A 57671-nucleotide genomic window follows, 5' to 3' on the forward strand; every position below is an offset into this window, starting at 1 on the left:
TTAAGATTAATATCCAACTTCCTAACTTGACTATAGTATATTATATAGGTATATATGCCTGATCTTGGTTTCCTTAAAGGAGGGTTATATGAAAAGAACATACCAGCCAAGTAAACTGAAACGTGCAAGGACCCACGGCTTTAGAGCAAGAATGAGTACTGCTAATGGTAGGGCAATTATTAGACGTCGACGTGCAAAGGGGCGAAAAAGATTAGCCGCTTAACATACCCAAAAGAAAGTCGGATAGTCGATCGGAAAGATTTTTTAGTTTGTTATAAATTAGGTTATCGTTTTTTTTCTACTCATTTTATTTTTTTTGTTCGTCCACGATTATCCAATATAGCTATATCACGTTTGGGGTTAGCTGTTAGTAAAAAGATTGGGAATGCAGTTGTAAGAAATCGTATTAAGCGGTTGCTTCGAGAATGTTTTCGTTTACATCAAGAATATATACCAAAATCAGTAGATATAGTTGTTGTTCCTAAATACCATCTTAGATTAGTACCTATTACATTATCTATGGTTATCCAAGATATTATCTTTATTTCAAATAAGATGGAAAAGTTTTTATCTACTAATGGTATTGAGGTATAGATTAGTGCTAGGTTATTAAAATATGCTTATAATAAGTGCTATAATGTCAAGGAACTATAATAATAGTAAGGGAGATTTCATTTAAATGAAAATGAGTTTTCCTTGTTGTTTTTTTGTTACTATTATTTATCTTTATCAAAAATTACTATCACCTTTTAGTAAAGGTTGTTGTCGTTTTTACCCTTCTTGTTCTGAGTATGCGATAGCTTCTGTCCGCAGGTATGGGGTATTAAGAGGTTGTTTTTTGATATTATTGCGCATTTTACGTTGCCATCCATTTTCCTCTGGTGGCTATGATCCTATCCCTTCCCAGTTTACCTTTTTGTTATATCAGCAGGAGCATCAAAAATATCATGGAAGATAAGCGTATAGTTTTAGCTATAATACTTTCTCTTGTTGTCTTTCTTGGCTGGCACTCTTTTGCTGAGTATATGGGTTGGATTTCACCAAAGGTACAGCACGTTGCAAATGAACGACATTCTTCTGTAGATCAAACTGCTACTTCAAATATAGCTTTGGATTCTGTTCAGTCAGTATTTTCTCCACCTACAGGTAAAGATGTATATATTGAGACACCACTGTATATAGCAAAAATACACTCTAGTGGTGGTATTTTAAGTTCATTTATTTTGAAGAAATATAAGGTGAACTTGGATAATACTTCTCCTTTAGTAAATCTTGTAAGTCCTGAAGCATCTCAAGCAATGCCATTAGGTATTACTTTAAATGGCCAACCCTCATGGAGTAATGGTAATTGGTCTTTTTTAGGTGGTGACTTATATCTCAAGCCAGGAGAAACAAAAGAGCTTACTTTTGTTGGAATTGTTAATGGAGTTAAAATAATACGGATATTTACATTTAATGCAGATAGCTATTTAATTCACGAAAAGTTACAACTAGCTTCAGAAAAACAGAATAGTTGTCCTACAAAAGTTGGCTTACTTGTAGCTGCAACACCCTTTGGAACAGGTCAATATGATCCTACACGTATGGCTTGGAGTATTAAGGATTCATTTAAAGAGGAAACAAGCATAGATACCTTAAAAGAAAAGGGTATTCAGGAGTCAGGTGAGTTTAACTGGGGTGGAGTAATGAGTAATTACTTTATGAATGTAGTTGCTTTATCTGATCCACTATATCTTACTATTAAAGGACGGATCCAAAATGATGTTTGGCGTGTAGCACTTGAACGTTCAAATGTTTTAATCCCTGCTGAAGGAACTACCTCCATTACAGTTAACTGGTGGTTTGGTCCTAAAGATCGTGAACTTTTATCTCGTGCTCCAGATAAGCTTGAAAATGCTATAGATTTTGGGATGTTTTCAATTATTGCTAAGCCTCTTTTAACAGCACTTACATTTTTTTATGAATATACAGGGAATTGGGGAGTAGCTATTATTGTCCTTACATTATGTATTAAAATAGTTTTTTGGCCATTATCACAAAAGAGTTACAACTCTATGGAGCAAATGAAAAAACTTCAACCAATGATGCAGAAGTTACGTGAAAAATATGCTAATGATCGTGATACATTGAATCGTGAAATTATGCAGCTCTATAAGACATATAAAGTAAATCCTGCTGGAGGTTGTTTGCCTATTTTGCTGCAAATACCTGTATTTATTGGTTTATACCAAGCATTGTTAAACTCTATAGAGCTTCGTCATGCAACTTTTATTTATTACTTGCCTTTTACCCATCTTGTTTGGCTAGCAGATCTTTCAGCTGCTGATCCTTTTTATATAACACCATTATTGATGGGTGCTAGCATGTTTTTACAGCAGAAGTTGACTCCTGCATCAGGTGATCCTACTCAACAGAAAATAATGATGGTTATGCCAATTATTTTTACAGTTATGTTTCTTAATTTCCCAGCTGGACTTGTTATTTATTGGCTATTTAATAATCTTCTTTCCATTGGTCAACAGTGGTGGATGCTTCGTAAGGCATAATCTTTGAGGAGAAAGAGGTTTTCATGGAAGAGTTCAGGGAGTTTGAAGAAAGAACACTTGATGAGGCAATACGTGCTGCATGCAAATTTTTTGATGCAACAAGAGAACGTCTTGAAATAGAACTTATCCAAGATGCAAAGAATGGTATATTTGGTCTTGTAGGTGCAAGAAAAGCACTTATTCGAGCAAGACTTGCTCAAATGCAGTCTTCGGTAGACACATTAAAGCAGAAAAAAATATCATCATTATCATTGAGTAAGAAAACAAAAAAACAAAATAGAAAAATTAACCATCATCAAATAGACCAAGTTGGGAATGTGGGAGAAATTTCTACACAGCAATTAAAATCATCTTATAATCAATCATTAAATAATACAGTTGTCAGAGAAGAATTTCCACAGGTTGATAATAAAATAGAGAGAGAAAAGGATAATGAGTTTAGTCAGCTTTTAGATTTATCTATAGAAAATAAAGGTAGGTTGGGTCCGGAAGTTGCAACACTAGATGTCAATGAAGAATTATTTAATGATAATTATGATGGTACCACAAAGAATTTTAGTGAATTAGATCAAGATAAACTAATTACTGAAGCAACTAATGTTGTAACAAAGCTTATCATCCCTATACTTGGAAATGTTCCTATAGAAGTTACTATTCTTAATAATAGATTAGATGTTCATGTTGATTGTGGTGAATATTCAGGACTTATGATTGGTCGTGGTGGTCAAACATTAGCTTCATTACAGTATTTATCTTCTCGTATTTTAAGTAGAATAATGTCAAGTTCTATACGAATACAGTTTAATATTGGTGATTATCGTGAGCAGCAACATGAAAGACTTCGTCATTTAGCGTTATCTTTAGCTGAGCGAGTGAGAAATTCTGGTCGTTCATGCTCTACCCGTCCTATGAGTTCTTATCACAGAAGAATTATCCATCTAACATTGCAAAACTATCCAGATATTCAAACACGCAGTTCTGGAGATGGGATATTAAAAAGGATAATTATTCAACGTCGTCGTCAAGAAAGACGTTAATATCTTTTGTTTAAGCATAGATTTTTAGTTATTTTATAGTTTGATTCATATAGCTATGTATAATTATGTGTGATACTATTGCTGCAATTGCTACTCCTTCAGGAACTGGTGGAATAGGAATTATTCGTATAAGTGGTCCAAAGTCAAAAGAACGTCTTACAGAATTATTTCATTCAGTTTCGCCAAAATTTACAGACTTTAAACCTTGGATGTTACACAGAGGGTATTTAGTAGCCCCTACCAATGAATTTTTAGATGATATTTTGGCAGTTTATATGCCAGCACCATATACTTTTACAGGGGAAGATGTGGTAGAACTTCATTGTCATGGGGGACATTTTTTATTATTAACTATACTTGAAACAGTTCTTTGTAAGAATATTCGTCTTGCAAAACCAGGTGAGTTTTCTCAGCGTGCGTTTTTAAATGGACGAATGGACTTAACACAGGCAGAGGCAGTAGCAGAACTAATAGCAGCATCTTCTCGTAACGAAGTATTATTAGCTTCTAATAGACTTAAAGGGCTACTTGGTCAGAAAATTATAGATATTCGTAGACGAATTGAAGAACTTAGAGTATGGATATGCTTAGCCGTAGACTTCCCAGAAGAAGAGTCAGGTATTTTCCCTTTAGAAAAATTTATTAATGGACTGTTAGAAATTCATGAAATAATTCAAAAGTTGATACATGCAGCAGAACGTTCTCGTTGTTGGAAAGAAGGTGTTACTGTTGCACTTGCTGGTGCTGTTAATGCAGGGAAATCAAGTTTATTAAATGCATTGCTTGGAAAAGAGAGGGCAATTGTTACAGAGCACCCTGGAACAACACGTGATTTTTTAGAGGAATGTATTATAGTTAATAGCCTTTCGATTCGTCTTATAGATACTGCAGGGTTGCGTGTTACTTCTGATCCAATAGAAGAACAAGGAATACAGAAAGGTCGTGAAAAAATTGATGAAGCAGACGTTATATTATTTATTATTGATGGGACGGTTGGTGTTACAGAAGAGTCAAAATTGTTAATTAATAATTTTGGAGTAGAACGTACAATCCTTGTTTGGAATAAGGTAGATTTGAAAGTACCTCCTTCAAATTGGACTGAATTATATACCTCGAGCCAGGTAAGTGGAATATGTGTATCAGCAAAGACAGGTAGTGGTATAGAAGAATTATTAGTACTATTATATAATTTTGTGCTATCTCAACATAATGCCCAAGAACCAACATTTGATACTATTGTCCCTAACATGCGTCAAGTAGAAGTATTTTCTTTAGTACTTGAAGAGATTAGAAGTCTTTATGAAGACATTCGTTCAGGCATCCCATATGATCTTTGTGCAGTGATGCTTGAAAATATATCTTCAATGCTTAATTCAATTATAGGTTTTGATACACCAGAAGAAGTCCTTAATCGAATTTTTGCATCATTTTGTATTGGTAAATGAAGTATGAATGAAGAATCAGTATACAATGGTAAGTCTGTTTCAAAGGAAGATATTAATATTTTGCCTATTATTACTTATAAGGGCAATATAAAAGTTGTGCAGACAGAAAACGAACTTAGAGATGCATTGGATCTTTTAAAAGATGAAACTGTTCTTGGGTTTGACACTGAAGCAAGACCATCCTTTAAAAAAGGAAAATCTTATCCTACTGCTTTAGTACAACTAGCTAGTTCACAACACGTTATACTTATAAGACTAAGTAAGGTCCCTTTAGGAGAATTATTAGTAAATATTCTCTCTTGTGCAAAAATTATTAAGGCAGGCGTTGCCATTCATGAAGATATACGCTTATTACAAAAGTTACATCCTTTTGAAGCAGAAGGTATTATTGATATTGCAGAAATGGCTCGTCGATTGCAACTTAAAGCTCAAGGGCTTCGTACATTAGCTGCAAATATTTTAGGCTGTCGTGTTAGTAAGGCTGTACAGTGTTCTAACTGGGAAAAAAAAGAATTGTCTCCTCAACAAGTTTTGTATGCTGCAACAGATGCATGGGTTGGACGAGAATTATATTTTAAGCTCCTTGAAATGGGTGCATAATTTATTATTTATATTGTCTTTTTACCATAATGGAGTAAATTTTTTATTTTGTTCATTCTTATCATAAGGTAAGATGGTTTTATGCAAGGTCCTCCATTTCTTATTATACCTTGGGAAAGAGACTTTTTAGAATGTTTATCATCTATTATTATAAAGGAAACAGATGGACATTTAGATAAAGCTGCTGTGATTTTTATGCATGATCGTCCAAGACGTTATTTAACAGCATATTTTCAACAACATCCCGAACTTTCCAAGCCTTGCATCCTCCCTTATATTTTGACGATTCAAGAATTGTTATCTTGTCTTTATTTGGAGCAACATACTTCTTTATGTTATGAAGCAGGTCTTCTTGATCAGGTAGACTTACTTTTTTCCTGTGTAGAACAACTATCAGCATTGAATGTCTCCTTATTCAATTTATTATCCAAAGGTGGAGAAGTTGGGTTTTTCCCTTGGGGTCTTCAGTTGGCTTCAGTCTTTGAAGAATGTTTTACTCAAGGTCTTAAGCCAAGAGATTTACTTTATACTGAAGGTGAAGTGGCGCCTTTTGGTACTGCATTACTAGCATCATTAGGTCAAATTTTTTTGTTATATAAACAAAAATTAGAACAAGAAGGGATGACAACCCCTGCATTAAAAGCATATGTGCTAGCAGAGCAGATTCGCCAAAGTACTTTTGACTTACCATCCTTTCTTAAACAAAAAAGTATATTTCTTGCAGGATTTAGTACATTAACTGGTACTGAGAACATAATTTTTCGATATTTATGGGAAAAAGGTGCAAAAATTTGTTTACATGTAGACTCTTCTCTTGCTGATACAGGTAAAGGACACTGGGCATGTAGCTCACAAGCTAAATGGATACAATCTTGGAATGCTTCTACAGAGTTAGTTTTTCAAACTAAACCAGTAAAAAAAACATGGCATTTTTTTGCTGGTTATGATTTGCACTCTCAGTTAGAAAAATTACAGGATGATTTTTCATTACACGAAGATATACAAACTTCTACAGCCATAGTTTTAACAAATAGTAAATCTCTTCTTCCAATATTACATCATTTACCACATAAAAATTGTAATATTTCTCTTGGATATCCCCTAAATAAATCGTTATTATTTCGTTTGTTAGAAAACATTTTTAAAATTCGTGAGTTGCAACAAGAAGACGGTACAATCTATTGGAAATCTTTATTACATCTTATTCGACATCCATATCTTCGTTTTCTTAAAATAGATGGTTTTGAATTGTATAGTTTATTACATAAGCTAGAACAATGGATAGTTAATGGTCAGAAATATATTGATTTAAACATGTTTTTTAGGGAGGTTGAGTATGAACAACCTCACAAAAAGTATGATTTTTCTGAAAGTGAATGTTTGTTACTTAAGCAACTTATTAAGGTTACAGTAGAAAATTGTATAACTATTGATACCCTTGCAAAATTTGCAGATTTTTTAAGTATATTGTGTGATTTCCTTTTGCAGTTTGGGTATGAGAGTTGGCAACGTTTCCCTCTAGATGCTGAATGTTTATTTAGGTTAGTCCATAAGGTTATTCCTGCATTAAAGGATAATCGTATGGCACATACTGTATTATCATGGGATTTACTCCAATCAATGGTTGTAGCTTTGATTCATGATGAAAGAGTTCCATTTGAAGCGGATCCTATAACTGGCTTACAAGTTCTTGGAATGCTAGAAACCAGATTATTACATTTTTCTAAGGTATTTCTTATAGATGTAACAGACGATCAGCTTCCAGGAAATCCTATAAGAAGTTCTTTATTACCTGATAGCTTAAGAAAAATATTAGGACTACCTAATGCACATGATAGAGATGTATTGACAGCATATACTTTTTATAGATTGTTAGCTGGTGCTAAAGAGGTATACCTTTACTGGCAAGAAGGAATAGAGGTGTCAAACTCCTTTGAAGGCAAAAAGCAAAAAAGTAGATTTGTTGAAGAAATTCTTTGGGAAGAAGAACAAAGCATTGGTTCACAAATAACTCCAGGAGACTATATATTAAATATAGCTAAACCAGAAGTTTCTCCTCCACTCAGGAGGCGTAGACATATTATTAAGACTCCTGCAATTCAACGACAATTAAATAGTATATTGAGTCATCCTGTTTCAGCTACACAGTTAGATACTTATTTAATGTGTCCATTACGTTTCTATTTTGAAAGAGTTGCTATGGTTCGTCCAGTGGAGGTAGTAAATGAAGATGATGATCCAGCATCTGTTGGCCAGTTGTTACATAAAGTATTAAAAGTATTTTTTATGGATTATGTAGGTAAAGAATGTATAAAGGAAGATTTGTCAAATGAAAGATTACGAATGTTATTTAAAGAAGAATTACTATCGTCTGGGCTTATAAACTCTTTACCTCCTGAAAGTTCTATGATGCTTAGTCTTAGTGGACCTGAAAAATTGGTCCGTTTTTTATCTAGGCAACCAGATAAAACAAAAATTATATATCTTGAGAAATACTTTCAAGCAACTCTACAAATAAATGGTAATACTCGTGTTCTTGAAGGAATTTTAGATAGAGTTGATAAAAGGGGAAATGAAGGAGTTATTATTTTTGACTATAAAACTGGTCGTATTAAAAATAACTCTGATAAGTTGTGGCAGGATGAGAGTATTTGGTCAAACCTTGAATCTTTTGATTTAACTTCTTGTATAGAACATCCAGAAAAAGCTGATGAGCTTCTTTTTACTCTTTCAGAAAAAATTTCAACTATACAGTTGCTTTACTATATATATCTTTATAGAGATGCTACAGGTGAAGAAATTCAAGATGCTGCATTTATTTCTCTAGGGGAGGATGGTGCTGAATATTGGTTAATGAGGGACTTGGCAGCAAACATAAAAGAAGATATTATTCTGAATAAGATTCCTAAGCTTTTAAAATTTTTATTATACCATATGGAGTATAGGTTAGAAATACGACCACATGAAGGCCGTCATTGTAATTGGTGCTCTTGGAATAATCTATGTAAGGTGAACGGATAATACAACAAACCATATAACTAGTGAGCTTTTTATTCACTTTAATTTTGAGGTTTATTATGTCATTTCCAAGTTTAAAAATAGGTGAGTTATGCGCCAGAGTCCCTATTATACAGGGAGGAATGGGGGTTGGAATATCCCTTTCTAAATTAGCATCTGCTGTTGCTAAAGAGGGAGGTATTGGAGTTGTTGCTAGTGCTATGATTGGTATGAGAGAGCCTGACGTTGCCAAAAATCCTATAGAAGCAAACTTAAGAGCCTTAAGACGTGAAATACAAAAAGCTAAGGAGGCAACAAAAGGTATCATTGGTGTTAATATTATGGTTGCACTAACAACTTTTGTTGAGATGGTCCGTACTTCTATTGAGGAAAAGGCTGATGTAATTTTTTCTGGAGCAGGGCTACCTTTGGAGCTCCCAAAGATTTTACTTGAACTCTGTGAACAAAAAAAAGAAGAATTTAAAACAAAGCTAGTACCTATTATAGCATCTGGAAGAGCAGCAACACTTATAGCAAAAAGGTGGTTATCTCGTTATGGTTATTTCCCAGATGCGTTTGTTGTAGAAGGCCCAAAGGCTGGTGGACACTTAGGTTTTCATGAAAAAAATCTATTTGATCCTAACTATGCTTTAGAACAACTTGTCCCAGGAGTTGTTGAAGCAGTGAAACCTTTTGAGGATCAAAGAGGTCAAGCAATACCAGTAATTGCTGCAGGTGGTGTTTTTACAGGTGAAGATATTGCTCGCTACTTAGAGCTTGGAGCTTCTGGCGTACAAATGGGGACACGTTTTGTTGCAACTCATGAGTGCGATGCAGATGATAGGTTTAAACAAGCTTATGTTCAAGCTAAAGAAGAAGATGTGACTATCATTAAGAGTCCTGTAGGAATGCCAGGTAGAGCTTTATTTAACACATTTATTGACTCTATGCGTAAAGGTAAAAAGAGACCTTTCAAGTGTATTTTTAAATGTGTAAAAACTTGTGAGCATGAAACTACTCCTTATTGTATTGCTACAGCCCTTATTAGTGCAATGCGTGGTAATCTTGAGCGTGGCTTTGCATTTGCTGGTGCTAATGTCCCACGAATAGATAAGATTATTTCAGTAAAAGAGCTTATAACAACATTACAACAAGAGTTTGATGCATTTATTCAAAGTATTGTCCCAAAATCTCAACCTACTGTAGAATAATTATATAGTTACGTTACTAGCTAGCTAAAAAAGGAGTAGAGCTATTTCTACTCCTTATAGTTTATTCTAACTAAATATAATTGTAGTTAATTTTTTGAAGAATATATAACACCTGCTTGTGCTGCTCCCCATAGTCCGCTTGCATCATTACAGTTGAGCCAAATTGGCATTCGAGAGAGTATTTTTTTATGTTCTCCTCCAATGTTTACAAATTCTTTTTTAAAGGAAGGATGATTGACTAATATTTGACATTTTTTTGCTAATCCACCAGTGATTACAATCCCTTGTTGGGTCAGACTAAACAACGCCAATGAGCGACATATTCGAGCATAAAAGCATGAAAAGTATGTATGGGTTTCACTATCAATAAACTCAGGTTTTAAGGTAATTTCTTCAGGCTTAAACTGTTCTTTAGTTAAAAAAAGATGAAGCCAGGTAAGACCTGATCCTGAAAGAACATCATCTAATCGGGCATAATTAAGTTTTTTCTTTTGACAAAGGAAATTTCCAAACTCAAGCTCATGGTTTGTTATAAAAGGAAAAGCTGAATGTCCACCTTCTGATGCTATAACTTTTGTTTTTCCATACATATCAAGTTCAAGAACAGCCATTCCTAGTCCTGTACCTGCACCAATGACTCCTAACCTCCCAGACTTATTATTAAATGAAAATACATTGTTATTATTGTGAAAGGAGTTATGTTTTGGTTCTGGATGTAATAAAACAGCATCTGACATACTTTCTGTAAGACAAGACCAGGCTTGTGCTTCAAAGTCATTGATAAAAAGAATATTTTTACAGAAAGATAATAAATCTTTTTTTATAATAGAATATGGAAGATTTGAAGGTTTTACTATTTCTTGATTATCTATTGGACCAGCAATAGCTAATACACACATATCTAATGGTACAGATGCAAATAAAGAATTAGACATTATTTGTTGTAGAATAGTAGTAAACGAAGTTGTATAACTAGAAATATACTCTTTATGTATTAGGCATAGAGGGTTATCTTTAAAGAGAGCAAAACGGCTATATGTACCACCAATATCTGCAGCAAGGATATGCACTTCTATAAAGCTCCTCTAAAAAATATATTGTATGTTGAAAGTACGTATATAAGATTATTTTTATAAAATAATTAGTATAACTTAATTACATATTATACGCTATTAAGCAATTACCCTATATCTCTAATTAATAAATAATCTTTATATCATTAGAGATAAAGAGGAGGGTAAGGTTTCTTGTGCTAATTTATCATTGTAAGAATAGAGAGAAGCGACAGCTTTTTGTGAAGGAGGTAAATGTGCTCCTATCATATTACCATCTATTGTAGTATTCTTTGCAGATGAAAACATAAAAGGCGACGCTAAGAATCCAATTAGAGATTCATTTACTGAGAAATTTCCTATTTTATTAATAGATTTTTTTTCTTGTTTTTTTGTTGTAATAGTATTTTTTTCAGAAAGTTTATTCTTACCATTTTCTGCATTTTCTATAGAATTTTTTTCTATTTTTGCTTGTGCCTCCATTTGGTTTGCCTGAGAAGCAACTTGCATATCCTGACTTGATGGATTTGCTGGTGCTAAAGCAGCACTACGGATTTTACGTGCTTTTTCAATAGTTTTTTCAGGATTTCCTTCTTCAGGAGACACATTTATTTGTACTTCACCTCCTGTTGCATAGCTTTTATTATCTGGTCCTTTTGTAGTTGTATAACTTGCTGGACTGGTTAAATCTCCACCAGCAGTCATATGGGCTTGTTCATGAGTACGTACTTCTTGATCACGTTTTTTTAATTCTTCAACTTCTTTTTTTTGCTCAGGGGTAAGTCTAAGTCCTGTTGCATCAGTATCTTTCTCTTTTGAAAGATTATTTTGAATTGGAGTATTCGTATTCTCTTTTTTGCTTTTTTGACTGTCACTATGTACAGAACATCCTGAGCATCCTGAGAAACTTATAGAAGAAGATGAAATTCCTTCAATCATGTAATATCCCCATGTGGAAGTTTCATTGTACAATGTTTATCGGGAGAGTGTTATGAAACTTTAGGGATTAAAAGAAAAAAATACGACGATCCGGAGGAGGAGGGATCGTCGTATAGGAAGGAGGAGGAGGATGAGGTGGTTAGGGAGGTTTAGTCTCCTCAAAATAGACTCTCACTAGATTTATTTTGCTGTGTTGAAGCATTCCAGCGGTCTATGTGTAGCCTGTATATATTAACGGCACTTTGCCGATTGAACTGCCTTGATCCAAAACCAAGGACTTTTGGACTCATTTGTCATAATAAAATACAATTACTATATTTTATATATCCTTTTCTAATTTTCTATTAGATTAGAGTCCTTGTTAAGTTTCTATTTTAATAATTTCACTATATATATATATATTATAAAATGGACTAACACTTGCTAATACCTTAATAAACACCTTACCTAAAAACTTATATACTTCTTTTTACCACTATGAAGTTATTAAGAAATAATTGCTAATAAACTTTTTCTTTTATGCGTGTTTTTTTGTTTGATATTTACTTTAAAGCAACTCGTGTGCCAAAAGTATAATATATTGATAATATTTATTATTCATAAATGAAATATACTAAGGGGAGAGTTTTGATATATATAAAAAATATACATAAAAGAAAGTGCTGTATATTTTTTATGCAGTATATATAATTTTTTTGTTAAAATATATAGTATATATTTATTTTTGGATAGGTTAGTTTAAAGGACATGGGATGGGAAGAAAATAGCTTATAATTTCAAATAAATATATAAAAATATATAATTATAGTGTGAATAGCTTGCCAAAAATTATTATCTGGTTACTTTATATTATATATAACTTCATTTTTTCTTTTTATTACATTAGGTTATAATATTCAATCTGGTTTTATTTTTTACTTTTTTTAACATAAGATTAACATAAGATTTTTATTTTTTGATTATTCTTTATATATAATAATCAGATATAAAAAAGATAGATAATACCTTTCAACATAATTAATTAGATCGTAACTTATTAAAAAGTATAATTTTTACAATCTAGTATATATAAATAACAGGTAGTTAATTTATAGATTAAATATATTTTATATAAACTTACAAAAATTATTTTGATAGGCTAGACAAAAGAGAACTTATGTATAAAAAATATACATTATGTTAATAAAAACAACTATGAAAGAATATCAGCCTAAACTTTCTTGGAGAACTATAGGGATATTTTTTTTACTTATCTTATTAGCTACTTTTATTATAGGAAAGTCAGGTAAACAGTCTCAGAATATTGTTCTGCAGCTTTTTTTAGATAAAGGCTCTACTTTGATTAATTCTATAGCTCATTTAACAAAAGATGATACAATAGGATATAATAAGGGATTTCAAATACAATTGGTAATTGATAAGTTAGTAAGGCAAAAAGATGTTTATTTTATTGTAGTTACAACTCAAGAAAAAATATTTTTTGCACATTCTTCAGATAGTAACTTTCCTTTAAACCGCTCTGAAATTAACACATTAGTGGATATGGCTTCAGCAACTGTTATACCAGGTGATGGTATAATGTGGAATTTTTTACAGTTAAACAATAATAATGCTTTTGTTGTATATAGTAGGTCCCCAGGGATAGTTAGTGACTCTCCAGTTAATGTAACACAAGGTAATTTTAAAGATGGCTCCTTCATTTTTATTGGATTTAATCCTGAACTTTTTTTAGAGGTACAAGATGCTGATAAGGAACAATCTTTACTATCTATTTGTACTATTTTATTTTTTTGTCTTCTTTTACTATTAAGTTTTATATTTTTTAGAAACTTTGGATATATTCAAAAAACATATAATGTAATTAATGCATTGACAGAATATGTTGTATTAACGTCTAAAGATGGTCTTATGTTACTTGACTCAGCTGGAGCTGTTTTGCAAATGAATCCAGCTGCAGCTCAGTTTTTTCATATAAGTAACCCTATTATAGGGTCTTGGGTTTATCTCAGTAATAAAAAACACGATGAGCTTTTCCCACCCATTTTTTATGATGTGATTAAACAGGTTATTGAACAAGGGAAATTAGAAGAAACAGAGCTCTTCTTATCTTTAGCAGGAGAAGAACATTATATAATAGTTCAAGGTAATTCTTTGGATACATTTAAGAAGGGTCAACCAGAATATCTTTTATCTTTTAGAGATATTACAAAAATACGACTATTAGAAAAAGATCTTTATCAAAAAGATACGTTAGCATCAATTGGAAGCCTTGCAAGTGGAGTAGCCCATGAGATAAGGAGTCCTTTAAGTTCTATAAAAGGATATGTGAACTATCTAGGTGATCGATTACCCTATGATAGTTCTGATCAAGAACTCATTAAAATTATTATGCAAGAAATCGATCGTCTTAATCGAGTTATTTCTGACTTAATAGGACTGTCTGTCCCTACAGATGTTTATCCAGAGTATATTGATTTACAAAAAGTTATTGAAGATACGTTACGTTTAGTTAAACTTGATGCTAAAAGACATTCTGTAGAGCTTCTATTTTATAGAAATGAAGAGCTTCCTTTTGTTCCTTTAGATCCAGATCGTATTCGTCAAGTCCTTCTTAATCTTTGTCTTAATGCTCTTGATGCTATGCCAGATGGTGGTTCATTAAAAATAATTTTTGACGTTAACAAAAATACACAGCAGTTTTTTCTTGAAGTGATTGATACAGGCATGGGTATAAATGAAGAAGTGTTACCACGAATATTTGATCCATATTTTACTACAAAATTGAAGGGCACAGGTTTAGGACTTTCAACAGTCCGTAAGATAGTTGAGGCTCATAAAGGAACAATACTAGTTTCTTCAGAATTAGGGAAAGGAACTATTTTTCGTTTAGTTTTTCCTCTTAAACTTAATGAGTTATGACAGTTTTGGCAGAGGTACTATGATGAAACCTATTATTCTTATTGTAGATGATGATGATGTACATCGTAGTATGTTGTCTGCATTACTAAAGGGGTGGGGGTATGAAACAGATGAAGCAAGTGATGGAGATATTGCAATTACAAAAGCAAAAGAGCATGCATATGATACAATTTTATCTGATTTAAAAATGGCAAGAGTTGATGGTATAAAAATGTTAGAATGTATTTTAAATTATAACCCATCCATACCTATTATTATAATGACTGCATGGTCTTCAGTAGAGACGGCTGTGCAAGCGCTTCGAATGGGTGCATATGATTATCTTACAAAACCATTAGACTTTGATGCACTGAAAAAAACATTACAAAAGGCATTAACACATCTACAGGTACATCCTATAGTACGGGATAATGAATCATTTCACAAAGTTAATACAAAAATTGAACAATCTAATTTAGGTATTTTGGGCCGTAGTCCATGTATGCTTGAATTAATACAAATGGTTAGCACAGTAGCACCATCCGAAGCTACTATTTTAATTGTTGGTGAATCGGGAACAGGTAAAGAGCTTGTTGCTCGAGCTATAAGACAAGCAAGCCATCGTAGTGACGCACCTTTTGTCACAGTCAATTGTGCAGCATTAAGTCCAGCACTTCTTGAGTCAGAGCTTTTTGGTCATGAAAAGGGGGCATTCACAGGTGCTGATCGACGAAGAGAAGGTCGTTTTAAACAAGCAGATGGAGGAACACTTTTTCTTGATGAAATTGGCGAGTTACCTTTATTGCTTCAAGCAAAATTATTACGCGCCATACAGCAAGGCGAGATACAGCGTGTAGGAAGTGATACACCTATAACAGTAAATGTAAGAGTTATTGCAGCAACTAATAGAGATTTACCAGAAGAAGTTATAGCAGGACGATTTCGTGAAGATTTATATTATCGTTTAAATGTAATAGGGATAGAAGTTCCACCACTAAGAAATCGTATTGAGGATATTCCACTACTTGCTACATTTTTTCTAGAAAAATTTGCGCTGTCAAACCGTAAGGTAATAAAAGGATTTACGCCTCAGAGTATGGATGTACTCCTAAGGTATAATTGGCCAGGTAATGTAAGAGAGCTTGAGAATGCAATAGAGAGAGCTGTTATTTTAACTACAGGAGACTATATATCAGAACGAGAATTACCTATGGTTATGACTTCTCCTTCACAACCTAATGTACTTTCTAGTCAATCAGATAAAGAAATAGTCCAATATAAAGATACTGTTAAACATTTAAGTCAAGAGCAAACCTTAACACTTGAAGAGCTTGAAAAAAGAGCTATTATAAATATGCTTCATGAAACATCTGAGAATAAAAGTGAAGCAGCACGTAGACTTGGCATCACAAGAGCGACATTACACAATAAACTTAAACGATATGGAATAGAATAATACTTGACAGTGATATTATCAAACCCTAATTTATTGTTGTCTTATTATAAGTTATAATCCAGTTTATTATTTATTTAGTTATTTATTGTGACTTATTCAAAAAATAAGTTGTCTTAAAAAATAGGGAGAAATATGTCAGAGGTTCTGTATGAGTTTTATACAGGTTTAACAATGACACAGGGTAATGATTCAGCTTTAAGTAGTAAATCACCATTGAAGGCTTTTTCAAATCAGACTATTGATTGGGACTTATCTCCTGAAAAGGCAGTAACCTTACATCTAGAGTATGGCAACAATAATTGGCATGTCATACATACAGGGGGTTGTTCTGGTCATGATTCTTCTGTTTATTTTATAGTTGATACATATAGTGATCCTATACAAGTACGCCTTATTCGAAGGAATTTTGAAATGGCAGAACACCTTATTAGTATACCATTACCGGATACGTTAGTTAAACTTTTTCAAAAAGAGTATGGAAATATTCGTGGTGTATTTGAACCTCTCCCTGAGATTAAGGAATGGCTACGTACAGAGCTTGGCCAATAGTATTTAAGTAGTCCAGTTGTATAATATTATTAGTTATAGAGCCAACAAGAAACATTATGATTATTGCCAATATATGTAGAGGGAGGTTTTATTATACAACGTTCATGTGCTAGTGGGCAACGAGGTCTAAAGTTGCAACCTATGGGGAGTTTTCCTAAAGCTGGAACCGTCCCAGGTATAGATTCTAGACGTAATTTGCCCTTTTTTAATAAGGGAATAGCATTCATTAAAGCTTGTGTATATGGGTGTGCAGGCTTTTTGAATAAATCATATACAGATGCGTTTTCTATAACTTCTCCTGCATACATAACACATACTTCGTCTGCCATTTCAGCTACTACTCCTAAATTATGAGTTATAAGTAGCATACTCATTTGATGTTTTTCAATAAGCTGTCTAAGTAGCACAAGAAGTTGTCTTTGAATCGTTACATCTAAGGCTGTAGTTGGTTCATCAGCAATAAGTAGACTGGGTGAACAACTAAGAGCCATAGCAATCATTATACGCTGTCGTATGCCTCCTGATAATTGATGTGGATAGTCCAAAATACGTTTTTCCGGAGATGAAATACCAACAATTTTAAGTAGCTCTATAGCTTTATGAAGAGCGTCTTTCTTTGAGAAGTGAAGATGTTGAATAAGTGGTTCTGCTATTTGATCTCCTACACGGATGACAGGGTTGAGAGATGTCATTGGTTCTTGAAAAATCATTCCAATATCTTTACCTCTTTTTTCCCTTATTTCTGCTTCTGAAAGCTGAGTAAGTTCTTTGTTGTTAAATAAAATTTGTCCAGATATAATACGTCCATATTCAGGAAGAAGTTTTAGCAAGGCTAATGCTGTCATAGTCTTCCCACACCCAGACTCTCCAACTAGGCATAACGTTTTCCCTTTATTAAGACAAAATTGGATATGTTGGAGAATTGTTATAGGGGTATCCAGATTAAACTGTACTGAGAGATCAGTTACTTGAAGAAGGTATTCTGTTTGTTTAACTAAGTATTGTTGCTGCATAGAGTTACTCAATAGTGAAATATAATGTTTGTTATATATAATATAATGGTTAGATAACGTATAATAAAAGATATATAAAGTAACTTATTATAAAGGGATACAAAATTCTATTGACAATCATTATCAAAAAGTTCAAAATATTATTATTCTAGAGAGGTAATACATTATGATAGGTTGGGATTCAGTCCTTACAGGTGGAATTATTATATATACTATTATTTTTGTAACTATTAAGCTTTTTCGGTTAAAGCAATCATGTAATCCCACAAAAAAAAATAGTTGTACAGGGTGTACTTCAAATCATAACTGTTGTTCTATAGAGCATAGTCTAAAATAACATAAAACTTGGAGTTACGGAACATAGGTAAAAGTTAATGATATTGAATTAACCCATTATGTTTTTTGTAATATAATTATATAGTTATTTTTTATGATGGCTCCTTTAGATAAAGGATGATTTTTGTCTATAAAAAGTTTAATTATTATAGATAAATATAGATAGTTTGTAAAAATTGGGAGGAGATATGTCTGCAGTTGTTGATAGTATGACACCATTTCCTTGTTCAGAACATGATGAGCTTCCAGTTATAAATGAAGCAACAGCATGCTGTGTCTTTGATAAGGTAGAGAGTTATATTTCATTGCGTGATTTAAAAGTAGGACAACATGCTCGTGTTGTACGTGTGCAAGCAGATGGAGAGCTAGGAAGACGTATCCGTGATATGGGTCTTGTCCCAGGGACAGAGGTAACTATTGTTGGGAGGGCACCTCTTAAAGATCCAGTTGCATTAAGGTTACTAGGTTTTACTCTTAGTCTTAGAAATAGTGAAGCAGACTATGTGATGGTATCACCTATTTCATAAATAATATGAGTAAGTATTAAAGTAAAAATATACCATTAATTTGTATATAAAATGGTTAAAGTAACCTTTAGTATTATATAGTTGTTTTTCCCCTTCCATTTGATATATTACCAAGTTAAGTGAGATTATGGTTATTTTACAAAAACAAACATTTGCTTTAGCCGGTAATCCCAATTCAGGTAAGTCAACGCTTTTTAATACTATTACAGGTTCTCATCAGCATGTGGGAAACTATCCAGGTATTACAGTTGAACAGAAAGAAGGCTTTTTACATACAGATACTGATGAAATTTTGCGTATAATTGATCTTCCTGGAACATACTCTTTAACAGCATACACAGAAGAAGAAAAAGTAGCTCGGATGGTCCTTCTCAATGAACATCCAGATGTTGTGATTAATGTTTTAAATGCTAATGCATTAGAAAGGAATTTATATTTAACTGTACAACTTCTTGAAATGGGTATGCCTCTTGTCCTTGCCCTCAATATGATGGACGAAGTTGAGTCACATGGTTTAAGTATTAACATCAAGAAGCTTTCTTCTAAGATGGGTTTACCTGTTGTCCCAACAGTTGCCCGAACAGGAAAAGGTTGTAAAAGATTAATACTAGAAGCATGTCACTTAGCAGATGCACGAAGAGGTGTGGAAAAAAAACCTTTACTAATTTCTTATGGTCCAGATCTTGATCCTGTAATTAAGTTTATGGAAGAAAAAATTCAAGAGGCAGAATTTACAATCAAGAATACTCCTGCACGCTGGATTGCACTAAAATTTTTGGAGATGGATGAGGAATTAATAGAAAAAACTCGTCAGTTAAATCTTAATTTATCAAAACAACTTGAAGAAAAAGTTGCAGAAGTAACTGCTCATTTACATGCAACTTTTGATACATGTCCTGAGGCTGTAATAGCTGATTATAGGTATGGATATATTTCTGCTGTTCTGAGAGAAGGAGTTCTTACACAGCAGGATCCTGTGCGTTATAGAATTAAATTGTCAGATAAGCTAGACACTGTTCTTACACATAAGTTTTTTGGTCCAGTATTCATGTTTTTTATACTTTATGCTATTTATCATTTCACATTTACATTAGGGGCAATCCCTATGGGTTGGGTAGCATCTCTTTTTTCATTTCTTAGAACACAGGCAGGACTTTTACTGCCTTCAGGACTTTTAAAATCTTTAGTCATTTCTGGTATTATTGATGGTGTGGGAGGAGTTATGAGCTTTATCCCACTAATTTTATTAATTTTTTTACAGATTGCTGTACTTGAAGATTCTGGATATATGGCTCGGATGGCATATATGTTAGACCGAGTATTTCGTTTTTTTGGGCTTCACGGATGTTCAGTTGTTCCGTTTATCATTGGGGGGGGTATTGCAGGAGGATGTGCAGTTCCTGGTGTACTCGCAGCTAGGACATTACGTAGTCCTCGTGAAAAACTAGCTACATTACTAGTTATCCCATTTATGAGTTGTGGAGCAAAATTACCAGTATTTATTCTCTTTGCTGGTGTATTTTTCCCAGGTCATGAAGCAAGTATTATGTTTGGGTTAACTCTTGCCGGTTGGGGGATAGCACTATTAACAGCTAAACTTTTTCGTTCAACAATTATTAGAGGTCCTTCAACTCCTTTTGTTATGGAGTTGCCGCCTTATAGATTACCTCTTTTAAAAGGACTGTTTATTCATACGTATGAACGTACTTGGAGTTATCTGAAGAAAGCAGGAACAACTATTCTTCTTATATCAATTTTGTTTTGGGCAGCAATGACATATCCAGAACTTTCAAAAGATAGGTTAGCAATATATTCAAAAAAGGAGGAAGTGATTCAAACAGAAATTAAGCTTACCCAAGCTAAAGGTGGTGATATATCTAGCCTTCAAGACTCACTCCAAGATGTAAAAAAGCAGGTTGGAGAAGAATCGTTACGTAATTCTCTAGCAGGAAGAGTTGGTTTGTTTCTTGAACCTATAACAGAAATTGCAGGATTTAATTGGCAGATGGATATTGCTTTGCTAGGTGGCTTTGTAGCTAAAGAAATTATTATTGCTACATTAGGTACAGCATACTCATTAGGAGATGTAGATCCTCAAGATGCAAAACCGCTTGCAGAACAACTACATCAAGATAAAAGTTGGACATTGGCTTCGGCTTTAGCCTTACTTGTTTTTGTATTATTATATGCACCATGTCTTGTGACGCTTGTAACTATTCGTCAAGAAACAGGTTCATGGGGATGGCCTATATTTAGTATGATTTTTAATACACTATTAGCATTTATATTAGCAGTCATTGTTAGATACGTATCCTTGCTATTTTTATGACCTTTATTGTGGAGTTTGTTTGAGAATTCTATGTAATAAGGTTAGTGGATGAAGAGCTTCTACTCCTGTATGATGGTACATTTGTAGTCTACATGTTCCACACTCTGAAAGTGTAAATAATGCACCACTTTTTTTAATTATATCAAATAAATTGTTACCGATAGATGTAGCAATATCATATTTATCTTTTTTAAATCCATAACTGCCAGAAATTCCACAGCAGCCAGCTTCTGCATCTTCAATATTAGCTCCTGGTAACCTTTGAAGAAGTTCAAAGCCTGGTTTACCAATTCCTTGAGCTTTTAGATGGCAAGCTGTATGATAAAGAAGCTTAGTCGAATGGAGTGTTACATTAATTTGTAACTCTTTAGATTCTATAAGTTTTATAATAAACTCACATGCATCTTCAATATTCCTAGAAAATGAAGTAACTTGATCTATCATCTCTGGGAAAAGTTCTGCATATTCTTGTTTAAGAGTAAGGGCACAACTAGGACACATTGTGACAATTGGTATGTTTTGTTCTGCATACTGTTGGAGTATCTTACTATTATGGTGAGCTACTTTTTTCCCTTCACTATAATAGCCATTAGAAATAAGTGGTAGATTACAACATCTAACTTTTGGTAATATAACTTCGTAGTTTGCTTTTTCCATTATAGCAACAAAGTCCATACCAGTTTGTGGTTCATAGTAATTAATATAACAGCCAGGGAAAAATACAACTTTTTTTGTATAATGACCCTTCTGTTTTTTTTTATATTTGCTATATAATTTTGGGAAATATGTAGGTGCGAAAAAAGGGATAGAGGCACGTCGATCAATTCCAATTTTATCAAGTAACCAACGAGTAATAGGACTTTTCATTCCAATAAGTTGTAATTGATAAGGTATCCACTTTATAAGTTTTGCTAAAAACGGAGCATGCGCAAGAAGCCAGTCTCTAAAGGGAGGACGTCTTGTTCTGTAATATTCGGCACGAGCTAACATATTTAGAGAAGAGATTTTTACATTTGAAGGGCAGCTTATATCACAACATTTACAATTAGAACAATAAGATAGTCCTTCTATCTCTTTTTGTTGTTTGAGTCTAAATCGTTCAGCTGATGGTCCTGTGAGTTTTGGACCTTTAAATTTTTTTGTAGCTGCTATTACAGGACAATTGATAGTACATATAGAGCAAGTTATACAACTATCAATAGATTCAAGAGGATTCATAACATTTACCTTTATACATTTAGAGAAGCAAAGTATGCTGTAGATATTGCTACACCATTCCCAGACTTTTCATAGGCAGAGTCATATCCATTAAGTGTATTTCCAATAAAAAAGACATTATCACAAATAGGATTTCCATCAGAGTCAGTTGGACGAAGGAAGGAATCAACAGTTGGTCCAATCATACTAAATAAATGTGATTTTTTTATTTTAGGATAAAGTTCTTTATTTGCCCAGTCTGGTGATGAGGGATTAGCTGGAAGATCAATGTTAAAGATAGGTTCCCAAGCACGATTATGCTTTGTAAGAATACCATTACTTATTATCCCTCCTGTAGCAATAATAAAGTGAGTTGCTTCATATTTACGAATGTTGCTATTTTGAGTTGTTATTACAGAAATACAGTGGTTATCCTTTACTTCTGCACTTGTAACAGCAGCATTATCAATAATTGTTACATGATATTTTTTAAGTATATAACGCAATAGTATGTTTAGTCGATAACCTGTAATGGTAGGAGGTAAAACATCACATTCTCGAATAAGACAGTTACTTTTTTGTTCAAGTTTATGAAGTAAATGTGGTAAGAAAGTTGTTCCAAGAATAGGAGGAAGAATTATAAGGTCTGACTGATTTCCTTGTTGCTTTATTCCTTGAACAAGCCATTTTAATCCATTTTCTGTTTCTAAATATTGTGCAACATTGAAAGTAGATATATTTCTCTCTGATTCTGGAAAATGAAGTTTTGCTTGTGTAAATGTTTTGTTAGCAAAATATTTTTTAGAGGATAACCCTTTGATGATCAACTCAGGGTAAAAGTCTTTCATTCCTTCTATTCCCAGTATACAAATATTTTTTATATCAGGTATGATTGACATATCCATAGATTCTGTAACCATCCATGTTGGCTTTATTGTGCCAGCAGCTGTGACTACATAAGTATTTTTTTGACTCCTTGTTTTATATATAACATTTTCTTCTCCCACTAACTCACTAAAATTTTTTAATGCATTTCTTACAGTCAATTCTCCTATTAGTTGATATGGATGTCTTTTAGGTAGGAATGTAACTGCTTCAAAAGGATTACTGACTGGCTTACCATTAGGAAGGTATCCAAGAACATCAATTGTTCCACTACCTATTGTGATAGTTCCATTTCCTTTTGTGATAAGAATACATTTTTTGCCTTTCCGTGCAGCAAAAGCAGCAGCAGTCATACCAGAAAGTCCACCACCTACTACAATAAGATCGACTTTTCTATTCATGATTTTCCTGCTCAATATTTAGAGTAGCACTATAGATTTGTCTAAATAGTTCAACTTCACGTAAGGACTCTCCCCATAAAGATGGATAAATGCCAACCCATTTTTTTTGTTGGAAAGTTTGTAGTAAATCAGTGATTGGTTCTTTGCTAGAGAGTAAGTTAAATTGTAGAAAGTTTCCTATAGCACGTAGAGCACAAAAAGTTCCTTGACATGTTCCCATCCCCATTCGTGTTCTGCGAGAGATATCTCCTAGTAGATAAGATGAGGGCTGGCTAGCAATGTATTCAACCTCAGCAAAAGTAACCATTTCACATTCACATATTAGATCTTTTTTTAGTAGATTATTTTTTATAGCAGTAGAGACTTCATTTATAGAGTTACCTAAGCGGGAGAGTGCTGGTTCAAAACCTTGTATAGGAAAATATTTTATTTTTTTATGTAATGTAGGATCTACTTCTGTTATAAGTGGTTCTTTTGCTGTATTACATGGAACATTATTGTTGAAGTAGTTGCATACTACATTAGAGATTTGTTCAGCCATTAAGCGATATGTTGTAACTTTACCACCACATATGCTTGCCATGCCAGATAGCCCTTCATTTTTATGATCGATTATACGAAAACTTCTTGAGGCATAGAGTTCTTTAGGTGATTTATACATACTATATAATGGCCGTGTCCCTGCAAAAGATCGTAATATTCTGTATTGATGAATTTTAGGGAATAATACACTGCCTATATTTAATAATTCTAGGATATCAGACTGCTCAGGGATTATATCATCTGGTCTATTGGTGTTTTTAGATGTTGTTCCAAGAATTGTTGTAGATTCATGAGGTACAAAAATATCACCATCAGAAGGTGGATGAAGCCTATTGATAATTTTTTTAGAAAGTCGATGATTAAAGACAATAAGTGCACCTTTATTTGGAGTTAAGTGAAGTTCAATTCCTGCTTTTGCAGCGACATCACCACACCAGCTCCCTGCAGCATTGATAACAAAGTTACAAGTAAGATGTGTTATTTCTTTTGTCCAAAAGTCTTCTATAGTAACACCTGTAACAACACCATTACTGTTTGTAATTGAAGTAACTTTAGTATAAGTACGAAATTCTCCTCCATATTTTTGGGCTGAGATTACATTATGCCATACTAACTTAAATCCATCTATACTTGCATCAGGAACTTTATAAGCAGACAGAATATGTTTTGAGAGAGTAGGTGCTTCTTTTAGTGCATCAGTAATGGAAATAGGTGTGGTTTTGATTTTACAATTGTTACAAGCTGTAACCCAGTTTTTTTCAAATTCAGGATCATCTTCATTAGTTCTGATAAAAAGACCACCGATATTTTCTATACAAGGCTTACATATTTTAGATAATATTATATTTTCTTTTGCACAGTCAGTAGCAACACCTTGATCTTTCATTACATATCGTGCTCCACTATGGAGTAACCCATGGAAACGTGAAGTGGTTCCATAAGCAAGATCTTGTTGTTCAAGTAATAGAGTTTTAAGTCCACGCATTGAGAGATCTCGAAGTGTACCTACGCCTGTAGCTCCTCCCCCAATAACAATTACATCCCAGTGTTGATTTTTGTAAAATGATAAAGCCTTCATCATTCAACCTTTCCCCTGAAATAGTATAGTTATATGATGGAGATAAAAGACAACATGTGGAATAAGATGAATCTAACAAGAGTATTTTTAATATGCAATATAAAATGCCAATTATACTAGTAAGATATCTATTTAAAGTATTTACTACTACTAAATAATAAGAATTAGGAGGTTAATATATATATATATGGTTGTGACTAGCTAGAAGTTATAACTAATAAACTCTATAATTTATTTTTTATTCCTTATAGCCTATATTAGTGTTAGTTCTCTAGTTAGAAGAATAACTAGATAGTATTTATTTATAAAGTAGTGTAATGATAATTGGTACACATATTGTAAGAACAGCACCTGAAAATATAGCTAAAATAGTGTTCAGTTCTCCAGAGGTACGAGCAATTATAGGTATACATAGTTCACTTGATGCTGCTGCTACAGAAAGAGGACCAAGTCCGCCAACCAAACGTACAAATAGAGGAGCAAAGGTCATTGCTATAATTTCTCTTGCTATATTTACAAGAAGGGTTAATGCACCAAGGTCAGGTGTAGTAAATTGAGTTACAAGCATACTAGAGAGACTATAGTAGCCAAGGCCAGATGCGACAGCTATTACGTCTCTAAGGAATATATTTTGAAGAATAAGCCATGAAATTACGGCTCCAAGTAATGTTCCTATAAGAATTCCTAATGGAACTAAAAGTATTTTTCCTTTTAATGATCGGATAACTTGCCAGGCTTGAGAGTTAATTCCTATAGTCATGCCAACAGTAAAAAGCATAAAGTAGACAATACAGGTGGCTAAGCCTTCATATATAAGCTCTTTTGGGACTAACTCAATATGACCAATAATAATACCTAGTAAAAAACAAGCTAGAACAATAAAGGATTCTCTCATTTTAAGTGTTCCTTTAAGTGTTCCTGAATATTTTCTGGAATTATATGGACAAATCGAGATAATAATTTTGCTGCAATGAGGCTTCCAGCAATACAAAAAAAAGTAATAATTATTGCTTGAATCCCTAATGTATCAAGTTGTTGAATAATAGTAGTATTTGATCCTAAAGAAAGTCCTAATAAAAAAAGTAAGATCCTTACTGACCAAATTAGACTGTAATCTACTGTTTTTATTAATCGAGGATGATTTCGTATTAAAAAACCAATAGGAGCCCCAAGAGAAATACAGACAATTTCTGCAACCATAAGTTATATTATCCTTATATTATAAATAATATATCTATCAATTATTACTTACTATATAACTATTAAGAACCATTAATATATACTTTTTATAACATATGGCTTGAGACACTAATCTAGGCTATAGATATGATCAATAGATATCTTTTGGTTTAGCAAGTAAAAATATAGTTTGTTGACCAGTTGTTTCTCTTATTATATTTGAAAATCTGTAGCTGGCCATATACTTTATTTAGTAGTTATATATAAAGCTGCCATTAGTTTTATATACCGTTAACTTATCGTAGTATGTAGAGAAACAGGGAGTAACTATGGAACAAGTTATGGCATTAGAACAAACATGGACTCTTCATCGACCTGAGGATTTTAAAGTTCGTTGGAAAGAATTTGTTTTAGAATACTTTAAAGTAGGTGAATATAAAAATCCTCCCTATTGGCTTAATTTTTGGCCTTCAAATTATTTTTTGATAGAGTGGTTATTTCATCATAAGGAAGATATTGCAGGTGAACTATGTATAGATCTTGGTTGTGGTTTGGGTTTTTCAGCGGTAATTGGTCAATGGTTAGGGGCAAAGGTTATAGGGGTAGAGTATGTATTTGAAGCACTGACATATGCAAAGTATAATGCAGCTTCTAATAATATATCACAGCCATATTGGATAAATATGGATTGGGATAAACCTGCGATAGTTAAAAATTCTATTCCATATATTTGGTGTAGTGATATTATTTATGATACAAATGATGCTGAGCCCATTATTTGTTTTTTTGATAACATGCTTAAAGAAGACGGCATAATTTGGATTTCAGAACCTAAACGACCTGCATATGATGTAGTTCTTAATAAACTAGAAAAAAGAGGATGGAATTGTAAATGTATGTTTGAAAGCGAAATTCCTCATTGTCGTCCTTTGCCTAAATTTAAACGAATTTATACTCGTATGTGGGAAATTTCTCGTGGTTAGTTTCCTCATTTTTACTTAGTTAGATGAATATGGATTTTTTTGGTTAAATACAAGGAAAAGATATGGGAGAAACTGTTCGTTTTGGTGTTTCGTTAGACGAAGATTTACTTAATAAATTTGATAAGCTTTGTGATCGGCAAGGTTACCCTAGTCGTTCAGAAGCATTACGAGATATGATTCGACAGGCATTAGCAAAGGATATACTACAATCTAAGGATAGTAATGCAGCAGGTGTCCTTTCGTTAGTATATGATCATCATACACGTGAGCTATCTCGAAAGTTGATAGAGAGACAGCATGAAATGTACGATTCTATTATTGCTACATTACATATTCATTTAGATCGTTATAATTGTTTGGAGGTATTAATAATCAAAGGTAATGGAGGTAAAATTCAACAACTTGCAGATATGCTTTGCTCTATTAGAGGGGTTAAGTTAGGGGCCTTTTCTTTTCTTCCAGTTGAAGAAGATGTTTTTTAATATTTTTAGGATTATTGTAGCTTATGAAAGATATTCAAAGTACTCCTGCACAGATTGCATTTCCTATTGATCGTGTTGGGGTAAAAGGTCTTAAGTTTCCTATTCAGATTCAAACGCGTGATATTGGAATGCAACATACTGTTGCTATAGTGGATATGGGAGTTGATCTATCAGTATCATCACGTGGGACTCATATGAGTCGTTTTGTTGAAGTATTACAGGATTGGAATGAACCACTATGTTGTGAGTCATTAGAGAGGCTTGTCAAACAAACACAAAAAAAATTACAGTCACAGCATGCTTATATTGCATTTTTTTTCCCTTACTTTTTGCATAAAAGAGCTCCAAGTACAAATATGTTAAGTTTATTTTCTTATGACTGTAAACTTTCAGCAAAATCTATTAACTATAATATAGAATTTATACTTGAGTTAACTGTTCCTGTTATGACAGTTTGTCCTTGCTCTAAAGCTATTAGCCACGAGGGTGCGCATAGTCAACGTTCAGAGATATATATTCAATTAAGATTAGAACAGTTTAGATTTATTGAAGACTTTATTGTATTAGCAGAGTCATCAGCTTCTTCGCCTTTATATTCTTTACTGAAAAGAGCAGATGAAAAATATGTTACTGAAGATGCATTTGCTCACCCTAAGTTTGTTGAGGATGTCGTCAGAAATATATCAAGCAAGTTAATTACAGTAACAGATGTTCTTGGTTTTCGTGTCGAAGTTGAAAGCTTTGAGTCTATCCATGCACATAATGCTTTTGCTTATATTGAACATGAGTTTATTTGTTAGTTATATAAGAAGGGCTTGAGATTAAACTAAAAAATTAATAAGAGACAAATAAAATAATTCAAATACTTTTTTTGATGTAACTTGTTATATTTAAAGTAAATTTTTGTAAATTCTTCTCTGTCAGACTCTTGACACCTTCACTGGATATGGCAAACAGTAAATAGGGGAAAGTATCAGTAGGGGGAAAGATGGAGATTGTAAGCAACGGAATTATTGGAGAGAGTACCACTTTAAAAGAGGTCTTTCATGTCCTGCATAAAGTTGCACCTACTGATAGCACTGTACTTGTAACTGGAGAGTCTGGAACAGGTAAAGAGCTTCTTGTTCGTGCACTACATGCTCAAAGTTTACGGGTAACAAAACCATTTGTTCCTATTAATTGTGGCGCAATTCCTAAAGAGTTATTAGAATCAGAGCTTTTTGGCCATGAGAAGGGGGCATTTACACATGCTGTTCGTTCAAGAGCAGGAAGATTTGAAGTTGCAGATGGAGGAACTGTTTTTCTTGATGAAATAGGAGAAATGGATCTTAGTTTGCAAGTAAAAATTCTTCGTGTTTTACAGGAAAAAGAGATCGAACGTGTTGGAGGTACAGGACCACGTAAAGTAGACGTACGAATTGTTGCTGCAACAAATAGGAATCTTGAACAAGAAGTAGAGCAAGGACGGTTTCGTGAGGATTTATATTATCGTCTAAATGTGATACCACTTCACCTACCACCACTAAGGGAAAGAGGACGTGATATTTTATTACTCACAGAAAGTTTTCTTACTCGTTTTTGTGCTAGAAAACAACGTCCTATTTTAAAAATTGATCCAGAAGTATCTAAAGTTTTTTTAGCTTATCATTGGCCTGGTAATGTTCGAGAGCTTGAAAATGTTATAGAACGATTAAGTATCTTAGTAGATGGAAACATTGTTCGACTTCATGATCTTCCCAGAAAGATCATTGATTCAGTTGGTACATTAGAAGATTTAACTAATATAGAACTTCCAAAAAGTGTTGAGTCCATTCCTACCTCTATTTCTCCACAAGAATTTATTTGGCCTAGGCTAGAAGATATGCGTACTAGAGGAGTGGGATTAAAAGAGTTTTTAGAACAAATTGAAGATCGACTATTGGGAGAAGCCTTATTATTATCTGATGGAGTAAAAAATCAAGCAGCAGAAATTTTGGGTATAAAGCGGACAACACTTATTGAAAAGTTGAAAAAACGTCGACTTGATGGAGAAGTGTGAATCAATAAATGTGTTATAATTTAATATAACGATACTTTTTTACCAGGTATGGTTTTGTGAAGTTTTTTATTTACTCATGGTTGTTCCAATTTTTTTTGATTACTGGAGGAATGATCTTATTTACTGTGGAATATGTAGAGGCAGTTTCATGGAAATGGTCTATGCTCCCAGGGAGAGAAAGAATAATAATTTCATATGATACACCTAATCAAGGTAAAAAAGCTTCTCGTATTAGTACAACCCAATTAGAAATTCCTCTTTCAACACCTGCAAAAGATCTTTCACGTATTGGAGCTTCTCCTTCCCCAGAAAGTTTAGTATCAGATTTATCGTTAGATGGCTCAAAGCTCCATATAAATTTAAGAGATGCAGCATTTGGCTATATTACAACCTCTACAAATCCTAATCAGTTAATTATTGATGTTTTTTCAGATCCTCTAGGAAATCGTTGGCGTAACCTTGGTGTACCAGCTCCTGCATCTGCTCCTTCTAGAGCATCATCAGCATTACCTGAAGTTCCTAAAAATATTTCTAAACAGATAAAAGTATCCAATAATGGACAACGGTTGAATAAAGATCAGGAAAAGACGTCATTAAGTCAAGAGCAAAAACAAGTAGCAAAAGCACCTGCTGAATCGATAACTTCGGAGGGTAAAGCTGAAAAGAAGCAATCTATTAAAGCTGATACTTCTAAGGATAACGTAAAAAAATCTCAGGACGTAAAAGGGACTTTACCAGTAGATACAAAAGATAAGCAGCAAGTAAGTAAAAAGGAAAATCAGGAGGCTATAAGTAAAGAAGAAAAAATTGAAACTGTCCCAACAGTTCCTCCTCCTTCTGTTGATGAACTTACTATGCTTACAGCTAAAGTAGAAAAATCACAATTAGCATCAGATGAGTATAGTTGGTCAAAAAAGGCAAAAAGTCCAGCTCAGGAAGATAATACAGAGGAGAAATTAGAAAAAAGCCAGAATAATAACAATCAAAAAGTTAATATACTAGAAAATTCTTCTTCTAGCACAGAGGGTACTGTACAATCAAAGCTTACTGAAACACCTATTGTTGAAGCACCAATAGAAGAGACTGTAAATAGCATTCATTCAAAATTAAATTTCAAAGGACCAGATGCTTGGCCTAAAGAAAAAGCTTTAAGTACATTGGATAAGTTAGAAGAGGTACTAAATAAAAATAAGCTTATGCAGCAGCCTGAAACTCGCGATAGTCTTCAACCTTTATCAAAAACTAATGAAGAGAAACCAGTTTCAGAGCCAGTGGTTGTATATGTTGATGAAAAAGGTAACCCTGTTGGGAAACCACCTGATACAACCGCTATTATTGAAGAAGCAAAAAAAAATATGAGAGCAGGACAAGTGCAAAAAGCTAAAGATTTACTAGCTACTTTAAAAGGCCATGCACTAGTCCAAGAACAGCATGAAGAGGTATTATATCTATTTAGTGAACTTAATGAAAAAATTTATAAAGATAGGTGGATTGAAGGGTATGAACCTATCATAACCAGTACTAATAAAGCTATGAATTTTAATCTAAGATCTCCAAGAGTAGCTGAAGCCCTTATGCGTCTTGGAATGGTTAATCTTAGAATAGGAAATCAAGATGAAGCTGCTGGTTATTTTGGAGCATTACGAAGAAAATTTCCTCAGAGTGAATTTATACCAGAAGCCTATTTAGCATTAGGAAAAGATCAATTTTCAAAGGGAGAGTATGCAGATGCTGTAAAAACTTTCCAACTTATTTTAGATAATTATCCAGAAAGTAAAGCAGTTCAAGATGCATCACGCTTTATGGCTGAAGCTCTTTTTAAACAAGGACATTATAGCCGAGCTCTTATTCTTGTAGATTTTGTAGATAGACGATGGCCTCGATTATATCTTGAAGATCCAAATTATTTAAAAATGGTTGGAGATCTTTATTCTAGAGAAAATCGTTTAGATGATGCTCTTAAAGCTTATTGGACATACTATAATTTAGTTCCAGAAGCAAAAGATAGCCATGATACATTGTTTAAAATTGGTACCAGTTATTTTAAAAAGGGATTAATGCAGGGTGGTAAAGACGTTTTTGAAGAGTTATTAAAGAAGTTTCCTAAATCTGACTCAGCGCCAAAGGCCTTACTTGCTCTGGGCGAAGAGCAAGTAATTAAAGAAAATCCAACAATACAAGAATTAGTTACTATTTTTGAAAATCCTAGTTCTACTATCCCTGAAATTTACTATAAGAAGATTCTTGATGAATATCCTAATAGCCCAGAAGCACAACAAGCAGCAATCCGTTTAGCTGCATGGAAACTTTGGCATAGAGACATTCCTACAGCTATGACAATGGCTCAACAGTTTTTGGATAAATATCCTGAATCTCCCTATGCTCCAAGAGCAGAGGAAATTATTGCACGAGGTTTTGACCAGTCTTTTGCATTAGCACTACAAGAAGAGAATTATGAACGGATTCTTTCCTTATGGGAAAAATATCCTTATTTGCAGATAGCGTATAAAGATATGACTGACGAGTTACGTGTAGCTTTAGCCAGGGCATATTTAAATAGAGGTGATGAAGAGAAGGGTATGGATCTACTTAATCAGTTTTTAGAGTCACCACAAGATCCAAATTATGGTGATTATGTTTATAACCTTTATCTTGCTCATTATTTAAGAAAAGAAGACTGGACTAACATTTTGAAACTTGGTGAAAAAGTTTCTAGTTGGAAGTTTCCTGTATCTGCACGTGCTCAATTAGATTATGCACTAGCTATTGCTTCAGAAAATCTTGGGTTAGGGAATAAAGCCTTACCTCTTTGGGAGAGGCTATATCAACGTGAAGATATTCCTTTATACCAAAAAGCTTATGCAAATTATTTTATGGCAAGGGATGCTGAGCGACGTAGAGATTTGAATGCAGCATATAAGTTAAACCTAAATACATTAAAACTATTTGTTACATTACAGGAAGAGCGCTCAGATAAAGCAGATCCTGAACGTGTACGTGAATCTCTTGCAGCACTTATGGATGTTACTGAAGTTGCCAACCGTTTTGTTGAATCTTTAGAATGGGCAGATCAATATGCAGCATTTGTTCCAGAAACTTCTCCTGATTATGCAGGACTATTATTTCGTAAAGCACGACTTTATAGAAAGATGGGAGATTTGAGTAAGTGGAAACAATTATTAGATGAAATTGTTCGTCGTGAGCCAGAAAGTGTATTTGGGCGAATGGCTGCATCAGAGCTACGAACATATGAAGTTTCAAGAGATCTTTCTCGTTTTACACAATAAAATGCCACAAGGTAATAATTAGAAATATTATGCGTTATTAGAATGCTCTTGTCTAAGTTTGCTTTCTAGTGCTCCTGTGAGATATGCATTTAATAAAGGTACAGTAAATGTACTATCATAACGTTCTTTATCATTGGCAAGTAGTTGTGCAGCTGCTTTAGGTGGTATTGCTTGTGCATATGGTCGATTACTTATCATTGCTGCAAAAGAGTCTGCCACAGCACAAAGTTTACCAAATTTACTTAAATGTGTTTCTTTAAGTTTGTTTGGATATCCTGATCCATCAAGACGTTCTTGATGTTCCATAACTGCTTGAGTTATTTCATTAAATCCAAGATTCAACTTTTGGAGAATTTTTACACCAGCAAGTGTATGTAGTAAAATTTTTTCTTTTTCTTCACTTTTAAGGGGTGTAGCTTTTTCAAGAATAAAAGAAGGTATTTTACTCATTCCTATGTCATGTAAAATAAGTCCCAATGCTGATCGATCCCATTCTCTTCGTATGAGTTTATCTTCATGTGTAGTCTGTAGAAGCCACAGACCTATAAATAATGTATTAAGAGAGTGGTGAGAAAGAGTATGTTCTGTATAAAGCCGACGCATAAAGAGTTTAATTCTGTGTTTATCTTGCCAAAGGAATTCAGTAAATACCATTAAATCGTTATAGAGTTTTTCAAAAACAGGTAATACTGGCTGCCCAATAAAGTCTAATAGTCGCATATCTAATGCTCTTATAAAGATATCAGCTGCCTCTGCTTCCTTAAGATTTGAGTCTAGTAAGACAAGATCAACCTGTTTTACAATATGTTCAGAGTAAATAGGGTGATCTGTACGAGAAACAAAAAGTCGTCCTTCATTACAAAGTATTTGAATTTCTTCTATTTGTTCATTTGTTAGACGACATCCTTTACGACTGTATGGATAGAGTTTTAGGATATCTTCACGAAACTGGAAGAGATCTACTGGTGGACGATATTTAGGAAAACTAGAAAGAATTTCATGAGATATTTGATAATACTCTTCAGCAATATTTTCTGGGACAGTTGCTTTAGACTGTCTACTGCTTACCATAGGTTATTTCCTGAAAATTTTTATAAAGTTTGTACCTCTTGGTTGAACTGTATGTGGAGCAGATTGTCCAGCTGTAATAATAATATCTTCTCCTATGGCAAAGGTAGGGTTTTGCATGATAAAATTTTCAGTCCTAAGGAGATCTCCCTCAGAAGATGCCGATAGATATTGGGGGAGTACACCCCAAGAAAAATTAAGTCCTTTAAGTGAAGTTCTTGATGGTGTAAGGGCATAAATAGGCTGAGATGGTCTACATGTAGATACATGTCTAGCTGCTGTTCCTGTCATTGTATGTGTAACAATAGCTTTTGCTAACGATTTTTCAGCAAGAAGACATGCGGCATATGCTAAAAATTCTTCTGCACTTTTTTCTGCTTCAGGTTCTTTTAGATGACGTGTTTCTATCATAAGCTCTTCTGCTTTTGTCGTAATATCTCTCATAAAGCCTACTGTTTCTACTGGATGATTACCCATAGCTGTTTCTTCAGAAAGCATAACACAATCAGCACCATCAAGAACAGCATTTGCAACATCGGTTATTTCTGCCCTTGTTGGTGTAGGGTTTGATACCATGGAAAGAAGCATTTGGGTAGCTACAATAACAGGTTTTGATGCTTTATTGCAAGCACGGATAATACGTTTTTGAATTGCTGGGAGTTCTGGTAAAGGACATTCAATACCTAAATCCCCTCGAGCAACCATGATAATATCGACTTCTTTAAGAATTTCTTCAAGATGTTCAATAGCATTACGACGTTCAAGTTTTGCTATTACAGGTATATCATATCCATTGGCTTTAATAATACGTTTTGCTTCAATAATATCTTCAGCAGATTGAACAAATGAAATGGCAACAGCATCTACTCCAAGCTTAAGACCATCAGAAAGATCTTTTTGGTCTTTTTCTGTAATTGCTGGAACTTTTATTGACTTTCCTGGAAGAGCTAAACCTTTTCGTGAAGTAATAATACCATCTTCTTGTGCAATAAGAAGGAATGTTCCATTGGAATTTTGTTCTTTAACTTGAAATTGAAGTGTTCCATCCGCAAGTATGAGTATATCATTAACAACTAGGTCGCTTAGGATTGCTTTATGATCAAAGGGAATATAGGGATAATCATTTGTTCTTTTATCTTCTGGACCAAGACATAACACATCACCTTTAGATACGTTTAATGCAACATCACCAGGGAGTGCACCTATACGTATTTTAGGTCCTGATAAGTCTTGCATAATTGTAATTGGTATTTGATGAATATGTTCTAACTCTCTAATTGTTGAAATAAGTTCTATAAAGGCAGAACTATCTCCGTGTGAGAAGTTAAGGCGAAAAATACTCACTCCAGCTTGAATAAGTTGAGAGAGAGTTTCCTTTGAATTAGAAGCAGGACCAATAGTAGCAATTATTTTAGTTTTCATAATTTTTATATTGTTATCGTAGCATCATTATGTGTCAAGATATTTTAAATATACTTTATATAAATTTCAGATAGTGACCTCTTGACAGAATATATAAAATAAAACAAAAGTGGAAATAAATGGAGATAAGTGGAGATAGGTGGTTAAAAGTATTTTTTCTATTTGATATAGATTCTGTCTTTTTCAATAAGATCAAAGGTAGATCATGCAGTTTCGAGGTCAGTCATATAGAAATATTGATTCTAAGGGGAGGGTTATTCTTCCTCCAGGATATCGTGAAACTCTAGAAGAGTATTCTAGTGAGGGTTCTTTTGTACTGACTACTTATGATAATTGTATTGTAGGTTACCCTGAGCCTCAATGGAAAGAAATAGAAGAAAAGTTTTCTAAGTTAAGAAACAGTTCAAAAAAACTACGTGATTTTCGTCGACTTTTTCTTGGTGGAGCAGAAAAGCAATCACTTGATCTTCAAGGTCGTGTAAGAATTTCTCGAGCACATATAGAATATGCAAAGTTGGATCATGAAATTGTTGTATTAGGCCAGGGTGAGCATTTTGAAATATGGGATCAAAACAGATTTAAAGCAGTTCTTGAGCAAGATTTTGATGATGTGGCTGATGAACTTGTAGAAAGTGGAATTGATTTTCCTTTATAACAAATAACAAGATGTATATCGACAGCCTTTAATTGTATTATTAATATTTTTTCTGAATAAAAGGTAGACTATGCATCAGCCAGTTATGCTTGAAGAAACAATAGCAATGCTTAAGCCTCATGCAAAAGGAAGATATTTAGATGGAACAGTTGGTTTAGGGGGGCATTCATTTGCTATTTTACAGTCTGCAGGAGATGGCGCTGAACTTTGTGGATTAGATCAAGACAAAAAAGCACTCGCCATTGCAGAAATGACGTTAAAGCCTTTTAAGAAAAGGGTGCATTTAGTTCATACTAAGTATAGTTCTTTTCCTCTAATATTAAAGGCTCTTGGTTGGAAATTATTAGATGGAGCTCTCATTGATATAGGTGTTTCTTCTTTGCAATTAGACAATGCAGAAAGAGGGTTTAGTTTTTTATATGATGGTCCATTGGATATGAGAATGGATCAAGATGCTAATAATAACTCACTGTTTGAGATAGTTAATAAAAGTCGACAAGAATACTTAAAAGATATTATTTCTCGATATGGTGAAGAACCACAAGCAAATAGAATTGCTAAAGCCATTGTACAAAAACGAAGGACTAAGCCTATTACAACCACAAAGGAGTTAGCCGATCTTATAGAACAAGCTTACCCAGCAGCATGGCGTGCTAAGTCTCGTCATCATCCAGCAACAAAAACGTTTCAAGCTTTTCGTATAGTGGTAAATAGTGAGCTTAATGAGTTAGAAAAATTTTTAAATATGATTATGGGTTGGATAGCACCAGGTGGAAGAGTTGCTGTGATTTCTTTCCACTCATTAGAAGATAGAATTGTAAAACAGTATATGAAGTCATGGACAAGAAGTTGTATCTGTCCACCATATGTCCCGGTTTGCAAATGCTTTCATAAACCTGAAGCCATACTTATTACAAAGAAGCCTATTCGTCCTTCAGAAAAAGAAATATCAGAAAATATTCGTTCTAGAAGTGCAAAGTTACGTGTAGCAGAAAAAGTGTTGCTTTGAAGAGTTAAATAATTTTTCAATCAAAGATTTATTATAATGCAAAGAAACCAAAGAAATTTAATTTCAAAAAATAATAAACTAACTTCTCGACCATTTTCTCTTAGTTGGGTTTTATGGTTAACGTTTTCTATTTTATTAAGTATAGGGATGGGGTTAGGTCTTGTATGGATAAGCATTGAGCATACAGACTTAGCTTACACTATAAAACAACTACAAAATGAGCTGAATAGTCGTGTAGTTTTTAAAAGTAAACTAGAAGTAGAAAGAGAACGTTTGCTTGCTCCATTTGAGCTTAAACAAAGAGCAGAGAGTGTTGGAATGCATGAGGCAGATTCCAAACAAATCAGAAGACTAACTATACAGTAATTATATAAAAATGGTTATTATAGAAAGTTATAGAAGTATTTGAGAAGTAATTATAGATAGGCTGTATGGATCTCAAATTGTATATTTTATTGTTTTACTAGTTTTAGTATAGCTAAATTTATAGAGTCAGGTAAAGATTATGAGTTATTTAGGATTATCACATCGACAAAATAAATATCATAAGTTTACTTGGACTACTTCTAGGAAAAAAGTAAGAGGAAAATATTTTTCTTTTAGGATAGATAAGTGGAATGCTTTTAGGTTTCAAATTGTAGCTATTCTTTTTTGTATTGTTTGGTGTGGATTATGGTGTCGATCAGCTTACATCCAACTATGGAAAGGTACTTTTTTTTCAGAAAAGGCCAGACGTCAACATATTGCCTTAGAAACAGTATCTACTCCAAGAGGAAATATTGTAGATAGGAATGGAAGAATTCTAGCAAAAAGCATACAATGTTATTCTGTTTATGCAGATCCTTTTTCCATAAAAGACATAGAAAGTACTGCAATAAAGCTTTCAAACTGTCTTCACTTATCAGAAGAAACCATAAGAAAATTACTCCAAAAGCAAAATCGGTTTGTATGGATTTCTCGCCATATTGATGATGCTACAGCTATAGCTATTAATCAAATGAAGATTCCTGGAGTTATGTTATTAAAAGAATATGAAAGAGTTTATCCATATAAACATGTTGCTGGCCAGCTCCTTGGCTTTGTTGGAGTTGATGGAAATGGCCTTGAAGGTCTTGAGCATTCATTTAATGATTATCTCAGTAGTTTTTCAACAAAGCAGCTTGTGATGAGAGATGCTTCAGGAAGAAGGTTTTATATCAATAATGGAGAAGAATTACACAATAGTACTAGAGAGTTACAGCTTACAATAGATTTACAAATACAGTCTATTGCTGAAGATGCTATAGCACAGGCTGTCAGCGAGGTTGGGGCAAAATGGGGTGGGGTTCTTATTGTAGATGTTAAATCAAGCGAGATATTAGCTTGGTCACAATATCCTTTTTTTAATCCTAATGCATATCGTCAATATAAACCTAGTGAGTATAGAAATCGGTTAGCTTTAGATGCATTTGAACCTGGGTCAACATTTAAACCTTTTTTGATTGCTGCAGCTCTTCAAGAAGGTATTGTTACAAAAGATACATTATTTAATTGTGAAGGTGGAGTTTGGAAAATTAAAAATGTTGTCATTCGTGATGATGGTACACCACAAAAAGAACTTTCTGTAACAAAAATTTTAAGTCACTCTAGTAATATTGGTTGTGGAAAGATTTCTTTAGAGCTTGGTTCACAAAAGTTTTACTATTATCTTACTAAATTAGGGTTTGGACAGCCTACTGGACTTAACATTATTGAAAATAAAGGTATTTTACGTCGTCCTCGTGAGTGGAGTGAAGCCGATCTCATTTCTACTGCTTTTGGACAGAGTTTATCTACTAACGCACTTCAGCTTACACAGGGTTTTTTAACAATTGCAACTCATGGTATATACAAACCAATAAGTCTTTTTAAGACTCCTTTGAAAAAAGTTTCTGAGCAGCGTATTTTTTCTGAAGATATAAGTAGCGAAGTACTTACAATGATGCGGCAAGTAGTAGAGTCAGGGACAGGAAAGCGAGCTGCTATATCTGGAGTTTCTATAGCCGGAAAAACAGGTACAGCTCAAAAGGTTGATAAAACAGGCAAGTATGGTCAAGAACGTATAGCCTCTTTTGTTGGCCTTTTCCCTGCTGAAGACCCTCATTATTTGATTATGGTTGTTATAGATGAACCAATAACAAAAAAATATGGTGGAGTTATTGCAGCTCCAGTGTTTCGTAAGATAGCTACTAAAGTTATGGCTTATGTAGGTTCTCCTGAAAGTCTTCAATATCAAGTTGTAACAAAAGAGGAAGAAAAAATTAGTTCTAATAAGGTTTCTTCATTAGTTAGAACTAACAAAAAAGAAAAAAGCTGTTCTAATACATTAGAAGTTCGTCAAAAAATAGATAGAAAAGATCCAATTGAGTACGCTACATCATTAAAAATTCCTGATGTTGTAGGAAAATCTATTCGTAAAGCTATTGAACTTTTTGCTGGGCAAGGTCTTGTTCCAGAAGTTAAAGGTAATGGTATTGTTGTAATAAAACAAGAGCCAGAAGCCGGAACTCATTTAATCAAACAACATTTATTAGATAAGAAGTGTATCCTTTGGGTTTCGGAGAAATAAAATGAATAGATATCCTCTTAAAGCCCTTGAGTCCGAACTAGAGAAAAAACATATGCTAATCTGTATAGACTCACGTAAAGTTGAGAAAGGGTGTGTTTTTGTTGCACTTCCAGGTAGCAGTGTTGATGGTGGGCTTTTTATTCCAGATGCTGTTTCTAGAGGCGCAGCATATATTGTTTGTCGCCATAATGAGGTAGAGTATTGTGGTAGTGCAATACCTATTGTTGTGGATGATCCTAGATATACTTTAGGGAGGTTAGCTAGGATTTTTTATAATACAGGAAATCTATCCATGCCAATAATTGGAGTTACTGGAACAAATGGTAAAACAACAATTACTTATCTTTTAGAGTATCTTTTTAGGGCAAAAGGAAACAGGACAGGTGTCATTGGGACAATTGCTTATCGCTGGCCTGGATTTTCTAAAGAAGCACCACTTACTACCCCTCAATGCTTAGACTTACATGCAATGCTTGCACAGATGCAGGTAGATAAGACAGAAATTGTGTTTATGGAAGTTTCTTCTCATGCTTTAGATCAAAGGCGAATAGCAGGTATTAGTTTTAAAGGGGTTATTTTTACAAACTTAACTCAAGATCATTTAGATTATCATAAAGACATGAAAGAGTATTTTCATGCTAAAGCAAGACTTTTTTTTGAATACCCATCTAAAAATAAAATAATGGTAGCATCAATGGATAATCAATGGGGGAGGAAATTAGCAAAACTTGTCCCAGAGATAATAGGGTTTGGTTTTAAAAACAAACCAACACAAGTTTCAAATTATTTATTTGGGAAAATACTTTCTTCTTCTAGAGCCGGCTTACATCTGCAGATGAGTTTTAAAGATAAGGTTTGGGAACTTTGTACACCTTTAGTTGGAGTACATAATGCTGAAAACTTGTTGGCTGTACAAGCAATAAGTCTCCAATTGGGTTTAGCTCCTGAGGATTTCTGTTGTTTTGAAAAGTTTACAGGTGTTCCTGGCCGTCTTGAAAGAATAGTTAATAAAAAACAATTAGATATTTTTGTAGATTATGCCCATACTCCAGATGCACTTATAAATGTACTTTCTGCCTTACGTGATGTTGGTTTTAAGCGAATTATAACAGTTTTTGGTTGTGGTGGTAATAGAGATAAAGCAAAACGTCCATTAATGGGGAAAGCTGTTGCAAAACTATCTGATGTAGCAGTGTTAACATCAGATAATCCACGGAATGAAGACCCAGAGTTAATTATGGCAGATGTTTTACCAGGCCTCAAAAAAGCTAAACAAATTATTACAGAACCAGATAGAGAGAAAGCAATTCGTCAAGCTATAGAATTAGTTTCACCTGGAGATGCATTACTTGTTGCAGGAAAAGGCCATGAATGTACACAACAAATAGGATTTATGAAATATCCCTTTAGTGATCAAAGTGTGATACGGAAAATTTTAGGATGCGATTAAGCTTAGATACTATCCTTAGCGTTACAGGAGGTACACTTGTAGCCCCGACTACTGGATATAACTCCTATATAGATGGGGTAAGTATAGATAGTAGAGCTATTACTACTAATTCACTATTTATATGTATTTCTGGAAACATTACTGATGGCCATAACTTTGTTTTAAAAGCTGTAGAGGAAGGCGCATCTGCAATACTTGCTAGTCATAATCCTTTTGAAGGAGAAGTGCCTGTACCAGTAATATTGGTTCCAGACACATTGAACGGACTTAAAGTATTAGCACAAGCTGCTCGGAAGATGACAAAAGCCAAAGTTATTGGAATTACTGGGACAGCAGGTAAAACAACAGTTAAAGAGTTAGTTGCTCAACTTCTTACATCAAAAGGAAAAGTTGCTAAAAACTATTTAAATTTTAATACTCAAATTGGAATGTCTTTTTCTATTTTAGCAGCTCAAGGAGATGAAGACTTTTGGGTTATGGAGGTTGGTATAAGCAATCCTCAGGACATGGAAGAATTAGGAACTATATTAACACCTGATATTGCTCTTATAATAAATGTAGGGCCTGGTCATCTTAGTGGGTTGAACAAACAAGGTGTTGCTTATCATAAGGCACAACTTCTTCGATATATGAAAGATGAAGGATTAGGAATTGTAAGTTTGGACTATCCTGATCTTGTTAAAGAGGTAAAGGAACTTCGTTCAGGTAGTTTATTTTTTTCAGTACTAGACAATCAATGTCGCTATTATAGTAAGTATACAGGTATTGTCGAAAATGGATATGGTACTTATCGATTATGGCTTGATGATGATATAGTAGATGTAACCTCTCCCTTTTTAGGTAATTTTGGTATGGAAAGTGTCCTTGCATCCGCAACCATAGCTCATAAGTTAGGTGTATCAAGTGATTCTATTAAACAGCAATTGTTCCAAGCAATATTACCTCAGAATAGATTTTCTTGTTTCACTCATGGTAACTGGCTGTGTATCGATGATAGTTATAATGCAAATCCTTTGTCTATGAATGCAGTAATAGAGTCAACATATAAACTTTCAGACGAAAAAAAGCCTCTTGTATATGTCCTTGGTGAAATGCTTGAGCTTGGAGATTCCTCTGAAGCAGAGCATGAAAAGATTGGTAAGAAACTGGCACAAACAGGAGCTAGTATAATTTTTTGGAAAGGTGGCATGATAGACAATGTTCTTATAGGTCTAAAAGGAGGTGGCTTTAAAGGTATCTTAGAAAAAATATCTACAGAACAAGAGTTCCAATCACTATTTTTGAAGCATAGGTTAGATGAAGGGATCATTGTGTTTAAAGGTTCTCGTTCTAATAAAATGGAAGTATTTGTAGACGTATTTATGAAACTAGTAGGAACAAAATAATGTTGTATAATATACTGTTCCCTTTAAGTTCAGACTATACTATATTAAATGTTTTTAAGTATATTACATTTCGTTCTGTTTGGTCTTTAATTACAGCTTTAATTTTAAGCATATTACTTGGACCTTATTTTATTCGTTGGTTACAACGTATAAACTTTAAACAACAAATTCACGAAGATGTAAAGATCCATAAGTCAAAGACAGGAACTCCCACTATGGGAGGAGTTCTTATATGTTTCAGTTCGCTATGTAGTACTATTCTTTGGAGTGATTTAACAAATATTTATGTTTGGTTAACGCTATTAGTTTTTATAGGTTTTTCTTTTATTGGCTTTCTTGATGATTATATAAAGATTTTACATCATCAAAATAAAGGTTTTTCAGCAAAAGTAAAATTGTTAGCCCAAGTTGTTGTAGCAGGTATTGCTATGTTATTTTTAGTGTCAGAACCTGCTTATTCTACAAAGTTAGCATTTCCATTTTTTAAATCTTTACATCCAGATTTTGGTTATTTTTATGTTCCATTTGCAATATTAGTTATGGTTGGAGCCTCTAATGCAGTAAATCTTACAGATGGATTAGATGGCCTTGCCATTGCTCCTGTGATTGTGTCTATCTTTGTTCTTTCTGTATATATTTATGTAACAGGTAACGTAAAGTTTTCTCAATACTTACAAGTTGACTATATTGCTGGTGTTGGTGAAGTTGCAGTTTTTTGTGGCGCACTTATTGGAGCAGGACTTGGTTTTTTATGGTTTAATGCATATCCAGCACAAATATTTATGGGAGATGTTGGTTCACTTGGACTTGGGGGAGTTTTAGGGTTTTTAGCAGTACTTTGCAAACAAGAACTTCTATTACTTATTGTTGGAGCTCTTTTTGTATTGGAAACACTTTCAGTTATTGTTCAGGTTGGATACTTTAAGTGGACAGGTGGAAAAAGAATTTTTCGAATGGCCCCATTACATCATCATTTTGAATTAAAGGGTATTCCAGAGTCGAAAATTATTATTCGTTTTTGGATTATATCTATTACTTTTGGGTTAATAGCTCTTTCTGCACTTAAGCTTAGGTAACATAGGAATAAATATGCTTTCTATAGCTAACAATTGTTGTATATCTTTAGCTCAAAATGAATGGCCATTATATAAAGTAGCTGTTGTTGGAACTGGGCGTTCAGGAATGGCAGCTGCAAGATTATTACATTCTCTTGGTGCTTCTATACGTATAGTAGATAAAACTAGAGAAAACGTATCTAAAACCTTTATGGATTGGATTAAACAAACAAATTGTGAGGTTATGTTTGGAGAACATTGTCCAAAACAGTTTGAAGATATAGATATCGTTATTCCTAGCCCAGGAGTCCCTCTTAATTTACTTAAGCCACATTTTTTGAATACTATTCAAGTGTTATCTGAGACAGAACTAGCATGGTATCAGTTGTCTAATGAAAAAGTCATTGCCATAACAGGGACCAATGGGAAAACAACTATAGCAAGTTTATGTGCAGCAATGTTGGTAGAACAAGGTATAAGTGTTTTTGTTGGTGGTAATATTGGAACTCCACTATCAGAATATGTTTTGTGTAAAAAGAAAGTAAGTGTTGTTGTTTTAGAACTTTCAAGTTTTCAACTTCAGACATGTTCACTATTTCGTCCTGATATAGCTATATGTTCTAATATTTCTATAAATCATTTGGATTACCATAGAAATATGGATGAATATATTTCTGCAAAGTTGAATATATGTAAAAATCAATGTGAAAGCGATCTTGCTATTCTTAAGCCAGGGATGGAAGCACTAGTAGATTCATATAATTTGAAAGCTCGAGTAGTTTTTTATAGAGATTTAGGAAATTTTTCTACAAGTCGATTATTAGGAGTCCATAATCTTGAGAATGCAGAAGCAGCTTGGCTAGCTTGTAAAGAACTAGGTGTTACAGAGGAGATAGCAAAAAAGGTTGTAACAACTTTTGAACCATTAGAGCATAGGCTTGAACAGGTAAGGCTTTTAAATGGTGTTTTGTATGTAAATGATTCTAAAGGAACAACAGTTGAAGCACTTCGTGCAGCGCTTGAATCTTTTAAGCAACCAATACTCCTTTTAGCTGGAGGTAGGTTTAAGGGGGGAGATCTAACATCATTACGTCCAATTATAAAAAAACAAGTTCGTATAGTTGGGCTGTTTGGTAATAGTCGAGAATATTTTGAAGATGCTTGGGGAGATATTATCCCAATAACCTGGGATAACACATTAGAACAAGCTGTAAAACGTCTTTCAAACTTAGCACATAATGGTGAAGTTATATTACTAGCTCCTGCTACTTCAAGTTTTGATCAGTACATGAACTATATTGAAAGAGGTAATGACTTTAAGCGAATTGTTCATGAGGTGTTGAATGAGCATTGTTAGACAACATAGAAGATTATCAGGATCTAATCGACATAAAGATGATATCAGTGATATAGCATCATATGATTGGTTGTTACTGACTGTTGTTTTGATTCTTTTATGTATAGGGCTGATTATGGTGTTATCAGCAAGTGGGATGGTAGCAGAGCGTCTTACAGGAGATAAGTATTACTTTTTTAAAAGACAATGTTTATTTACCATTATTAGCGGAATTTTATTATGGGTTATGGCAGTTATACCACGCTCATTGATTTACAAACTCCAATATCCATTTTTGTTTGTAATTATTGGTTTATTATTTTTGACGATTACTCCATTAGGAGCAAAAGTAAATGGAGCAAGGCGATGGATTTCTTTAGGGTTATTTTCTATTCAGCCTCTTGAATTTACGAAAATAGCATTAGCACTGTATCTTGCATATTTTATGAGTACAAAACAAGAACTTGTAAAAACATTTAGTAAAGGCGTCATCCCACCGTTTGCTGTAACACTTATTTTGGCTATTATGTTACTTGTACAACCAGACTTTGGTGGTGCAATGATTCTAATTATGATTTTATTTTTTATGTGTCTTGTTGGTGGAACAAGGTTTATTTATCTTTTTTTATCGATAGCTATGTCGTGTACAATAGCTGCTGCTTTGGTATGGCATTCACCATATAGAGCACGACGTCTTGCAGCATTTCTTAACCCTTTTCAAGATGCGCAAAATACAGGATATCAACTGATACAGTCTTTATATGCATTAGGTTCTGGAGGATTCTGGGGAGCAGGTATAGGTGGGAGTAATCAAAAGATGTTTTACCTCCCTGAGGCACATAATGATTTTATTATGTCAGTAATAGGTGAAGAGCTTGGTTTTCTAGGTATTACCATTGTAATGGCATTATTATTTTTGTTTTTTGTACGTAGTTACTTAATAGTAGTGAAACAAAGAGAACTAAGGGATCGTCTCTCTGCTTTTGCTGTAACATTAGTTATTGCATTAGGATGTATATTAAATCTTGCTGTGATAATGGGTATGGCTCCTCCTAAGGGAGTTGCTATGCCATTTTTAAGTTACGGAGGAAGCAGCTTATTAGCAACAATGTGCTGTGTTGGTCTTTTATTAAATTTTTCTCGAATTGGTCGTTAGTGTTATGAAATACCGGATAGCAATTACTACTGGAGGTACAGGTGGGCATGTATATCCTGCACTTGCTGTAGCAGAGCAGTTTCATGATAAAGCAGATCTATTTTTTATAGGATCTCAATATGGGCCAGAAGCAGAGATGGTAAAAACATTTAATATTCCTTTTTATGGGCTTCCTGTCAGAGGTGTGCTTGGAAGAAAGTGGAAAGCTTTCTCTGCATTATACAGTATGATAAAAGCTATAGTCAAAGCTAGAAAGATTCTTCAGAAATGTATGCCTGATATTGTCGTTGGTTTTGGTTCATATGCATCATTTGCTCCATTAGTTGCTGCTAAATTGAAACGTATTCCTACTGCTATTCATGAACAAAATGTTAGGCCAGGATTAGCTAACCGAATGTTAGCTCGATTAGCGGACAGAGTATTTTTATCTGTGCCAGATACGTTACATATTTTTACTAAAAAAAGTAAGGTTAGGTATACAGGAAATCCTATTCGTCAATCTATTGTTGATTTACATTATAAATTTGAAGATACAAAAAACTCCTCTACTAGACATTTACTTGTATTAGGTGGAAGCTTAGGTGCAATAGCTATTAATTCTATTGTCGTTGATGGATTAAGTCGATTGTTTTCAAATAGGATTGTTATTCGTCATCAAACAGGGGTGCATGATTGGGAAAGAGTGAAAGAAGGATATGCATTATATGGTAGAACAAATTCTCAGGTTACTCCTTTTATTGATGATATGGCTGAAGCATATCAGTGGTCAGATCTTGTTTTATGTCGAGCAGGGGCAACAACCATTGCTGAGTTGGCTGCAGTAGGGAAGCCATCTATATTGATTCCTTTTCCTTATGCTACTCATGATCATCAAACGTATAATGCTCAATTTCTTGTAAGAGTAGGTGCGGCAGTCCTTATTCCAGAAAAAAATGTAGTAGAGGTTGATGTGATTGAAAAAATTATAGCATTATTTAACGATAGAGTAACGTTAGTTAATATGGCTTTAGCTGCACATAAACATGGACGTATAGATGCAGCTACATGTGTAGCAAATGAAATTATTGATCTTTTATCAGCTAATGCAATGAAATGAATAGTAAAATAAAAAGTATTTATATGGTTGGAATTGGTGGTTCTGGTATGAGTGGAATAGCAGAGATTTTATTAAATCTTGGCTATGAAGTACATGGCTCAGATATTATGGAATCCCATATTATCCACAGGCTACGCAAACTAGGAGCTATTATTTCTATTGGGCACCAGGCAGAAAATTTAGGAGATATCAGCGTTGTTGTAAAATCTAGTGCTGTTACAGAAGATAATCCTGAAATACAGTTAGCACGCCAACATGGTATTCCTGTTATTCCACGAGCTGAAATGTTGACAGAGCTTATGCGGTTACGTAAGGGAGTGGCTATTGCAGGTACACATGGTAAAACAACAACAACTTCTCTTACTGCAACAGTTTTTGATACAGCAGGTTTTGATCCTACAGTTGTTATTGGTGGTGTACTTAATGCTTATGGTGCTAATGCAAGATTAGGACAAGGACAATATCTTATTGCTGAGGCCGATGAATCAGATGGTTCTTTTCTTTTATTGTTACCTATTATTAATGTAGTAACAAATATAGATCTTGATCATTTGGATTATTACAGAAGTTTTGAAGAAATTGAACATGCTTTTGTAACTTTTATGAATAATGTTCCTTTTTATGGCATGAATGTTGTTTGTGGAGATGATCCTGGTGTTCAACGTGTATTACCTAGAGTGAATCGTCAGGTTATAACCTATGGTTTTGAGTCATCTAATCATATTTGGGCTGAAATTATTGAATGTGGAATAATAAATAGGTTTAAAGTCATAGCCCATGGAGAGTGTCTTGGGGAAGTTATACTTACCCAACCGGGGAAACATAATATTCTTAATGCATTAGCTGCAATAGGTGTAGCATTAGAAGTAGGTATTTCACCCAAATGTTGTATTGAGGGACTTGCTAACTTTAAAGGGGTAGGAAGACGTTTTGAATATAAAGGGGAAAAGAATGGAATTACTGTTATTGATGATTATGGACATCATCCTATAGAGGTCGCAGCTACATTAGAAACAGCTCGAAAAGTTTTTCCTGATCGACGTATTGTTGTTGCTTTTCAACCACATCGTTTTTCTAGGACCCAAGCTTTATTTGGTGAGTTTTGCCAAGTTCTTTCTACTGTAGATAAGTTATTATTAACAGAAATTTATCCAGCTTTAGAGAAGCCTATTCCTGGAATAAATAGTCAAAATTTAGCACAAGGTATTCAACAAATTTCTAAAATAGATGTTACATATTATCCAGATATAGACGCTGTTTTCCATGCATTACCTCACGTGTTGTGTGCAGGAGATGTGCTGATTACTTTGGGAGCAGGAACAATAACGACGATTGGTCCAAAGTTTTTAACTTGTTAGCTGTATGTATAATATACTAGGATGGTAGAACATGCTACAAATTACTACATCACCTGATTTATCAACACTCACTACATTGAGGCTTGGTGGGAATGCTATAGCATTAATTGATGTCTTTGAAAAAAAAGCGTTAGAGCAGTTACCCCATCAGATTTATAAGATAGGAGGTAAACCTCATATTCTTGGTGGTGGTAGTAATATTCTTGCTAGTGATGGGAGTCTGCCATTTGTTCTTATCCGTAGCAAAATTCTTCATGATCCAATAGTTACATATATAGATGAACAAGGAGTTGTTTTTGTAAAAGTTTGTGCAGCAATGGGGTTAGCACGTTTTTTAGCTTGGTGCTGTAAAGAAGGTTTATCTGGAATGGAGAACTTAGCAGGAATTCCTGGAACTATTGGAGGCGCTGTTGCTGGTAATGCAGGTTCTTATGGGCTTTCTATTGGAGAATGTATTTATGAGTTAGAGATTTTTTCTTTCAATAATGGTATGAAAATATTGAAAAATGATGAAATACAATATGCATATAGAAAGTTTTCTATTGATGAAGAACCAGGGGAATTTATTATTATAACTGCCACTGTTAAGTTAAAGTATAAGCAAAAACAGCAGATTATTGAGGTAATTAGAGAAAATGTTGCAAAAAAAACATCTGTTCAACCTGTACAAGCAAGAAGTGCAGGGTGTATTTTTAAAAATCCTAATGATGGATTATCAGCAGGAAAATTACTAGAGCAAGTAGGATTTAAAGGAAAAGGGAAAGATGGAATTGGTTTTTCATCTATTCATGCAAATTTTTTAATTAATGAAGGGAGTAAAAACAGTAAAATAGCATTTGAACTTGTTCAAGATGCTAAGCAAGAAGTTCAAAAATCTTTTAACATCATACTTCAAACAGAAGTAAAGGTATGGTCATGTTAAAAGATAAGAGAAGATACAAAGCTAACAATTATAATAGTAGGATAGCTTCTTATCCCTCCCTACATATTAGTAATGAGAATATTAGATTTGGATCTATTGTTACATGGAGTTGCTGGTGTTTTATTGGAATTATCGCTTTAATATTATTTTATTTTAGTGGATTACATCTTTATCGCTTGATAACAACAAGTAATTTTTTCTGTATAGAACGAATTAATATATATGGAGCTTCTTTTTTCCATAGGAGTGACATACTTAAGTATACAAATCTTCAAACTGGTATAAATAGTTTTTCTGTCAACATTGGGAAGATAGAAAAAATATTAAGTAGTAACCCATGGGTAGAAAAAGTATCTGTAAAAAGAAGGTTACCCGGAATTTTTGATATTTTTATTAAAGAATATGAACCTAGCTTTTGGATCCTTAAAGATGATATTATTTATTATGCAGATAGTGTTGGAAGAATAATAACGCCATTAGATACAGATAACTTTAAATCTTTGCCAACACTTGAGGTTATGGAAGGTGGGGAAAAATTTTTGCCAATACTTAAAGATTTAATTGTTTTTTTGGAATCTTCAAATTCAATAATAGATGTAGGTACAATTTCATCAGTACGTTTAAGTTCAGCTAGTGGCATTGAAATACTCCTTGAAAATTATGATATTGTGTTAAGTTTTGAACCTCAGGCATGGAAAGAGAATTTACAAAAGTTGTGTTTAGTTTTGTCGGACTTAGCTTGTAGAGGGGAATTAAAACAAACCAGATCTGTAACAGCAGTAGCAACAGGTGTTTGGGTTTCTCAAGAAAAAAATTTTTAACTGTATAGAGTATTAAAGTTTATCTAGACTTTTCTAAGAAAATATGATGTAGCAATAAAGTTATATGGGTTTGTATGAATCATAACAAATAATACTACTTGTATAATATTATTTAAAAAAAAATACTCAATAGTTTTTGTTGTTATAAGTCGATCATTATTAACTTTGGTTTAATTTATTTAAGGAAGTAGACATGCCTCAGTCCGAATTAATTGTTGGTCTTGATATAGGTACAACAAAGATTTGTGCTGTCGTTGGTGAACTGTCTGGGGACGGGAGTGTCGATGTTATTGGTATAGGTACAAGCCCTTCTAATGGTCTTCGTAAAGGTGTAGTCGTTAATATAGAACAGACAGTCCAGTCCATTAAAAAGGCTCTTGAAGAAGCTGAGTTGATGGCTGGTTGTGAAATTCGCTCAGTATATGCTGGAATTGCTGGAAGCCACATTAAAGGTTTTAACAGTCATGGTGTTATTGCAGTTAAAGGTGGAGAAGTATCTCAAAGAGATATTGATCGTGCTCTTGATGCAGCAAAAGCTGTAGCAATCCCTTTAGATCGAGAAGTAATTCATACCTTACCACAAGAATATATTATTGATGATCAGAGAGGTATTATAGACCCATTAGGTATGGCTGGTGTGCGTCTTGAAGTAAAAGTTCATATTGTTACTGGTGCTGTAACTTCTGCTCAAAATATTGTACGCTCTTGTCATAAAAGTGGTTTAGATGTTTCTGATATTGTTCTTGAGCCATTAGCATCTTCTAAGTCTGTTTTAACAGAAGAAGAGCGAGAAATAGGCGTAGCACTTATTGATCTTGGTGGTGGTACAAGTGACATTGCCATTTTTGCAAATGATTCAACAAAATATACAGGGGTGCTTCCACTTGGTGGCCAAAATCTTACAAATGATATAGCGTTTGGATTAAGAACACCAGTAGCTGCTGCAGAAAAAATTAAAATAAAATATGGATGTGTTCTTGCTGATATTATTCAATCTGATGAATATATCGAAGTCCCTAGTGTAGGCGGGCGTGAGCCCCGAAGATTATCACGTCAAGTATTAGCTGAAATTTGTGAGCCTAGAATGGAAGAGATTCTTACACTTATTGATCAAGAGATAGTGCGTTCTGGCTTTAAAAATATGATAGGAGCAGGCGTAGTTCTTACAGGTGGAACAGCCCTTATTCAAGGCTGTCAAGAGTTAGGAGAACAAATTTTTAACTTGCCAACTCGTATAGGATATCCAAGAAATGTTGGTGGGCTGAAAGATATGGTAAATAGCCCTAAATTTGCTACTGCTATGGGATTACTTCATTTTGGTGCAGAAAAAGAAGGGATGGAGCAAAGATTTCGTATTCGTACTGAGCACACAATATTTAACTCAATATTATCACGTATGCGAAAGTGGTTTGCTGAAATTTCGTAAAATAGTAACTATCTTTTAACAACTATCCCCTGTTAAAAGTGGAGGGATATAATGGAAATGCTTTTTGATACAATGGTTCCTCAAGCTAAAATAAAAGTTATTGGTGTTGGGGGTGGCGGAGGTAATGCTGTACAGAATATGATAGAATCCTCTTTAAGGGGTGTTACTTTTATTTGTGCAAATACAGATGCTCAAGCACTTGCTCGTTCAAAAGCAGATATCAAACTTCAAATAGGAGAGAAGCTTACTAAAGGCCTTGGTGCTGGTGCTGAGCCTGCAGTAGGACGAGATGCAGCACTTGAAAGTATTGGCGTCATTAAGGAAGCTATTGGTGAGTCCGATATGGTTTTTGTAACAGCAGGAATGGGAGGTGGAACTGGTACAGGTGCAGCTCCTATTGTGGCTCAAGCTGCTAAAGAAATGGGAGCACTTACTGTTGGTGTTGTTACTAAACCTTTTGTTTTTGAGGGGCACAAACGTTCCCGTTCAGCAGACTATGGTATAAGCCAGTTACGTGAGTATGTTGATAGTCTTATTACAATCCCTAATGATCGTCTGCTTACAATTGCTCCTAAAAATGCTAAGCTTACAGATATGCTTAAATGTGCTGATGATGTTTTATATAGTGCAGTACGTGGGATATCAGATTTGATCACAGTCCCAGGTATAATTAATGTAGACTTTGCTGATGTTCGTACAATAATGAGTGTCTCTGGTCTTGCTATGATGGGAACAGGTTTTGCTTCAGGAGAAGGAAGAGCTATAGAGGCAGCCCGTCGAGCTATTACAAGTCCTCTTCTAGAAGATGTCTCTATTACAGGTGCTAAAGCAATTCTCATTAATATTACTGCCACAACTGAACTTGGAATTGATGAATATAGCGATGCAGCTAATTACATCCATGAGGCAGCACAGGGATCTGGAGATACTAATATCATTATAGGTACAGCTTTTGATGAAGAGGCTGGTGATGAAATTCGTATTACAGTTATAGCAACAGGAATTGAATCTCAGGTTGGTGTGAAAATGCAAGGTTCAACATCTTCAAAGGCAGCTATGCCATCTTTTAGAAAGTCTAGCCATATTACAAACACAACATCATTTAAACCTGAAGCAATAAAACATAATTTGGCATCTGAAAAACCACGGTATAGAACTCCAAGGTTATTAACAAATCCTATAGAGATGGACTATAAAACTCAAGGAGATCATAGTGAAATTTTTACAGAAGATACAGGGGTAAATTATAGTATTCCAACGTATCTCAGAGCATTACTTGGAAAACAGGGAGCCCAGTCTTCAAAAGAGGAATATGATAGAACTCACCATGGTGACAACAATAAGAAGGATACTCATAACCCAGGGCATGAGAATTTTGTTTTTGATGGTAATGAGCAAGATATTCCGATTTTTATTCAGAAACAAGCTAATTAAAAATTTTAGTATAGCATAATAAATAAAAAACCCCATTAATTGGGGTTTTTATTTCTAATCTTATTAATAGTTTCACAGCTACCTTCATTGTAGTGGATGAAAAGAGATATGTATCTTGAGATAGAGCGAAAATTTTTAGTGATAGGTGATGACTGGAAGTGCAATAATTCTGCAGTATTATTTAAACAGGGTTATATACAGACCTCTCCATGTGTTGTGCGTGTACGTATAGAAGGGGTAAAAAGCTATTTAACTATTAAAAAACAGATAGAAGGGATTAGCCGATGCGAATTTGAATATCCTATCCCTATGGATGACGCACTCTATTTACTTAACAATCTTTGTAAAAAGCCATTCATTTCTAAGCATAGATATACTGTTTTTTATGAAGGTATTCAATGGGTTATAGATGAATTTTTAGATGAAAATAAAGGACTTATTATTGCTGAAGTAGAGCTTAAAATAAAGGATCAATCTATTATACTACCTTCATGGGTTGGACAAGAAGTAAGTAATGATCCCCGATATTATAATAGTAATTTAGTACAATTTCCATTCTCTCAGTGGAGCTTATCAGAAAAGAGTTAAACTTTTTTAAGGGATAAAGAAGGTGTTCTTGCAATTATACAAACATCAATAGCTTGAGTATGCTGTTTTAATAAAGCTTTTGTAGCTTGTTGTAGAGTTGTTCCTGTAGTCATTATATCATCAATAAGTAGAATACGTAATCCTTTTACACCTGGATCTGCTTGGAATGCGTTTTTAATGTTAAGAAGACGTTGTGTCTGTGATAACCCTGTTTGATGGGATGTAGGTATAACACGACTTAAGAGGTCATGCCTAAGTGGCCTTTTTAAAGCATAAGAAACAGGCCTAGCTAACTCTTGGCATTGATTAAAACCTCTTTTGTGTAATCGAGAAGGATGTAATGGCATAGGAATAATAGCATCTGGAGTAGGAAGTTTTAAGCAACATTCAGCAAGTAGTATCCCTAATAGTTGAGTGATACTTGGATTCCCTTTAAATTTAGATTGGATAAGAAGTTTTTTATACTCGCCTTCATAGGCATTTAAAAAATAGAAATGTTCCCAGCTTGGTGGATTTTTAAGACAATTATTACAAGGAGTAATAGGTGACTGTTTATCTTTATTAAGTTCTCCACATGATGGGCAATAACCTTTTGTGCGTGGTTGTAATAGATATCTGCACTGTAAACAAAGTTTTTTCTTTTTATTTAAACTGTTATTTATTTTTGGTTGTTGTATTTTAATAGAATGATTAGTTTGCACAAATGGTATATGACATAAGGTACATCGCTTTTCATACCTTATTGTATTTATAATTGAATATAGAAACTTAAACTTCATTTTTCTTAACTTAATTTAGATTGAATTATTTTGGCAAATGAAGACACTTGAGCTTGAGCTTCATTAGAGTGTGAAAAATCATGAGGTCCATCAAGATCACGTAGAAGCAGTGTATCACAAAGAGAAAAACCTATACATTGGAAAAAGCATTTTAAGATTAATAAAGTTGCCTCAAATACACGCTCGCCTTTATTTCTTGCTGCAATAAGAGTAACAAAAGCTGGTTTTAAAAAAGGATTATTAGGAATTGGTTCATATAAGGTATAATTTGAGTTATTCCAATACTTTTGAGACCTATCAATAAAGCTTTTGAGTTGTGCAGGTGGGCCATAGAAAAAAATTGGTGAAGCAATAATAAGTGTACTTGCAGCACGGATTTTATCAAATAGCCAACCTACTTCATCATTTGCTTCAAGAAAACATTGATCTGGATGTGTTATACAGAATCCACAAGAGATGCAAGGTCTAATAGATAAAGAACGTAATGGGATGATTTCTATAGGAAGTAGGACATCATTTAATTCTTTAAAAAGAGCTGCTCCTATTGAGTCTGTATTTCCATTTGCTCTAGGACTACATGTAAGTAGGATAATATTAGACATGCTCTTTCTCTACGGTTATCTGTTAATCATAATTTTTTATTTATGATATATGGTTTTTATTGATTTATTTGTAGCTTATTGAAAGATCCATTCTAATAGTGCTTTTTGCATATGAAGCCTATTTTCTGCTTGATCCCACACAAGAGACTTTTCGCTTTCTATGACTTGATCAGAAACTTCTTCTCCTCTATGTGCTGGAAGACAGTGAAGAAATTTTACGCTTGGCGTTGCTTGGTTCATTAGTGTGTTATCTACACAGAAATCTTTAAAGTCTTCTATACGTTTTTTACATTCTTTTTCTTGCCCCATAGATGTCCATACATCTGTGTAAATATAATGAGCATCTTTTACAGCTAGCAGTGGATTATTTGTAATTGATATTTTTGCATTATTTTTTTGAGCAAAATCAATAAGTTCTTTGTTTGGTTCATATCCTTTAGGTGTAGCTATTGTAAGTTTAAAGGGAAAGTACATAGATGCTTCTATCCATGAGTTGAGTACATTATTACCATCACCAACCCATGTTATATTGATATTTGCAATATCTGAAGTTTGCTCGTATATAGTAAGAAGATCTGCCATTACTTGGCATGGATGACCATGATCAGTAAGTGCATTAATAATAGGAATAGAGCCTAGTTGTATTAGCTCATAAAGTCTTTTTTGTTCAAAGGTTCTTATAATTATACAGTCTACATACCTAGAAAGTACACGGATAGTATCTTTTAAAGGTTCTTCTCGTCCAATTTGGGTTTCATTAGGTGTTAGAAAAATAGTAGTACCTCCAAGTTGGCGTACAGCAACTTCAAAAGAAACACGAGTCCTTGTAGATGCTTTTTCAAAAAGGAGGGCAGCTACTTTCCCCTGCATACATTGATATGGATTAGTTTTGTGATCTTTCATTTCTTTTGCACGTAGAAGAAGTTCCCATGCTTTTGACTGTCCAAGATCAGCTATTGTTATAAAGTGATTTATCATATGTAGCTTGTTGATATAGGTAAATTAAATAAGAAGAAATGTAATCAACCTCTTTAATAATTAATAAATAACGTTAAGATAGAGCTCTAAGTGAAAGTATTATATTTTTTATAATCTTTTTTTAAAGTTAACGTTAGTATTAACTAATTTATAATTTTTTCTTCTTTGATAGTTATTTTTGCTTGTTTCTCAAGCATAGTTAAGAAACCTTTAAACATCTGTTCACGTTTTGACTTTACAATTGCTGACATAAACGCTTCTTTTATGTTATCCCATTGTTCTTTTGATGGATACACAACTTCTTTTGAGACATAAGCAATCAGGACACCCTGTTCAACTGTATAAGGTGTTGTAAGCCAGCTGCCTGGTGTTGCTTTAAAGGTATCGGGAACTAGTTGTGGGTTCTTCAAGTTTTCAATGGTTGCTGAACGTATTATTGCTGGGCTAGTTTTTAAATTTTTAGCTACTGCTGGTGGGATAGATGAATTTTTTAATATAGTAAGCTGTTCTTCTGCTGCTTTCATGGCTAACTCGTTAGCTTTTTGTTTTTTTAATAGACTACTAATTTGATTTTCTACCACTTCGATTGATTTTATTGATTCAGGTTTTATATCTTTTACTTTAATGATAACATATCCTGTTTTAGTAATAAGCGGATTTTCTAATATAGTCCCAGGGCTAACATGAGTTAACTTAGAGAGCTCATCAGGTTTAGCCAGTTCAAGTTGGCTTGCTATATCTTTTATAGGGAATAAACCTGTAGATATGGGGGAAAGATTATAGGGTTTTCCTGCTTCTGTAAGACTTTTATTTTCTATAAGAGCAAGTTGAACATTTTCAAGGACATCTTGAAGTTCTATTGATGCTTTATCTTCTGCTAAACGTTGTTGAATCGTTTTTGAAACTTCATCAAAACTTTTTATTTCTTCAGGCTTTTTATCGATTAATTTAATAATATGATAACCTACAGGTGTTTGAATAGGTTGTGATATTTCTCCAGGTGTTAATGAAAATGCAACGTCAGCAAAAGCAGGTACAGCTTGTTCATATGTAAACCATCCTAGATCTCCTCCATTTTGAGCAACATTATCTTGAGAGAATTTTTTGGCTACACTTGAAAAGTCCTCGCCTTTTTTTATTGCATTGGCTGCTTGGTTAATTTTTTCTTGGGCTTTTTTTAGAACTTCAGGTTCACTATTTTCTGGTGCAAAGACTACAATATGTTGAGCATGAATTTGTTCAGGGGATTTAAAGTCTTCTTTATGTTTTTGATAGTATTCAGAGACAGTTGTGTCATCAATTGTTTGATTATTAGCTAAAGATCTTGGGGTAATAAGAAGATATTCTAAATTAAGTTCTGTAGGTGTTTTAAATTGTTCTGATGATTCATTATAAAATTTAGCTACTTCATCTGCTGATATATTTACCTTGTTAAGGTAGTCCTCTGTGGGAAAAAGTAGGTATTGGATAGTACGTGTAGCACTTTCATACATATATACGTCATAAGCTTCAGTAGGAGAAATATAAGCTCCTGCC

General features: G+C 33.8%; 50 protein-coding genes (1 of these 50 running past the window's edge). 36 read left to right on the plus strand and 14 right to left on the minus strand.

The window, feature by feature from the left end:
• The first annotated feature begins 88 nt into the window (after positions 1-88).
• The 9 genes from rpmH (at position 89) to LI_RS05890 (ending at position 9836) form a co-directional block, all read left to right on the plus strand.
• Complete coding sequence (gene rpmH / locus LI_RS05850; protein WP_041817055.1) at positions 89-223, plus strand: 50S ribosomal protein L34; 135 nt, start codon at positions 89-91, stop codon at positions 221-223.
• The gene (rnpA, locus tag LI_RS05855; RefSeq protein ID WP_076628757.1) at positions 211-594 is read left to right on the plus strand and encodes a ribonuclease P protein component; all 384 of its coding nucleotides are present in this window, start codon (positions 211-213) and stop codon (positions 592-594) included. The genes rpmH and rnpA overlap by 13 nt, the downstream gene beginning before the upstream one ends.
• Before the next feature lie 85 nt (positions 595-679).
• Entirely contained in the window at positions 680-958 is a 279-nt protein-coding gene (gene yidD, locus LI_RS05860; protein WP_015353818.1) for a membrane protein insertion efficiency factor YidD, read from the plus strand.
• A complete protein-coding gene (yidC, locus tag LI_RS05865; protein WP_011527153.1) occupies positions 948-2546 on the plus strand; it encodes a membrane protein insertase YidC in 1599 nt (532 codons plus the stop codon). Before yidD ends, yidC begins: the two co-directional genes overlap by 11 nt.
• A gap of 23 nt (positions 2547-2569) precedes the next feature.
• Positions 2570-3583: a Jag family protein gene (locus tag LI_RS05870; protein ID WP_011527154.1), complete on the plus strand. Its 1014-nt coding sequence runs from the start codon at positions 2570-2572 to the stop codon at positions 3581-3583.
• A 65-nt stretch (positions 3584-3648) separates the two neighbouring features.
• Positions 3649-5028, plus strand: coding sequence for a tRNA uridine-5-carboxymethylaminomethyl(34) synthesis GTPase MnmE (mnmE, locus tag LI_RS05875; protein WP_011527155.1), 1380 nt, complete (start codon positions 3649-3651; stop codon positions 5026-5028).
• 3 nt (positions 5029-5031) lie between these two features.
• Positions 5032-5628: a 3'-5' exonuclease gene (locus LI_RS05880; RefSeq protein WP_011527156.1), complete on the plus strand. Its 597-nt coding sequence runs from the start codon at positions 5032-5034 to the stop codon at positions 5626-5628.
• Positions 5629-5709: 81 nt separating this feature from the next.
• Positions 5710-8649, plus strand: a complete 2940-nt coding sequence (locus tag LI_RS05885; RefSeq protein WP_011527157.1) for a PD-(D/E)XK nuclease family protein — start codon at positions 5710-5712, stop codon at positions 8647-8649.
• A gap of 56 nt (positions 8650-8705) precedes the next feature.
• The gene (locus tag LI_RS05890) at positions 8706-9836 is read left to right on the plus strand and encodes an NAD(P)H-dependent flavin oxidoreductase (protein WP_011527158.1); all 1131 of its coding nucleotides are present in this window, start codon (positions 8706-8708) and stop codon (positions 9834-9836) included.
• Positions 9837-9922: 86 nt separating this feature from the next.
• Here the strand turns inward: LI_RS05890 and LI_RS05895 are convergent, their stop codons facing one another.
• Complete coding sequence (locus tag LI_RS05895; protein ID WP_011527159.1) at positions 9923-10906, minus strand: glucokinase; 984 nt, start codon at positions 10904-10906, stop codon at positions 9923-9925.
• Positions 10907-11047: 141 nt separating this feature from the next.
• Positions 11048-11827, minus strand: coding sequence for a putative metalloprotease CJM1_0395 family protein (locus LI_RS05900; protein ID WP_011527160.1), 780 nt, complete (start codon positions 11825-11827; stop codon positions 11048-11050).
• A 1176-nt stretch (positions 11828-13003) separates the two neighbouring features.
• Between LI_RS05900 and LI_RS05905 the strand changes: the two genes are divergently transcribed.
• The 3 genes from LI_RS05905 to LI_RS05915 all read left to right on the plus strand — a co-directional run bounded on the left by LI_RS05905 (position 13004) and on the right by LI_RS05915 (position 16730).
• Positions 13004-14746, plus strand: coding sequence for a two-component system sensor histidine kinase NtrB (locus LI_RS05905; protein WP_011527161.1), 1743 nt, complete (start codon positions 13004-13006; stop codon positions 14744-14746).
• Positions 14747-14768: 22 nt separating this feature from the next.
• Complete coding sequence (locus LI_RS05910; protein WP_015353819.1) at positions 14769-16181, plus strand: sigma 54-interacting transcriptional regulator; 1413 nt, start codon at positions 14769-14771, stop codon at positions 16179-16181.
• 132 nt (positions 16182-16313) lie between these two features.
• Complete coding sequence (locus LI_RS05915; protein WP_011527163.1) at positions 16314-16730, plus strand: DVU0772 family protein; 417 nt, start codon at positions 16314-16316, stop codon at positions 16728-16730.
• A gap of 29 nt (positions 16731-16759) precedes the next feature.
• Here LI_RS05915 and LI_RS05920 read toward each other — a convergent pair whose 3' ends face one another.
• Positions 16760-17743 carry an ABC transporter ATP-binding protein gene (locus tag LI_RS05920; protein WP_011527164.1) on the minus strand — a complete coding sequence of 328 codons (984 nt, stop codon included), beginning with the start codon at positions 17741-17743 and terminating at the stop codon, positions 16760-16762.
• Between the two features lie 166 nt (positions 17744-17909).
• Between LI_RS05920 and LI_RS07540 the strand changes: the two genes are divergently transcribed.
• The 3 genes from LI_RS07540 to feoB all read left to right on the plus strand — a co-directional run bounded on the left by LI_RS07540 (position 17910) and on the right by feoB (position 20935).
• Complete coding sequence (locus LI_RS07540) at positions 17910-18080, plus strand: hypothetical protein (RefSeq protein WP_155800201.1); 171 nt, start codon at positions 17910-17912, stop codon at positions 18078-18080.
• A gap of 298 nt (positions 18081-18378) precedes the next feature.
• Positions 18379-18606: a FeoA family protein gene (locus LI_RS05925; protein ID WP_371982783.1), complete on the plus strand. Its 228-nt coding sequence runs from the start codon at positions 18379-18381 to the stop codon at positions 18604-18606.
• 127 nt (positions 18607-18733) lie between these two features.
• A complete protein-coding gene (feoB, locus tag LI_RS05930; protein ID WP_011527166.1) occupies positions 18734-20935 on the plus strand; it encodes a ferrous iron transport protein B in 2202 nt (733 codons plus the stop codon).
• Positions 20936-20938: 3 nt separating this feature from the next.
• Here feoB and LI_RS05935 read toward each other — a convergent pair whose 3' ends face one another.
• The 5 genes from LI_RS05935 to LI_RS05955 all read right to left on the minus strand — a co-directional run bounded on the left by LI_RS05935 (position 20939) and on the right by LI_RS05955 (position 26239).
• Positions 20939-22153, minus strand: coding sequence for an anaerobic glycerol-3-phosphate dehydrogenase subunit C (locus LI_RS05935; RefSeq protein ID WP_011527167.1), 1215 nt, complete (start codon positions 22151-22153; stop codon positions 20939-20941).
• A gap of 11 nt (positions 22154-22164) precedes the next feature.
• The gene (gene glpB / locus LI_RS05940) at positions 22165-23418 is read right to left on the minus strand and encodes an anaerobic glycerol-3-phosphate dehydrogenase subunit GlpB (RefSeq protein ID WP_011527168.1); all 1254 of its coding nucleotides are present in this window, start codon (positions 23416-23418) and stop codon (positions 22165-22167) included.
• The gene (gene glpA / locus LI_RS05945) at positions 23411-25042 is read right to left on the minus strand and encodes an anaerobic glycerol-3-phosphate dehydrogenase subunit GlpA (protein ID WP_223604184.1); all 1632 of its coding nucleotides are present in this window, start codon (positions 25040-25042) and stop codon (positions 23411-23413) included. Before glpA ends, glpB begins: the two co-directional genes overlap by 8 nt.
• 295 nt (positions 25043-25337) lie before the next feature.
• On the minus strand, positions 25338-25934 hold the full coding sequence (locus LI_RS05950; RefSeq protein ID WP_011527170.1) for a LysO family transporter: 597 nt from the start codon (positions 25932-25934) through the stop codon (positions 25338-25340).
• Positions 25931-26239, minus strand: a complete 309-nt coding sequence (locus tag LI_RS05955; protein WP_011527171.1) for a LysO family transporter — start codon at positions 26237-26239, stop codon at positions 25931-25933. Before LI_RS05955 ends, LI_RS05950 begins: the two co-directional genes overlap by 4 nt.
• Positions 26240-26547: 308 nt before the next feature.
• Here LI_RS05955 and LI_RS05960 point away from each other — a divergent pair, with 308 nt between their 5' ends.
• The 5 genes from LI_RS05960 to LI_RS05980 all read left to right on the plus strand — a co-directional run bounded on the left by LI_RS05960 (position 26548) and on the right by LI_RS05980 (position 33008).
• A complete protein-coding gene (locus LI_RS05960; RefSeq protein ID WP_011527172.1) occupies positions 26548-27201 on the plus strand; it encodes a class I SAM-dependent methyltransferase in 654 nt (217 codons plus the stop codon).
• A 62-nt stretch (positions 27202-27263) separates the two neighbouring features.
• The gene (gene nikR, locus LI_RS05965) at positions 27264-27683 is read left to right on the plus strand and encodes a nickel-responsive transcriptional regulator NikR (RefSeq protein ID WP_011527173.1); all 420 of its coding nucleotides are present in this window, start codon (positions 27264-27266) and stop codon (positions 27681-27683) included.
• Between the two features lie 23 nt (positions 27684-27706).
• On the plus strand, positions 27707-28483 hold the full coding sequence (gene folE2, locus LI_RS05970) for a GTP cyclohydrolase FolE2 (protein WP_011527174.1): 777 nt from the start codon (positions 27707-27709) through the stop codon (positions 28481-28483).
• Between the two features lie 188 nt (positions 28484-28671).
• The gene (locus tag LI_RS05975) at positions 28672-29721 is read left to right on the plus strand and encodes a sigma-54 interaction domain-containing protein (RefSeq protein WP_011527175.1); all 1050 of its coding nucleotides are present in this window, start codon (positions 28672-28674) and stop codon (positions 29719-29721) included.
• Positions 29722-29777: 56 nt separating this feature from the next.
• Positions 29778-33008 (plus strand): tetratricopeptide repeat protein, encoded by a 3231-nt coding sequence (locus tag LI_RS05980; RefSeq protein ID WP_011527176.1) that lies wholly within the window; start codon positions 29778-29780, stop codon positions 33006-33008.
• Between the two features lie 27 nt (positions 33009-33035).
• Here LI_RS05980 and LI_RS05985 read toward each other — a convergent pair whose 3' ends face one another.
• Both LI_RS05985 and pyk read right to left on the minus strand, forming a co-directional pair.
• On the minus strand, positions 33036-34079 hold the full coding sequence (locus tag LI_RS05985) for an HD-GYP domain-containing protein (protein ID WP_011527177.1): 1044 nt from the start codon (positions 34077-34079) through the stop codon (positions 33036-33038).
• 3 nt (positions 34080-34082) lie between these two features.
• Positions 34083-35498: a pyruvate kinase gene (pyk, locus tag LI_RS05990; RefSeq protein ID WP_011527178.1), complete on the minus strand. Its 1416-nt coding sequence runs from the start codon at positions 35496-35498 to the stop codon at positions 34083-34085.
• A gap of 205 nt (positions 35499-35703) precedes the next feature.
• Here pyk and mraZ point away from each other — a divergent pair, with 205 nt between their 5' ends.
• From mraZ to LI_RS06070, 16 genes are all read left to right on the plus strand, one after another.
• Positions 35704-36153, plus strand: a complete 450-nt coding sequence (gene mraZ, locus LI_RS05995; protein WP_011527179.1) for a division/cell wall cluster transcriptional repressor MraZ — start codon at positions 35704-35706, stop codon at positions 36151-36153.
• Between the two features lie 70 nt (positions 36154-36223).
• Positions 36224-37162, plus strand: coding sequence for a 16S rRNA (cytosine(1402)-N(4))-methyltransferase RsmH (rsmH, locus tag LI_RS06000; protein WP_011527180.1), 939 nt, complete (start codon positions 36224-36226; stop codon positions 37160-37162).
• Between the two features lie 36 nt (positions 37163-37198).
• Complete coding sequence (locus tag LI_RS06005) at positions 37199-37528, plus strand: hypothetical protein (protein WP_015353821.1); 330 nt, start codon at positions 37199-37201, stop codon at positions 37526-37528.
• Between the two features lie 139 nt (positions 37529-37667).
• Positions 37668-39749 carry a penicillin-binding transpeptidase domain-containing protein gene (locus LI_RS06010; RefSeq protein ID WP_011527181.1) on the plus strand — a complete coding sequence of 694 codons (2082 nt, stop codon included), beginning with the start codon at positions 37668-37670 and terminating at the stop codon, positions 39747-39749.
• 1 nt (position 39750) lies between these two features.
• Entirely contained in the window at positions 39751-41199 is a 1449-nt protein-coding gene (locus tag LI_RS06015; protein ID WP_011527182.1) for a UDP-N-acetylmuramoyl-L-alanyl-D-glutamate--2,6-diaminopimelate ligase, read from the plus strand.
• Positions 41190-42584 carry a UDP-N-acetylmuramoyl-tripeptide--D-alanyl-D-alanine ligase gene (locus tag LI_RS06020; protein WP_011527183.1) on the plus strand — a complete coding sequence of 465 codons (1395 nt, stop codon included), beginning with the start codon at positions 41190-41192 and terminating at the stop codon, positions 42582-42584. The genes LI_RS06015 and LI_RS06020 overlap by 10 nt, the downstream gene beginning before the upstream one ends.
• Positions 42584-43660 (plus strand): phospho-N-acetylmuramoyl-pentapeptide-transferase, encoded by a 1077-nt coding sequence (mraY, locus tag LI_RS06025; protein ID WP_011527184.1) that lies wholly within the window; start codon positions 42584-42586, stop codon positions 43658-43660. The genes LI_RS06020 and mraY overlap by 1 nt, the downstream gene beginning before the upstream one ends.
• 13 nt (positions 43661-43673) lie before the next feature.
• The gene (murD, locus tag LI_RS06030) at positions 43674-44996 is read left to right on the plus strand and encodes a UDP-N-acetylmuramoyl-L-alanine--D-glutamate ligase (RefSeq protein ID WP_011527185.1); all 1323 of its coding nucleotides are present in this window, start codon (positions 43674-43676) and stop codon (positions 44994-44996) included.
• A complete protein-coding gene (ftsW, locus tag LI_RS06035) occupies positions 44983-46131 on the plus strand; it encodes a putative lipid II flippase FtsW (RefSeq protein ID WP_011527186.1) in 1149 nt (382 codons plus the stop codon). The genes murD and ftsW overlap by 14 nt, the downstream gene beginning before the upstream one ends.
• 4 nt (positions 46132-46135) lie before the next feature.
• Positions 46136-47227: an undecaprenyldiphospho-muramoylpentapeptide beta-N-acetylglucosaminyltransferase gene (gene murG / locus LI_RS06040; protein WP_011527187.1), complete on the plus strand. Its 1092-nt coding sequence runs from the start codon at positions 46136-46138 to the stop codon at positions 47225-47227.
• On the plus strand, positions 47224-48585 hold the full coding sequence (gene murC, locus LI_RS06045; protein WP_011527188.1) for a UDP-N-acetylmuramate--L-alanine ligase: 1362 nt from the start codon (positions 47224-47226) through the stop codon (positions 48583-48585). The genes murG and murC overlap by 4 nt, the downstream gene beginning before the upstream one ends.
• Positions 48586-48616: 31 nt before the next feature.
• A complete protein-coding gene (gene murB / locus LI_RS06050; protein WP_011527189.1) occupies positions 48617-49507 on the plus strand; it encodes a UDP-N-acetylmuramate dehydrogenase in 891 nt (296 codons plus the stop codon).
• Positions 49501-50328, plus strand: coding sequence for a cell division protein FtsQ/DivIB (locus LI_RS06055; RefSeq protein ID WP_011527190.1), 828 nt, complete (start codon positions 49501-49503; stop codon positions 50326-50328). Before murB ends, LI_RS06055 begins: the two co-directional genes overlap by 7 nt.
• Positions 50329-50521: 193 nt before the next feature.
• Positions 50522-51754 carry a cell division protein FtsA gene (gene ftsA / locus LI_RS06060; protein WP_011527191.1) on the plus strand — a complete coding sequence of 411 codons (1233 nt, stop codon included), beginning with the start codon at positions 50522-50524 and terminating at the stop codon, positions 51752-51754.
• A 51-nt stretch (positions 51755-51805) separates the two neighbouring features.
• Entirely contained in the window at positions 51806-53188 is a 1383-nt protein-coding gene (gene ftsZ / locus LI_RS06065; protein WP_011527192.1) for a cell division protein FtsZ, read from the plus strand.
• Positions 53189-53296: 108 nt separating this feature from the next.
• Positions 53297-53776: a CYTH domain-containing protein gene (locus tag LI_RS06070; protein ID WP_011527193.1), complete on the plus strand. Its 480-nt coding sequence runs from the start codon at positions 53297-53299 to the stop codon at positions 53774-53776.
• On the opposite strand, the gene LI_RS06075 is transcribed toward LI_RS06070, so the two are convergent.
• The 4 genes from LI_RS06075 to LI_RS06090 form a co-directional block, all read right to left on the minus strand.
• The gene (locus LI_RS06075; protein ID WP_011527194.1) at positions 53773-54555 is read right to left on the minus strand and encodes a ComF family protein; all 783 of its coding nucleotides are present in this window, start codon (positions 54553-54555) and stop codon (positions 53773-53775) included. The genes LI_RS06070 and LI_RS06075 overlap by 4 nt on opposite strands.
• Before the next feature lie 5 nt (positions 54556-54560).
• The gene (locus LI_RS06080; RefSeq protein ID WP_011527195.1) at positions 54561-55157 is read right to left on the minus strand and encodes a flavodoxin family protein; all 597 of its coding nucleotides are present in this window, start codon (positions 55155-55157) and stop codon (positions 54561-54563) included.
• Between the two features lie 75 nt (positions 55158-55232).
• Positions 55233-56135 carry an ornithine carbamoyltransferase gene (gene argF / locus LI_RS06085; RefSeq protein ID WP_011527196.1) on the minus strand — a complete coding sequence of 301 codons (903 nt, stop codon included), beginning with the start codon at positions 56133-56135 and terminating at the stop codon, positions 55233-55235.
• Between the two features lie 143 nt (positions 56136-56278).
• Positions 56279-57671 carry the 3' portion of a SurA N-terminal domain-containing protein gene (locus LI_RS06090; RefSeq protein WP_011527197.1) on the minus strand. The gene runs 497 nt beyond the window's last position, so only the last 1393 of its 1890 coding nucleotides appear in the window; its start codon lies off the right edge, out of view; it ends in the stop codon at positions 56279-56281.

The organism is Lawsonia intracellularis PHE/MN1-00 (assembly GCF_000055945.1).
GTDB classification, from domain to species: domain Bacteria; phylum Desulfobacterota; class Desulfovibrionia; order Desulfovibrionales; family Desulfovibrionaceae; genus Bilophila; species Bilophila intracellularis.

Coding starts and splice junctions, on each gene's coding strand:
- rpmH (WP_041817055.1), top strand. CDS start 89: ATGAAAAGAACATACCAGCCAAGTAAACTGAAACGTGCAAGGACCCAC.
- yidD (WP_015353818.1), top strand. CDS start 680: ATGAAAATGAGTTTTCCTTGTTGTTTTTTTGTTACTATTATTTATCTT.
- yidC (WP_011527153.1), top strand. CDS start 948: ATGGAAGATAAGCGTATAGTTTTAGCTATAATACTTTCTCTTGTTGTC.
- LI_RS05870 (WP_011527154.1), top strand. CDS start 2,570: ATGGAAGAGTTCAGGGAGTTTGAAGAAAGAACACTTGATGAGGCAATA.
- mnmE (WP_011527155.1), top strand. CDS start 3,649: ATGTGTGATACTATTGCTGCAATTGCTACTCCTTCAGGAACTGGTGGA.
- LI_RS05880 (WP_011527156.1), top strand. CDS start 5,032: ATGAATGAAGAATCAGTATACAATGGTAAGTCTGTTTCAAAGGAAGAT.
- LI_RS05885 (WP_011527157.1), top strand. CDS start 5,710: ATGCAAGGTCCTCCATTTCTTATTATACCTTGGGAAAGAGACTTTTTA.
- LI_RS05890 (WP_011527158.1), top strand. CDS start 8,706: ATGTCATTTCCAAGTTTAAAAATAGGTGAGTTATGCGCCAGAGTCCCT.
- LI_RS05900 (WP_011527160.1), bottom strand. CDS start 11,827: ATGATTGAAGGAATTTCATCTTCTTCTATAAGTTTCTCAGGATGCTCA.
- LI_RS05905 (WP_011527161.1), top strand. CDS start 13,004: ATGTTAATAAAAACAACTATGAAAGAATATCAGCCTAAACTTTCTTGG.
- LI_RS05910 (WP_015353819.1), top strand. CDS start 14,769: ATGAAACCTATTATTCTTATTGTAGATGATGATGATGTACATCGTAGT.
- LI_RS05915 (WP_011527163.1), top strand. CDS start 16,314: ATGTCAGAGGTTCTGTATGAGTTTTATACAGGTTTAACAATGACACAG.
- LI_RS05920 (WP_011527164.1), bottom strand. CDS start 17,743: ATGCAGCAACAATACTTAGTTAAACAAACAGAATACCTTCTTCAAGTA.
- LI_RS07540 (WP_155800201.1), top strand. CDS start 17,910: ATGATAGGTTGGGATTCAGTCCTTACAGGTGGAATTATTATATATACT.
- feoB (WP_011527166.1), top strand. CDS start 18,734: ATGGTTATTTTACAAAAACAAACATTTGCTTTAGCCGGTAATCCCAAT.
- LI_RS05935 (WP_011527167.1), bottom strand. CDS start 22,153: ATGAATCCTCTTGAATCTATTGATAGTTGTATAACTTGCTCTATATGT.
- glpB (WP_011527168.1), bottom strand. CDS start 23,418: ATGAATAGAAAAGTCGATCTTATTGTAGTAGGTGGTGGACTTTCTGGT.
- glpA (WP_223604184.1), bottom strand. CDS start 25,042: ATGATGAAGGCTTTATCATTTTACAAAAATCAACACTGGGATGTAATT.
- LI_RS05950 (WP_011527170.1), bottom strand. CDS start 25,934: ATGAGAGAATCCTTTATTGTTCTAGCTTGTTTTTTACTAGGTATTATT.
- LI_RS05955 (WP_011527171.1), bottom strand. CDS start 26,239: ATGGTTGCAGAAATTGTCTGTATTTCTCTTGGGGCTCCTATTGGTTTT.
- LI_RS05960 (WP_011527172.1), top strand. CDS start 26,548: ATGGAACAAGTTATGGCATTAGAACAAACATGGACTCTTCATCGACCT.
- nikR (WP_011527173.1), top strand. CDS start 27,264: ATGGGAGAAACTGTTCGTTTTGGTGTTTCGTTAGACGAAGATTTACTT.
- folE2 (WP_011527174.1), top strand. CDS start 27,707: ATGAAAGATATTCAAAGTACTCCTGCACAGATTGCATTTCCTATTGAT.
- LI_RS05975 (WP_011527175.1), top strand. CDS start 28,672: ATGGAGATTGTAAGCAACGGAATTATTGGAGAGAGTACCACTTTAAAA.
- LI_RS05985 (WP_011527177.1), bottom strand. CDS start 34,079: ATGGTAAGCAGTAGACAGTCTAAAGCAACTGTCCCAGAAAATATTGCT.
- pyk (WP_011527178.1), bottom strand. CDS start 35,498: ATGAAAACTAAAATAATTGCTACTATTGGTCCTGCTTCTAATTCAAAG.
- mraZ (WP_011527179.1), top strand. CDS start 35,704: ATGCAGTTTCGAGGTCAGTCATATAGAAATATTGATTCTAAGGGGAGG.
- rsmH (WP_011527180.1), top strand. CDS start 36,224: ATGCATCAGCCAGTTATGCTTGAAGAAACAATAGCAATGCTTAAGCCT.
- LI_RS06005 (WP_015353821.1), top strand. CDS start 37,199: ATGCAAAGAAACCAAAGAAATTTAATTTCAAAAAATAATAAACTAACT.
- LI_RS06010 (WP_011527181.1), top strand. CDS start 37,668: ATGAGTTATTTAGGATTATCACATCGACAAAATAAATATCATAAGTTT.
- LI_RS06015 (WP_011527182.1), top strand. CDS start 39,751: ATGAATAGATATCCTCTTAAAGCCCTTGAGTCCGAACTAGAGAAAAAA.
- LI_RS06020 (WP_011527183.1), top strand. CDS start 41,190: ATGCGATTAAGCTTAGATACTATCCTTAGCGTTACAGGAGGTACACTT.
- mraY (WP_011527184.1), top strand. CDS start 42,584: ATGTTGTATAATATACTGTTCCCTTTAAGTTCAGACTATACTATATTA.
- murD (WP_011527185.1), top strand. CDS start 43,674: ATGCTTTCTATAGCTAACAATTGTTGTATATCTTTAGCTCAAAATGAA.
- ftsW (WP_011527186.1), top strand. CDS start 44,983: ATGAGCATTGTTAGACAACATAGAAGATTATCAGGATCTAATCGACAT.
- murG (WP_011527187.1), top strand. CDS start 46,136: ATGAAATACCGGATAGCAATTACTACTGGAGGTACAGGTGGGCATGTA.
- murC (WP_011527188.1), top strand. CDS start 47,224: ATGAATAGTAAAATAAAAAGTATTTATATGGTTGGAATTGGTGGTTCT.
- murB (WP_011527189.1), top strand. CDS start 48,617: ATGCTACAAATTACTACATCACCTGATTTATCAACACTCACTACATTG.
- LI_RS06055 (WP_011527190.1), top strand. CDS start 49,501: ATGTTAAAAGATAAGAGAAGATACAAAGCTAACAATTATAATAGTAGG.
- ftsA (WP_011527191.1), top strand. CDS start 50,522: ATGCCTCAGTCCGAATTAATTGTTGGTCTTGATATAGGTACAACAAAG.
- ftsZ (WP_011527192.1), top strand. CDS start 51,806: ATGGAAATGCTTTTTGATACAATGGTTCCTCAAGCTAAAATAAAAGTT.
- LI_RS06070 (WP_011527193.1), top strand. CDS start 53,297: ATGTATCTTGAGATAGAGCGAAAATTTTTAGTGATAGGTGATGACTGG.
- LI_RS06075 (WP_011527194.1), bottom strand. CDS start 54,555: ATGAAGTTTAAGTTTCTATATTCAATTATAAATACAATAAGGTATGAA.
- LI_RS06080 (WP_011527195.1), bottom strand. CDS start 55,157: ATGTCTAATATTATCCTACTTACATGTAGTCCTAGAGCAAATGGAAAT.
- argF (WP_011527196.1), bottom strand. CDS start 56,135: ATGATAAATCACTTTATAACAATAGCTGATCTTGGACAGTCAAAAGCA.